48 protein-coding genes (1 of these 48 only partly in view) are annotated in these 51,773 nt (G+C 72.8%); 28 read left to right on the forward strand and 20 right to left on the reverse strand.

The genetic code is table 11. The annotated features are described in order from the left end of the window. The 3 genes in view from ABWI07_RS27065 to ABWI07_RS27075 are tightly spaced (each overlapping or abutting the next) and all read right to left on the reverse strand, a layout consistent with a single transcriptional unit that may run on beyond the window. Nucleotides 1-1,285 carry the 5' portion of a PP2C family protein-serine/threonine phosphatase gene (locus tag ABWI07_RS27065; protein ID WP_353820181.1) on the reverse strand. The gene continues 89 nt to the left of window position 1, outside the view, so the window shows 1,285 of its 1,374 coding nt (coding positions 1-1,285); it begins with the start codon at nucleotides 1,283-1,285; the stop codon falls past the left edge of the window. Beyond that, entirely contained in the window at nucleotides 1,282-3,666 is a 2,385-nt protein-coding gene (locus ABWI07_RS27070) for a serine/threonine-protein kinase (RefSeq protein WP_353820182.1), read from the reverse strand. The genes ABWI07_RS27065 and ABWI07_RS27070 overlap by 4 nt, the downstream gene beginning before the upstream one ends. Beyond that, nucleotides 3,663-4,913: a hypothetical protein gene (locus tag ABWI07_RS27075; RefSeq protein WP_353820183.1), complete on the reverse strand. Its 1,251-nt coding sequence runs from the start codon at nucleotides 4,911-4,913 to the stop codon at nucleotides 3,663-3,665. Before ABWI07_RS27075 ends, ABWI07_RS27070 begins: the two co-directional genes overlap by 4 nt. A 202-nt stretch (nucleotides 4,914-5,115) precedes the next feature. Between ABWI07_RS27075 and ABWI07_RS27080 the strand changes: the two genes are divergently transcribed. Further along, complete coding sequence (locus ABWI07_RS27080) at nucleotides 5,116-5,622, forward strand: helix-turn-helix transcriptional regulator (protein WP_149257768.1); 507 nt, start codon at nucleotides 5,116-5,118, stop codon at nucleotides 5,620-5,622. Nucleotides 5,623-5,696: 74 nt separating this feature from the next. On the opposite strand, the gene ABWI07_RS27085 is transcribed toward ABWI07_RS27080, so the two are convergent. Further along, nucleotides 5,697-6,827, reverse strand: coding sequence for a glutamate--cysteine ligase (locus ABWI07_RS27085; RefSeq protein ID WP_353820184.1), 1,131 nt, complete (start codon nucleotides 6,825-6,827; stop codon nucleotides 5,697-5,699). A gap of 115 nt (nucleotides 6,828-6,942) precedes the next feature. Here ABWI07_RS27085 and ABWI07_RS27090 point away from each other — a divergent pair, with 115 nt between their 5' ends. Further along, the gene (locus tag ABWI07_RS27090; protein ID WP_353820185.1) at nucleotides 6,943-7,950 is read left to right on the forward strand and encodes an NAD(P)H-dependent amine dehydrogenase family protein; all 1,008 of its coding nucleotides are present in this window, start codon (nucleotides 6,943-6,945) and stop codon (nucleotides 7,948-7,950) included. Here the strand turns inward: ABWI07_RS27090 and ABWI07_RS27095 are convergent. After that, nucleotides 7,925-8,719 carry an alpha/beta fold hydrolase gene (locus tag ABWI07_RS27095; RefSeq protein ID WP_353820186.1) on the reverse strand — a complete coding sequence of 265 codons (795 nt, stop codon included), beginning with the start codon at nucleotides 8,717-8,719 and terminating at the stop codon, nucleotides 7,925-7,927. The two genes, ABWI07_RS27090 and ABWI07_RS27095, sit on opposite strands and share 26 nt — an antisense overlap. Before the next feature lie 41 nt (nucleotides 8,720-8,760). Continuing rightward, a complete protein-coding gene (locus tag ABWI07_RS27100; RefSeq protein WP_149257764.1) occupies nucleotides 8,761-10,404 on the reverse strand; it encodes a PucR family transcriptional regulator in 1,644 nt (547 codons plus the stop codon). A 147-nt stretch (nucleotides 10,405-10,551) separates the two neighbouring features. Here ABWI07_RS27100 and ABWI07_RS27105 point away from each other — a divergent pair, with 147 nt between their 5' ends. The 5 genes from ABWI07_RS27105 (at nucleotide 10,552) to ABWI07_RS27130 (ending at nucleotide 17,350) form a co-directional block, all read left to right on the forward strand. Beyond that, a complete protein-coding gene (locus tag ABWI07_RS27105; RefSeq protein ID WP_353820187.1) occupies nucleotides 10,552-11,895 on the forward strand; it encodes an aspartate aminotransferase family protein in 1,344 nt (447 codons plus the stop codon). Continuing rightward, nucleotides 11,892-13,391: a CoA-acylating methylmalonate-semialdehyde dehydrogenase gene (locus tag ABWI07_RS27110; RefSeq protein WP_149257762.1), complete on the forward strand. Its 1,500-nt coding sequence runs from the start codon at nucleotides 11,892-11,894 to the stop codon at nucleotides 13,389-13,391. Before ABWI07_RS27105 ends, ABWI07_RS27110 begins: the two co-directional genes overlap by 4 nt. Before the next feature lie 226 nt (nucleotides 13,392-13,617). Beyond that, on the forward strand, nucleotides 13,618-13,983 hold the full coding sequence (locus tag ABWI07_RS27115) for a hypothetical protein (RefSeq protein WP_149257761.1): 366 nt from the start codon (nucleotides 13,618-13,620) through the stop codon (nucleotides 13,981-13,983). 466 nt (nucleotides 13,984-14,449) lie between these two features. Further along, on the forward strand, nucleotides 14,450-15,655 hold the full coding sequence (locus ABWI07_RS27120; RefSeq protein WP_353820188.1) for an ABC transporter substrate-binding protein: 1,206 nt from the start codon (nucleotides 14,450-14,452) through the stop codon (nucleotides 15,653-15,655). 714 nt (nucleotides 15,656-16,369) lie between these two features. Further along, nucleotides 16,370-17,350 carry a sensor histidine kinase gene (locus ABWI07_RS27130; RefSeq protein ID WP_160160855.1) on the forward strand — a complete coding sequence of 327 codons (981 nt, stop codon included), beginning with the start codon at nucleotides 16,370-16,372 and terminating at the stop codon, nucleotides 17,348-17,350. Nucleotide 17,351: 1 nt separating this feature from the next. On the opposite strand, the gene ABWI07_RS27135 is transcribed toward ABWI07_RS27130, so the two are convergent. Beyond that, complete coding sequence (locus tag ABWI07_RS27135; protein ID WP_149257757.1) at nucleotides 17,352-18,200, reverse strand: NAD(P)H-binding protein; 849 nt, start codon at nucleotides 18,198-18,200, stop codon at nucleotides 17,352-17,354. Nucleotides 18,201-18,303: 103 nt separating this feature from the next. Between ABWI07_RS27135 and ABWI07_RS27140 the strand changes: the two genes are divergently transcribed. From ABWI07_RS27140 to ABWI07_RS27190, 11 genes are all read left to right on the forward strand, one after another. Then, nucleotides 18,304-18,705, forward strand: coding sequence for a winged helix-turn-helix transcriptional regulator (locus ABWI07_RS27140; protein ID WP_353820189.1), 402 nt, complete (start codon nucleotides 18,304-18,306; stop codon nucleotides 18,703-18,705). Nucleotides 18,706-18,753: 48 nt separating this feature from the next. Beyond that, entirely contained in the window at nucleotides 18,754-19,971 is a 1,218-nt protein-coding gene (gene dxr / locus ABWI07_RS27145) for a 1-deoxy-D-xylulose-5-phosphate reductoisomerase (RefSeq protein WP_353820207.1), read from the forward strand. A gap of 36 nt (nucleotides 19,972-20,007) precedes the next feature. Beyond that, nucleotides 20,008-21,207 (forward strand): M50 family metallopeptidase, encoded by a 1,200-nt coding sequence (locus tag ABWI07_RS27150; protein ID WP_353820190.1) that lies wholly within the window; start codon nucleotides 20,008-20,010, stop codon nucleotides 21,205-21,207. A gap of 115 nt (nucleotides 21,208-21,322) precedes the next feature. Continuing rightward, the gene (ispG, locus tag ABWI07_RS27155) at nucleotides 21,323-22,516 is read left to right on the forward strand and encodes a flavodoxin-dependent (E)-4-hydroxy-3-methylbut-2-enyl-diphosphate synthase (protein ID WP_502912857.1); all 1,194 of its coding nucleotides are present in this window, start codon (nucleotides 21,323-21,325) and stop codon (nucleotides 22,514-22,516) included. A gap of 292 nt (nucleotides 22,517-22,808) precedes the next feature. After that, the gene (locus tag ABWI07_RS27160; protein ID WP_149257753.1) at nucleotides 22,809-24,464 is read left to right on the forward strand and encodes an alpha/beta hydrolase; all 1,656 of its coding nucleotides are present in this window, start codon (nucleotides 22,809-22,811) and stop codon (nucleotides 24,462-24,464) included. A gap of 154 nt (nucleotides 24,465-24,618) precedes the next feature. Continuing rightward, nucleotides 24,619-26,220 (forward strand): alpha/beta hydrolase, encoded by a 1,602-nt coding sequence (locus ABWI07_RS27165; protein ID WP_353820191.1) that lies wholly within the window; start codon nucleotides 24,619-24,621, stop codon nucleotides 26,218-26,220. A gap of 242 nt (nucleotides 26,221-26,462) precedes the next feature. Next, entirely contained in the window at nucleotides 26,463-28,061 is a 1,599-nt protein-coding gene (locus ABWI07_RS27170; protein WP_149257752.1) for an alpha/beta hydrolase, read from the forward strand. A gap of 126 nt (nucleotides 28,062-28,187) precedes the next feature. Then, nucleotides 28,188-29,030: a GNAT family N-acetyltransferase gene (locus ABWI07_RS27175; RefSeq protein WP_353820209.1), complete on the forward strand. Its 843-nt coding sequence runs from the start codon at nucleotides 28,188-28,190 to the stop codon at nucleotides 29,028-29,030. A 95-nt stretch (nucleotides 29,031-29,125) separates the two neighbouring features. After that, nucleotides 29,126-30,040: a helix-turn-helix domain-containing protein gene (locus ABWI07_RS27180; RefSeq protein ID WP_353820192.1), complete on the forward strand. Its 915-nt coding sequence runs from the start codon at nucleotides 29,126-29,128 to the stop codon at nucleotides 30,038-30,040. 127 nt (nucleotides 30,041-30,167) lie between these two features. Further along, nucleotides 30,168-31,316 carry a S8 family peptidase gene (locus tag ABWI07_RS27185; RefSeq protein WP_353820194.1) on the forward strand — a complete coding sequence of 383 codons (1,149 nt, stop codon included), beginning with the start codon at nucleotides 30,168-30,170 and terminating at the stop codon, nucleotides 31,314-31,316. A 277-nt stretch (nucleotides 31,317-31,593) separates the two neighbouring features. After that, complete coding sequence (locus ABWI07_RS27190; RefSeq protein ID WP_149257749.1) at nucleotides 31,594-32,502, forward strand: hypothetical protein; 909 nt, start codon at nucleotides 31,594-31,596, stop codon at nucleotides 32,500-32,502. A 24-nt stretch (nucleotides 32,503-32,526) separates the two neighbouring features. On the opposite strand, the gene ABWI07_RS27195 is transcribed toward ABWI07_RS27190, so the two are convergent. Together ABWI07_RS27195 and ABWI07_RS27200 are read right to left on the reverse strand one after the other, a co-directional pair. Then, the gene (locus ABWI07_RS27195) at nucleotides 32,527-32,943 is read right to left on the reverse strand and encodes a DUF3037 domain-containing protein (RefSeq protein ID WP_353820195.1); all 417 of its coding nucleotides are present in this window, start codon (nucleotides 32,941-32,943) and stop codon (nucleotides 32,527-32,529) included. Then, a complete protein-coding gene (locus ABWI07_RS27200) occupies nucleotides 32,940-33,767 on the reverse strand; it encodes a HipA family kinase (RefSeq protein WP_149257748.1) in 828 nt (275 codons plus the stop codon). Before ABWI07_RS27200 ends, ABWI07_RS27195 begins: the two co-directional genes overlap by 4 nt. Before the next feature lie 45 nt (nucleotides 33,768-33,812). Here ABWI07_RS27200 and ABWI07_RS27205 point away from each other — a divergent pair, with 45 nt between their 5' ends. Genes ABWI07_RS27205 through ABWI07_RS27215 form a run of 3 tightly spaced genes read left to right on the forward strand, consistent with a single transcriptional unit; the run spans nucleotide 33,813 to nucleotide 36,194 of the window. Beyond that, nucleotides 33,813-34,496 carry a cyclase family protein gene (locus ABWI07_RS27205; RefSeq protein WP_353820196.1) on the forward strand — a complete coding sequence of 228 codons (684 nt, stop codon included), beginning with the start codon at nucleotides 33,813-33,815 and terminating at the stop codon, nucleotides 34,494-34,496. A 59-nt stretch (nucleotides 34,497-34,555) separates the two neighbouring features. Beyond that, complete coding sequence (locus ABWI07_RS27210; protein WP_353820197.1) at nucleotides 34,556-35,305, forward strand: hypothetical protein; 750 nt, start codon at nucleotides 34,556-34,558, stop codon at nucleotides 35,303-35,305. Nucleotides 35,306-35,351: 46 nt separating this feature from the next. Further along, nucleotides 35,352-36,194 carry an LLM class F420-dependent oxidoreductase gene (locus ABWI07_RS27215; protein WP_353820198.1) on the forward strand — a complete coding sequence of 281 codons (843 nt, stop codon included), beginning with the start codon at nucleotides 35,352-35,354 and terminating at the stop codon, nucleotides 36,192-36,194. Between the two features lies 1 nt (nucleotide 36,195). Here the strand turns inward: ABWI07_RS27215 and ABWI07_RS27220 are convergent, their stop codons facing one another. Then, nucleotides 36,196-36,840, reverse strand: coding sequence for a DUF4870 domain-containing protein (locus ABWI07_RS27220; RefSeq protein WP_353820199.1), 645 nt, complete (start codon nucleotides 36,838-36,840; stop codon nucleotides 36,196-36,198). A gap of 178 nt (nucleotides 36,841-37,018) precedes the next feature. On the opposite strand from ABWI07_RS27220, the gene ABWI07_RS27225 reads away from it, so the two are divergent. After that, nucleotides 37,019-37,651, forward strand: a complete 633-nt coding sequence (locus ABWI07_RS27225) for a PaaI family thioesterase (protein ID WP_160160854.1) — start codon at nucleotides 37,019-37,021, stop codon at nucleotides 37,649-37,651. Here the strand turns inward: ABWI07_RS27225 and ABWI07_RS27230 are convergent. Together ABWI07_RS27230 and ABWI07_RS27235 are read right to left on the reverse strand one after the other, a co-directional pair. Beyond that, nucleotides 37,635-38,966, reverse strand: a complete 1,332-nt coding sequence (locus ABWI07_RS27230) for an MFS transporter (RefSeq protein ID WP_353820200.1) — start codon at nucleotides 38,964-38,966, stop codon at nucleotides 37,635-37,637. The two genes, ABWI07_RS27225 and ABWI07_RS27230, sit on opposite strands and share 17 nt — an antisense overlap. A gap of 122 nt (nucleotides 38,967-39,088) precedes the next feature. Then, nucleotides 39,089-39,610 carry a hypothetical protein gene (locus ABWI07_RS27235; RefSeq protein ID WP_149257742.1) on the reverse strand — a complete coding sequence of 174 codons (522 nt, stop codon included), beginning with the start codon at nucleotides 39,608-39,610 and terminating at the stop codon, nucleotides 39,089-39,091. A gap of 27 nt (nucleotides 39,611-39,637) precedes the next feature. Between ABWI07_RS27235 and ABWI07_RS27240 the strand changes: the two genes are divergently transcribed. From ABWI07_RS27240 to ABWI07_RS27260, 5 genes are all read left to right on the forward strand, one after another. Further along, nucleotides 39,638-40,318 (forward strand): response regulator transcription factor, encoded by a 681-nt coding sequence (locus ABWI07_RS27240; RefSeq protein WP_200841696.1) that lies wholly within the window; start codon nucleotides 39,638-39,640, stop codon nucleotides 40,316-40,318. Beyond that, entirely contained in the window at nucleotides 40,315-41,658 is a 1,344-nt protein-coding gene (locus tag ABWI07_RS27245; RefSeq protein WP_149257741.1) for a sensor histidine kinase, read from the forward strand. Before ABWI07_RS27240 ends, ABWI07_RS27245 begins: the two co-directional genes overlap by 4 nt. A gap of 494 nt (nucleotides 41,659-42,152) precedes the next feature. Further along, a complete protein-coding gene (locus ABWI07_RS27250; RefSeq protein ID WP_149257740.1) occupies nucleotides 42,153-43,220 on the forward strand; it encodes a multicopper oxidase family protein in 1,068 nt (355 codons plus the stop codon). Between the two features lie 216 nt (nucleotides 43,221-43,436). After that, on the forward strand, nucleotides 43,437-44,750 hold the full coding sequence (locus tag ABWI07_RS27255) for a multicopper oxidase domain-containing protein (protein WP_160160853.1): 1,314 nt from the start codon (nucleotides 43,437-43,439) through the stop codon (nucleotides 44,748-44,750). A 21-nt stretch (nucleotides 44,751-44,771) separates the two neighbouring features. Continuing rightward, entirely contained in the window at nucleotides 44,772-45,218 is a 447-nt protein-coding gene (locus ABWI07_RS27260; RefSeq protein ID WP_149257738.1) for a hypothetical protein, read from the forward strand. 9 nt (nucleotides 45,219-45,227) lie between these two features. On the opposite strand, the gene ABWI07_RS27265 is transcribed toward ABWI07_RS27260, so the two are convergent. Next, nucleotides 45,228-45,983, reverse strand: coding sequence for a helix-turn-helix transcriptional regulator (locus tag ABWI07_RS27265; protein WP_149257737.1), 756 nt, complete (start codon nucleotides 45,981-45,983; stop codon nucleotides 45,228-45,230). Between the two features lie 237 nt (nucleotides 45,984-46,220). Here ABWI07_RS27265 and ABWI07_RS27270 point away from each other — a divergent pair, with 237 nt between their 5' ends. Continuing rightward, a complete protein-coding gene (locus ABWI07_RS27270) occupies nucleotides 46,221-46,409 on the forward strand; it encodes a hypothetical protein (RefSeq protein WP_149257736.1) in 189 nt (62 codons plus the stop codon). Here the strand turns inward: ABWI07_RS27270 and ABWI07_RS27275 are convergent. The 7 genes from ABWI07_RS27275 to ABWI07_RS27305 form a co-directional block, all read right to left on the reverse strand. Next, the gene (locus tag ABWI07_RS27275; RefSeq protein WP_149257735.1) at nucleotides 46,406-46,909 is read right to left on the reverse strand and encodes a DinB family protein; all 504 of its coding nucleotides are present in this window, start codon (nucleotides 46,907-46,909) and stop codon (nucleotides 46,406-46,408) included. The two genes, ABWI07_RS27270 and ABWI07_RS27275, sit on opposite strands and share 4 nt — an antisense overlap. 68 nt (nucleotides 46,910-46,977) lie before the next feature. Continuing rightward, entirely contained in the window at nucleotides 46,978-47,472 is a 495-nt protein-coding gene (locus ABWI07_RS27280; RefSeq protein ID WP_149257734.1) for an SH3 domain-containing protein, read from the reverse strand. A gap of 321 nt (nucleotides 47,473-47,793) precedes the next feature. After that, a complete protein-coding gene (locus ABWI07_RS27285) occupies nucleotides 47,794-48,936 on the reverse strand; it encodes a tyrosine-type recombinase/integrase (protein WP_353820201.1) in 1,143 nt (380 codons plus the stop codon). Between the two features lie 120 nt (nucleotides 48,937-49,056). Then, nucleotides 49,057-49,353, reverse strand: a complete 297-nt coding sequence (locus ABWI07_RS27290; RefSeq protein WP_353820202.1) for a helix-turn-helix domain-containing protein — start codon at nucleotides 49,351-49,353, stop codon at nucleotides 49,057-49,059. A gap of 57 nt (nucleotides 49,354-49,410) precedes the next feature. Then, entirely contained in the window at nucleotides 49,411-51,138 is a 1,728-nt protein-coding gene (locus tag ABWI07_RS27295; protein ID WP_353820203.1) for a cell division protein FtsK, read from the reverse strand. A 59-nt stretch (nucleotides 51,139-51,197) separates the two neighbouring features. Further along, nucleotides 51,198-51,542 carry a hypothetical protein gene (locus ABWI07_RS27300; protein WP_353820204.1) on the reverse strand — a complete coding sequence of 115 codons (345 nt, stop codon included), beginning with the start codon at nucleotides 51,540-51,542 and terminating at the stop codon, nucleotides 51,198-51,200. A 29-nt stretch (nucleotides 51,543-51,571) separates the two neighbouring features. Continuing rightward, nucleotides 51,572-51,773, reverse strand: a 202-nt coding sequence (locus ABWI07_RS27305; RefSeq protein ID WP_353820205.1) for a hypothetical protein, incomplete at its 5' end; no start/stop codon positions are given.

Below are 51,773 nucleotides of genomic sequence, written 5' to 3' on the forward strand. Positions count from 1 at the left end.
TGATGTTGTCGCGGCCGCCTGCCTCGAGGGCGCGGCGCACCAGCGTCCGCGCGGCGCCGAGCGGATCGGCCGCCGGGCCGGAGGAGCCTGCGCCCCCGGGTTCGCCGCCCTCAGGCTCACCGCCCTCGGGATCGCCGGCCAGCAGTGCCGCCAGGTCGGCGGCGTCGGGGAAGTAGTTCCACAGCCCGTCGCTGCACACCAGGAGCGTGCCGGGGCCGCTGGGCCGGAACGTCGCCACGTGCGGTTCGACCTGCCCGGCGTCGGCGCCCAGCCACGCGGTGATGACGTGCGCGTTCGGGTGCGCCTCCGCCTCCGCCTCCGTCAGCGAGCCCGTGGAGACCATGAACGCGGCCCACGAGTCGTCCTCGGTGAGCCGGCGGGACGGGCCGAGCTCGGCCATGTCGCCGGTGCTGACCTCGGCCTCGTCCACCTCATCGGGTGCCGGGCCCGTCGCGGCCTCCCCGCCCGCGCCGGATGAGCCGTCAGCGGCCAGCCAGTAGGCGCGGCTGTCGCCGACCCAGCCGACCGTGACCGCGGGGCCGCGCGTCACCGCGGACACGTAGGTGCACGACGGCGCGTCCGACGGCGACGTGGCGAGCGCGGCGACGGCGGCGGCCGCCCGCAGCGCCGCGTGGCGGGTGGCGTCCTCGGCGCCCTCCCCGGCGTCCAGCCTCGCCACCAGCTCGGCGAGGCCGGTGTCGGCGGCGGCGCGGGACGCCTCGTCGGGGCGCTGCGAGGACCCGACGCCGTCCGACACGACGGCCGCGACGCCGGAGAGGTGCGCGGAGAGGGCCAGCGCGTCCTCGTTCCGGCTGTAGCGGCGGCCGCGGTCGCTCGCGCCCGCCGCGACGACCGGGCGGGTGCCGTTGCCGCCGGCCGCGGCCGGCAGCTCGATCTCGACGTGGTCGCGTTCGGCGGGCTGGCGCAGGCCGCACGTCTCGCAGTAGCCGTCCGCGCCGATCGCCGTCCCGCCGCACCCCGGGCACGGGCCCGCGGTGCTGCGGCGGGCGGACGGCGCGGACTCCTGCCGGACCGTCGCGCCGTCGCGCCCGGCGGCCTCGGCGGGCGGTCCGTCGGCGAGCCGGTGCCCGCACTCCTCGCAGAAGATCTCCTCGGCGAACACCACGGCGCCGCAGGCGGGGCAGGACAGCTCGGCGGGCTTCCCCTGGTCGGTCAGGGCCGCGTCGGTTCCCGGGGTGTCGGGTCCGGGGGTGTCGGGTCCGGGGGTGTCGGGTCCGGCGTCGGGCCCGGTGGGGCGGTCGGCTCCGGTGGGGTCGTCGGTCACAGCAGAGTCCTCGGGCGTACGGCGTTGGCGGAGTCGACGAGCCGGCGGCACTCGTCCCGGTCGCGGGTGCGGCGCGCCAGCTCCCGGTACGTCCCCTCGAGCAGGCGGCGCAGCGGGGTCTCGGCGAGCGGGGCGCCGAACAGGGAGCCGCCCCGGGGCCCGGCCGCCGTGCCGGGACCCGCCAGGAGCCAGCCGAGCGCGGCCTCCAGCACCTCGGCGGCGAGCCGGTCGCGGCGCTCGGCGTCCAGGTCGAGGGCGGCGAGCCGGTCGCCCGCGGCGACCAGCTCGGCCGCCGCCAGCTCGGCGGGGGGACGGCCGCGCACCGCCGTCACGACGGCCGCGACCTGGGCGGGCACGTACCGGATGGAGATCTTCGGTACCGAGTCGAGCGCGGCGACCGCGGCGCGGCGGTCGCCCGCCGCCAGATGCACCCGGGCGAGGCCGAAGGCGGCGTTGATGTAGCTCTGGTCGGTGCGCCACACCGTCTCGTACAGGCGGACGGCGTCGTGGGGCGCCGACCGCTCGCGGCAGTAGGCGAGACCCAGCTTGGGGGCCGCCTCCCCGGGCAGCAGCCCGTACAGCCGGTCGAACAGCGGGGCGGCCTCGTCCACGCGGCCCCCCGCGAGCAGCCCGACCGCGCGGTACCAGCCGATCCGCCAGTCGGAGGGGCGCTCCGCGGCCAGCGCGTCGAGCAGCCCGTCGGCCTCCTCGGCCGCGCCCAGCTCGATCTTGGCGCGGGCGAGCGCCAGCCTGACCTCGGGCGTGCGCTCCGGCGCGTTCGCCGCCGCCTCGGCGGCCTGCGCCGGCTCCAGCGCGCCGAGCCCGGACACGAACGCGGCCGCGGGGTCGGCGCCGTCCACGAGCGGCGCCGGCAGCGCGGCGGCGGCGACCGGCGGCGGGACGGGCGGAAGCGCGGCCTCCTCACGCGTTCCCCCCGCCATCCGCGTCGTGAACCGCTCCGGGCCGAAGAGCCCGGACGGCGCGGGACGCGGCGCGCCGTCCTCGGCCGCCAGCACCTCCCGCAGCACGCCGGTCAGCTGCTCGGCCATCTCCGCCGCGTCATGGAAGCGGGCGCTCGGCTCCTTGTGCGTGGCGCGGCGCAGCAGCCGGTCGTAGGACTCGAAGCGCCGCAGGACGGGGATCTCCTCGCGCGGCGGCAGCGAGTGGACGTACGCGCGGGTGTAGCCCTTGAAGGGGAAGCTCAGCACGGCGAGGGCGCGGCCGACCGTGTACAGGTCGGAGGAGACCGACGGGCCGGCGTCGGCGATCTCGGGGGCCTGGTAGCCGACCGTGCCGTAGATCGCGCCGTCCGGGTCGTCCAGCCGCCGCACCCCGCCGAGGTCGATCAGCCTGAGCTGCTCCTCGGACTGGATCACGTTGTCCGGCTTGAAGTCGCAGTAGACGAGGCCCTGCGCGTGCAGGTACTCGAACGCCCGCAGCACCTCCAGCCCGTAGGCGATGGCCTGCGCGAGGGGCAGGTGCTTCTCGCCGGACGGGTGCGGCTGGGCGAGCAGGATGTCCTTGAGCGACTGCCCGCCCACGTACTCCATGACGATGTAGCCGTCGCCGTCGTGCTGGACGAAGTTGTAGATCTTGACGATGTTGGGGTGCTCGACCTCCGCGAGGAACGCGCGCTCGGCCGCCGCCGCGGCCATCGCGTCGGCGTCGCCGCTGTCGAGCAGGCCCTTGAGGACGACCCAGCGGTCGCTGACGTTCTTGTCCTTGGCCAGGTAGATCCAGCCGAGCCCGCCGTGGGCGAGGCAGCCCAGCACGCTGTACTGGCCGCCGACGAGGTCGCCGGGGCTGAGCTTCGGGGTGAAGGAGAAGCGGGCGCCGCACTTGGGGCAGAAGCCCTCCGACCGGCCAGGCCGGTCGCCGCGCCCGCGGCCGACGGGCTCGCCGCAGCTGCTGCAGTACCGCTTGGCCTCCGCGACCTGCGGGTCGCTCATCACCGCGCTGGACGGGTCGCGGTAGGGGACGCGCGGCACCTCGACGAGCCCGGCGCCGAGCATGCCGCGGCGGCCGGACGAGCGGGTCGACCCGGTGCGGGTGCTGCCCGTCCGGGTGCTGCCGGTCGCCGTGCTCCCCGAGGTGGCCGCGCCGCCCGACGTGCCCGCGCCGCCCGACGTGCCCGTGCCCGGCACACGCGCGGTGTGCGCGGGAGGCGAGCCGCACACGTCGCAGTAGCCGTCCATGATCGTGCCGCCGCACCCGGCCTGCCCGCACCGGTCGGGCCGCTCGGCGGACGGGCGCGGCGCCGGGACGCTCGCCGCGGGCGCGGCGGCCGCGGGAGCCGCCGGGGCCGCCGGGGGATTGCCGCAGACGTCGCAGTAGCCGTCCGCGATCGTGCCGCCGCACCCGGGCTGCGCGCACTGGCTCATCGATCCGCTCCCTTCGCCCGCGAGGTGACGGCCCGCTGGTACGCGGTCAGCGCCACGGTGGCCTTCCGCAGATCGCAGGGGGAGGTCCACAGCAGCTCGCGTGCCTGCTCGTAGGCCAGGGCCAGTTCGGGGTCCTCGGCGTGGCCGAGCCGTGCGGTCTTCACCCGGTAGGCCTGCAGGCGACCGCGCAGCTCCTCGCGCCGGTCCAGCAGGCCCCGGATCAGGCCGGCGGTCTCGCGGGCCCGCGCGAGCGCCGCGTCCGCCGCGCGCTCCAGGTCGGCGACGCGCTCCGCGGCCTCGCGCCAGCCGCCGCCCCGCGCGGCGGCGCCCTGCCGGGGCCGGGTGACGGACGCGAGGCGGTCGGCGAGGGCGGCGGAGGCCTCGGGCAGGTCCGGCAGCGCGGACGTGGTGATCTTGGCGAGCACCTCGTCCCGCGCGGCGCGCGCCTCCGCCTCGGCCTCGCGCAGCAGGTCCAGGACGGCGGCGACGCCGCGGAGCCGGGCGGCGAACCCGTCGCGCAGCCGCTCCGCCTCCTCCAGACTCCGCCGCACCTCGGCGAAGCCGGAGCGGACCGCGTCCAGCCGCGCGGTGTCGGCGTGGCCGTCCCGCGCCAGCGCGAGCGGGTCGGCGCGCACGACCGCGGCGACGCTCTCCAACTCGTCGCGGAGCCTTTCGAACTCGGGGTCCGCGCCGCCGAGGGACTCCAGCAGCTCCTCGGCCGCCCGCCGCTCGGCCTCCACCTCGGCGAGCCGCGACAGCAGCGTCGACCAGACGGCGTCCAGCGCGGACACCGCCCGCGCGACGTCCTCGTACAGCGGCGTCATCCGGTCGACGGCCGCCCGCAGCGTCAGCCGCTCGCCGGACGGGACGGCCAGCAGCGTCCGCCGCTCCAGCGGCACCTCCGGAGCGGGCAGCTCCACCGAAGGCCCCTCCAGGAGGCGGGTGAGCTCGGCGAGCCGCGCCTGCCCGGGTCTGCCGGGGCGGGACCACAGCTCCTCGGCGGCGGAGAGCGCGCGCCCGTAGAGGTCGAACAGGAGCCACAGGGAGGCCGCCCGCGACCGCACGTCGGACTGGACGCGCAGCGTCGCGCCGCGCAGCGTCGCCCCCTCCAGCAGCTGGTAGCCCTGATGGGCCTCCAGCTCCAGCAGGGCGGTGCCGATGCGCTCCCTCTCGTCGCGGAGGCGCGCGAGCATCCTGTCCGCCTCGTCCCGGCTCATCGGGGGCCGGTCCAGGCGCGGTTCACTCAACGCCGATCCACGGCTTGACCCATGTTCGCCCCTGATTCCCCCGAATAGAGCATGTTTTCCGAGCCTCAGTTTTCACCATGCGAGGCCGCCTTCTCAAGCGCGAAGCCGATCAACGCTCCGGACCGGCCCGCGGTGCGCCGCGCGCCGCGTCCACCCGCGCCGGAACCTCCAAAATGTCAGTGTTCGAACGTATGATCGAACCATGGCGAACGTTGCGACGCACCCCCAGTCCGCGCCTACCGTGCACACCGCACCCGCGCTCACGGCGGCGGAGATCGCCGCCCTCGCGCTCTCCCTCGCGCACCTCGGCGGCGGCCCGCAGGCCACCACCGCGCGCCGCGCCCTGCACACCCTCCTCGACGCCGCTCCGCACGACGACGTGGTCACCACCACGCTCGCCACCCTCACCGCGCCCCTGGACGCCTCCACCTCCGACCGGGCCCGCGTGATCGCCGCCGCCATCACCGAGCACCGCGTCGTCCGGCTCTGCTACGGCGACGCCGGCGCCAACGTCACGATCCGCGAGGTCGAGCCGGTCACCTGCCTCGTCCACCGCGACCACTGGTACCTCGTCGGCTGGTGCCGCATGCGCCGCGGCGTGCGCGCCTTCCGCTTCGACCGCATCCTCGCGGTCGAGTCCACCGGCCTGCTCGCCCGGCACCGGCGCGCCGACCGCTACCTGCCCTTCCAGAAGCGCCGCACGGCCTGACCGCACGGCCTGACCGCACCCGGCGCCGGGGCCGCACGACCGCGGCTCCGGCGCCGATCCGCACCCGCCCTCCCTCAGACCGACACCGTCTCCTGGACGGCGGCGGTGACCACGCTCGGCACGTCACCGGTCCGGGCGTAGACGGCGCGCTGGAACCGGGCCCCGTTCCCGCGCTCCAGGACGCCGCGGAGGAGCTTGGTGACGGTGTCGAGGTCCCCTGCGCGGTCGAGCGCGGGGGACAGGTGGTCGAGCAGCGCCTCCACGACCTCGCGGGCGGGGGCGGCGAGGTGGGTGCGGGGGTGGACGAGTTGTTCGCGCAGGCCGGAGCGTCCGGCCCGCCACATCGCCAGGCGCATCAGGTCCGCGCGCACCGGGTCGGGCGGCTCGCCCCGGTGCCACGCGTCCGCGGCGGTCTCGACGAGCGCCCGGACCAGCGCGGCCGTCAGCACGGCGTCGTCGGCCTCCAGGCACACGTCCGCGACGCGGATCTCCACGGTCGGGTAGTGCCGGGACAGCCGGGCGTCGAAGTAGATCATGCCCTCGTCCACCAGGGCGCCGGTCGCGAGCAGCGCCTTGACGGTGGCCCGGTAGGCCTCCGCCGAACCGAACAGCTCGGTCGGGCCGCTGGACGGCCAGCGGCCCCAGACCTGGTGCCGCCAGCTGTCGGAGCCCGTGTCGGCGCCCTGCCAGAACGGGGAGTTCGCGCTGAGCGCGAGCAGCGGGGGCAGCCATGGCCGGATCCGGTCGAGGACGGCGACGCCCTCCTCCGCGGACTCGATGCCGACGTGCACGTGGCAGCCGCAGGTGAGCTGCTCGTCGGCGGTGGGGCCGTAGGCGTCGGCCATCCGCAGGTAGCGGTGCGACGGGGTCAGCGACGGGCGGACGCTGACCGGCGAGGTCGCCAGCGCGGCGACGGCGGCGCCCACCCCGGCCGCCGACTGGGCCGCCGCGATCCGCGCCGACCGGACGTGGTCGGACACCTCGTCCAGCGAGACGCAGACCGGGGTGGCCGTCTCCACCTGCTCGCGCTGGAGCTCGGTCTCCAGCGCCTTGGAGCGCCGCCCGCCGGTCAGGAACAGCTCGTCATGGCGGCGGGCGTAGTGGATCACGGAGCCGGAGAGTGCCTGGGGCGCGCCCGTGTCCGGGTCGACCAGGAGCAGTTCCTCTTCCACCCCGAACGTGCGTGCACCCGCGCGAAGTGTCACCAGATGTTCCTTCCCGGCCTGCACGGATGTACGTCCCCGGGGAGGGTCGTTCTGGCCGGACCGGCGTGCCTAGAATGCGCGCGGTCAACCGAGCGCTTGGTCAAAAGGTGGTGGTATGTCCTATCTCGTCGGCCAGTGGGGCACCGGGTCCGTCGGCAGGTCGGCGCTCGGAGCGCTGCTCGGGCACCCGGACCTCGAACTGGCCGGGGTCGTCGCCACCGACCCCCGGCACGCCGGCGTCGACGCGGCCGAGCTGGCCGGAAGCGGCCGCCCCGCCGGGATCCGCGCCACCGAGGACCCGGCGGCGCTCCTGGCCCGGCGCCCCCACGTCGTCTGCCACACGGACTCCCGCGCCCGGGACGTGGCCGGGGAGCTGTGCCGCATCCTGGAGGCGGGCACCGGCGTGGTGTCGGACGCCCTGCCCTCGCTGGTCCATCCGCCCTCCGCCGACCGGGCCCTCGTCCGCCGGCTGCGGTCCGCCTGCGCGACCGGCGGCGCCGCCTGCCTCACCCTCGCGCCCGGCCCGGTGGACGACGTGCTCCCGCTGCTGCTGAGCGGCGGCTGCCGGCGCGTGCACGGCGTCACGATCACCCGGTTCACCTGCGAGGACGATCCCGAGGCCGGTGACCGGTTCGGCTTCGGCGGCCCCCTCGGGCACCGTCCGCCGATCGTCCGGCCGGGCGGCCCGCGACGGACCTGGGGGCCGGTCGTGCGCCTCCTCGCCGAGCACCTGGCGGTGCCGCTGGACGACGTGCGCGAGACCTACGAGTCGTGCCCGGCGCCCGATGACGCCGGGCACGTCGCCAAGGGGACCCTGGCCGGGCTGCGGTTCCAGGTGTCGGGACTGCTGCGCGGCCGTCCCGTGATCACCGTCGAGCACGTCGCCCGGCTGCGCGCGGACATCGCCCCGCACTGGCCCGCGCCGCCGTCCGGCGGGACGGAGGGCCACCGCGTCGAGATCGACGGCGAGCCGCCCTGGCGGATGGACCTCGCGGGGCCCGGCGCCGCCGAGTCCGCCGCGCTGCGCATGGCCAGCGCCGTGACCGCCGTGGCCGAGGCGCCGCCGGGCCTGCACACCCCGCTGACCCTGCCGGCGTTCAGCGGCCGGCGCCGCCTCCGTTGAGCCACGCGGCGAGCAGGGTGCCGGTCTCCTCCCGGCGGTCGACGTAGAGCATGTGCCCGGCCTGGATCTCGCTGATCACGAGGCCGGGGCCGAGCGCTGCGCGCAGGTCGACCACGAACTCCGGCCGGACGAAGTCGGCCTCGGTCGCGATGACCAGGTGGGTGGGCATGTCAGCGGGCGGTGCGAGGTGGGGGCGGGCCATCTCCGAGTACGCGGTCACGGCGGCCGCGGGCTCGAACCGCCACCGCAGCCGCCCGTCCGGCCCGTGCTCCAGGTGCTCGGCGACCTCCTCGTCCACGGCCTCCGGGGGCGCCGCCGGCCAGCGCGCCGCCCGGTCGGCCCGCGCCTCGGCGGCGTCGGCGAAGGACGCCGGCGACAGGTGGGCGCGCGCCTCGCGGCCGGCCACCGCCGGGTCGAGGCCGATGGCCGGGTCCAGCAGCAGGAGGCGCCGCACCCGCCGCGGGGCGGTCCGCGCCAGATGCAGCGCGATCATCCCGCCGTAGGAGTGCCCGACGAGGTCGGCCCGCGCGACCCCCTCGGCGTCCATCACCGCCAGGACGTCGGCCACATGCCGCTCGACCGTCCACGGCGGCTCGTGCGTCGACCGCCCGTGGCCGCGCAGGTCGGGGGCGAGGACCGAGCGGTCCGGCAGGTACCGCTCGGCGGTCCGCCGCCAGCGCGCCCCATGACCGCAGACCCCGTGGAGCATGACCACCGGCGCTCCGCCCGGGTCTCCGTACCGATGAACGTGCAGTACCGCGTCCGCCATGGCCTAAAGGGTAGGCGGGGCGGGGCCGCCGCGGACGGCCTTCACCGGTCACCGGCCCCGGACCAGGACCGTTCCCAGCGGACCGACGACAGGGCCAGCAGCGCCACATGGAGGGACACGCACGACTCCACGTCGTCGAGATCGGCGTCCAGGACCCGTTCGATGCGGCGGAGCCGCTCGTAGAAGGCGGGGCGGGACAGGTGCGCCTGCTGGGCGGCGACGGCCTTGTTCCGGCCGGACTCCAGGTAGAGCTCCAGGATGCGGGTGAGGTCGCTGCCGCGCTGGGCGTCGTACTCCAGGAGCGGGCCGAGCTCGCGCTCGACGAAGGTCTGCACGCGGACGTCGTCGCGGAGGAGGTGCAGCAGCCCGCGCAGGCGCAGGTCGGGCAGGCGGTAGAAGAGGCGGGCCCCGGAGCCGCGCGCCGCGACGTCGGCGACCTGCTCGGCCTCCAGGAAGGAGCGGCGGACGTCGCGGATCGTCTCCACCACCGAGCCGGCGGCCATGACGGTGTCGCCGGACTGCTCGCGGATCCGGGTGGCGACCTCGGTGAGGGCGGTCTCCACGTCGGCGCGGGCGGGCAGGGAGGCCAGCACGCCGACGCGGGCCTGCGGGCCGCCCTCGTCCAGGACGCCGACGAGCGCGGCGAGGCGCGCGTCCTTGCAGGCGGACGCGGCCGTCTCGGCGAGCTGCGACAGCTCTCCTACGGGCGGGGCGGTCCGCGTCAGGGCGGGGCCGCGGTGCCGGAGCACCGCGCCGAGCAGCCGGCGGCCGGACAGCGGGACCCCGAGGGCGCGGGCGCGGGCCGCCGCCTCCTGCGGGTCGGAGTAGGCGTGCGCGAGGATGCGGGCGATGATCGTCCCGTGCGCCTGGCGCTCGACGCTCTCGGCGTGCCGGTCGAGGAGCCGGCCGAGGGCGAGGGTGGTGGCGGCCCGCTCGATCAGCACGGTCTCGCGCGGGGTCGGCGGCGAGCCGAGGTCGATGATGAGCCGGCCCCAGTCCTCCCCCCGCGCGCCGACCATGGTGACCAGCCAGCCGGACGCCTCGTCGTAGCCGGTGCGGCGGCCGGGCCGGACGGCCCGCGACCGGGTCTCCCACGCCGACAGCAGCTCGGCCGGGTCGGCGCCGCCGGCGTCCGCGGCGAGGACCTGGTGGGCGAGGTTCTCCAGCACCACCGGGTGCCCGCCGAGCGCCGCCACCTGCCGGACGACCTCGTCGGTGGAGGCCCCCTCGACCGACAGCTGGGTGAAGATCTCGTGCAGCTGCTCGGAGGCGCGCAGCTCGGCGAACTGCTCCTGGACGATCCGGGCGTGCACCGACTCGGTGATGTCGACGAACGCGGGCTCGTGCGCCAGCACGATCACCGGCAGGCCGAACTCCTCGGCCGCGGCGATCAGGGCGGGCGGCAGCACGCTGGCGTAGCGCCGGCCCAGCTCGATCATCAGACCGCTGACGCCGACCTCGGCGAGGTCGGCGATGTAGGCGCGCAGCCGCTCCGGCTCGTCCGGCAGCGCGATCCCGGTGGTGAGGACGAGCTCGCCGCCGTGCAGCAGGTGCGCGATGTCGGTGACCTCGGCGACGTGCACCCAGCGGACCCGGTTGCCGGTGCGGTCCGCGCCCGCGACGACGTGCGGCTGGCCGCGGCGCACCGCGTCGAGCTGGAGGACGTCGTCGACAGTGGGCAGCATCACCGGCGATGATATCCGGACAGGGTGTCAGCAGCGCTGATGCGGTCGTTACAGGGTGTCAGCCGCCAGCAGACCGTTAAGCGGAGCCCCGCGGTCCTGACACTCTGCGGGTGGCCGCGGCCGCCCGCGGGAAACCAGACTTGGGGCATGTCGGAACACGCGAACCTGCTCCGGCGCCACCGGGCGGTCATGCCGTCCTGGATGGCGCTCAACTACCGGGACCCCATCGAGATCGTCGGCGGCAAGGGCAACCGCGTGACCGACGCCGAGGGCAACACTTACCTCGACTTCTTCATCGGCATCCTGACGAACATGCTCGGGTACGACGTGCCCGAGGTCCGGGACGCGGTCGAGCGCCAGCTCGCCACCGGCGTCGTGCACACCTCCACCGCCTACCTGCTGCGCGGCCAGATCGAGCTGGCCGAGAAGATCGCCCGCCTCTCGGGCATCCCGGACGCGAAGGTGTTCTTCACCAACTCCGGGACCGAGGCCAACGAGACGGCGCTGCTGCTGGCCGCCTACGCGCGGCGCAGCAACCAGGTCCTCGCGATGCGGCAGAGCTACCACGGCCGGTCGTTCGCCGCGACGGGCGTCACCGGGAACCGCGGCTGGACGAACCTGCCGTACTCCCCGCTGGACGTCCACTTCCTGCACGGCGCCGACCGGCGGCTCCCGCAGTTCGCCGGGATGTCGGACGAGCAGTACATCGACGCGTGCACGCAGGACCTGCGGCACGTGCTCGCCACCGCGACCGGCGGCGACGTCGCCGCGCTCATCGCCGAGCCGATCCAGGGCGTGGGCGGCTTCACGATGCCGCCGGACGGCCTGTTCGCGGCCTACAAGCGCGTCCTCGACGAGCACGGGATCCTGTTCATCTCGGACGAGGTGCAGACGGGGTGGGGGCGGACGGGCCAGGGCTTCTGGGGGATCGACAACCACGGCGTGACCCCGGACGTGATGACGTTCGCCAAGGGCCTCGGGAACGGCTTCGCGGTCGGCGGCGTCGTCGCGCGCGGCGACCTCATGGACGGCCTCCACGCGGTCGGCATCTCCACGTTCGGCGGCAACCCGGTGTCGATGGCCGCCGCGAACGCCACGCTCGACTACGTCCTCGACCACGACCTGCGGGCCAACGCGGCCCGGCAGGGAGCGAAGATCATCGGGGGCCTGTCGGCGGCGGCCGGCCGGTTCCCGATCGTCGCGGACGTGCGGGGCAAGGGGCTGATGTTCGCGGTCGAGCTCGCCGATCCGGAGACCGGGGAGCCGAGCCCGCCGCTGGCCGCCGCGCTGATGGAGGCGGCCCGCGAGCGGGGGCTGCTGGTCGGCAAGGGCGGCCTGTACGGCAACGTGGTGCGCATGGCACCGCCGCTGACCCTGACCGGTGACGAGGCCGAGGAGGGCCTCGGCATCCTGGTCGCATCGCTGGAGGACGTGAACGGGACCGCCGTCGCCGCAGGGCGCGGCTCGTCCCCTCACCGGGAGGACGCATGACCAAGCATGTGACGCACTGGATCGGCGGGAAGCCGTTCGCCGGGGAGGGCGACCGGTGGGGCGAGATCTACGAGCCCGCGTCCGGCCGCGTGGCCGGGAGGGTCGGCCTCGCCGGGGACCGGGAGGTCGACGCGGCCGTGGCCGCCGCGAAGGCCGCCTTCCCCGCATGGCGGGACGCCTCGCTCTCGCAGCGCACGAAGGTGCTGTTCCGCTTCCGCGAGCTGGTCGACGCGCACCGCGCGGAGCTGGCGCGGCTGATCTCCGCCGAGCACGGCAAGGTGGTCTCCGACGCGGCCGGCGAGGTCGCCCGCGGACTGGAGGTCGTCGAGTTCGCCTGCGGCATCCCGCACCTGCTCAAGGGCGGGTTCTCCGAGAACGTCTCCTCGCGGGTGGACGCCTACTCGATCCTCCAGCCGGTCGGCGTGGCCGCCGGGATCACCCCGTTCAACTTCCCGGCGATGGTGCCGATGTGGATGTTCCCGGTCGCGATCGCGTGCGGGAACACGTTCGTGCTCAAGCCGTCCGAGAAGGACCCGTCGGCGTCGGTCCGGCTCGCGGAGCTGTGGGCCGAGGCGGGGCTGCCGGACGGCGTGTTCAACGTCGTCCACGGCGACAAGGCGGCGGTGGACGGACTGCTGCGCCATCCGGACGTGCGGGCCGTCAGCTTCGTCGGCTCCACTCCGATCGCCCGCTACATCTACGGGACGGCGGCGGCGAACGGCAAGCGGGTGCAGGCGCTCGGCGGCGCCAAGAACCACATGCTCGTGCTGCCGGACGCCGACCTCGACCTCGCGGCGGACGCCGCGGTGTCGGCCGGCTTCGGCTCGGCGGGGGAGCGGTGCATGGCGATCTCCGTCGTGGTCGCCGTGGACCCGGTCGGGGACGAGCTGACGGCCAGGATCAGGGAGCGCGTCGCCGGCCTCAAGATCGGCCCTGGCGACCACCCCGAGGCGCAGATGGGGCCGCTCGTCACGAAGGCGCACCGGGACAAGGTGGCCTCCTACCTGGACGGCGCCGTCGCCCAGGGCGCCACGCTCGCCGTCGACGGGCGCGACCCGGAGGTCCTTGGCGGCGCCGGCGGCGGGTTCTGGCTCGGCCCGGCCGTGCTCGACCACGTCACCCCGGACATGGACGCCTACAAGGACGAGATCTTCGGGCCGGTGCTGTCGGTCGTGCGGGCCGGCTCCTACGACGCGGCCATGGAGCTGATCTCCGCCAACCCGTACGGCAACGGGACCGCGATCTTCACCAACGACGGCGGGGCCGCGCGCCGCTTCCAGAACGAGGTGGAGGTCGGCATGGTCGGCGTGAACGTGCCGATCCCCGTGCCGATGGCCTACTACTCCTTCGGCGGGTGGAAGGACTCGCTGTTCGGCGACAGCCACGCCCACGGCATGGAGGGCGTGCACTTCTACACCCGGACGAAGGCCGTCACCGCCCGCTGGCTCGACCCGTCCCACGGCGGGGTGAACCTCGGCTTCCCCACCAGCGGCTGAGGAGCGGAGCGGGAATTACCTACCGAGCGCGTTTTACCGTTGTCAATTTCCGTCCGGGACGGCCGGGTGAATAATGGCTCCACCCCATTGACGGGGTCTGTGTCCGGCGACACAATCTGACTGTCTCCATTAATTGGGGAGAATTCAAAAGTCAGGGTCGGCAGTCAGAAACCCGTGGTCTCCGGGCCGCGGGCCGGTGGAGCCGGACGTGCAGGAGAGCCGCGCTATGACCGCAGGCGACCACGCCGCCGAGGTGGACGCCCTCGGAAGGCGATTCCCGGGCTGGACCATTTGGTTCGGCCTCTTCACCGGCCATTGGTGGGCGCTGCCGCCCAAGGACCGCGACGTCGGCGACTTCCTCGAGGCCGACACCCCGCAGCGGCTCATCGCGCGGATCGAGGTGGTCGCGGGCGCCGCGCCGACACGGCGGCCGGCCGGCGGGCCGGCGCCTCCGGGCGGCCGCGCGCGGCCGCCCCGCGACACCCGGCAGGACGTGCGGCGTCCCTCGAACCTCCTCCGTCTCGAGGGCGTCACACCGCCGCCGTCAGGCCGGGTACCGGTGATCGCGTGGCCGGGCGGCACCCCACGGTGATCCGCTGTTCCCCACCCCCCGCCACGCCCACCGGTGCCGCCGCGGCCCCGGGCAGGACGCCGGCCCGCGCCATATCCTCTCCAGCAACCTCCGTGTATGGCGCGGACGCCAGCACCCGTCGTCCCCCGGGGCCCCGGTGGTCTCCCGCTCACCGGCTCGGCCGGAATACGCATTGAAGAGTGCGGAAATGGTCATGGTGTTCTCACCTTCCGGAAAGTAGACCGGTCGGCGAAAGAGTCGCGATCTTCGGTAATTCCGGCCATGGAGGCCCCGGGTCGGCGGGAAAGTTCCGCCAGAGCGCCGATCACGTCGTCCGTATCCGCGACGACGCGCGCAATGGCGGCCGGAGGCGCCGAGAGGCGGCGCGCGGCGCCGGGGCGGATGCGTCCGGCCGTGCCGGAGACGCTACGCTGCGCCGACGGGCCCGTTCACGAGGGGGAGGGCCCTGGCACGGATCGGGAGCGACATGCGGCTGACGGCCACGGCACGGGTCAAGGCGGCGACGGCCCTGGCGGCGGCCGCGGCGCTCGCCGCCGCGGTGCTCGGCGGCTGCAGCGGCGGGGACGACAAGCCCGTCGGCGTCGCCAAGGTGATGAGCACCCTCGGCCCCGGCGAGGGGGCGCTGAACCTCCTCACGCTGCCCGGCTCGGTGGAGAGCGGTGCCACCGACCCGCGCGTGGACTGGGTCACCCCCTTCCAGGAGCGCACCGGCTGCAAGATCGGGATGAAGGTCGTCAAGACGCCCGAGGAGATGGCCGACCTCATGCGCGACGGGAACCGCCGCTACGACGGCGTCGCCGCGCCGCCGGAGGTCGCCGGGCGGCTGGTCGAGGAGAATCAGGTCGTCCCGATCAACCCCGACCTCGTGGACGGCTACAAGAAGCTCGAACCGAAGCTGCGCAAGCTCCTGGAACGCGACGGCAAGCACTACGGCCTTCCGTACGTGTGGGGCTCCAACCTGCTGATGTACGACACCCGGACCGTCCCGCCGCCGGCGGGCTGGGCCGCGCTGTTCGACCCCGCCCAGGCCCGCCGCTACGCCGGGAGGATCGTCATGCGGGACAGCCCGCTCGCGATCGCCGAGGCCGCGCTCTACCTCAAGGGCAGGCAGCGCAAGCTCAAGATCCGCGACCCGTACTCGCTGACGCCGGCGCAGCTCGCCGCCGCCGGCCGGGTCCTAGCCGCGCAGCGCCCGTTCGTGGGGGAGTACTGGGACCGTCCGGCCGACGCCGTCAGCGCGTTCGCCGGGGGCCGGGCGGTGCTCGGCCAGGCGTGGCCCTACCACCTGGACGTGCTGAACCGCGCGTCCCGGCCCGTCCAGGGCGTCATCCCGGCCGAGGGCGCGACCGGATGGATGGACGCGTGGATGATCGGCGCCCGCGCGGAGCACCCCAACTGCATGTACCAGTGGCTCCAGTGGACGGCCTCGCCGGACGTCCAGCAGCAGGTCGCCGAGTGGACCGGGGTCGCGCCCGCCAACCCGCAGGCGTGCTCGGGCGACCGCCTCAAGTCAGGGTTCTGCGCCGCCTACCACGTCGGCGACCGCGGCTACCTGGGAAAGATCATCTTCGCGCACGCGCCGTCGAAGGCGTGCGGCGGCGGGTCTGACAAGAAGGACTGCACGGACTACGCCGAGTGGACGCGGACCTGGATCCAGGCCACCAAGGCCTGAGGTCCGCCGGAGAGTCTCTCCGGCGTGCCCGACCGCCCCCAGTCGGGCACGCCTGACGGGTGGTCCCGGACTTCCCCCCGAAACGCCCGGGTCACCCTCTCCCTGGAGAGATCTCCATGACAGCGGCGCCGTGCGCCGCCGTCCGCGCCGGTGGCGGCTCCTCCACCGCCGGCCCGGCGCCCGTGAGCGGCTCCCGGGGGCCCCGCCGTGCGCGGGGTACCGGCGGGGCGGGTGCGCAGTCGTCGCACGCGAACACCCCGGACGAGTCCGGCAGGCGGCCGACGCGGACGCGCGGCCGGGGCCACCTCTTGCGGCAGACGACGCAGGCGTCGCCCAGGCGCTGGGCTGTGCTCAACCCCCGCGGGTCGACGACCCGCTCGCCCGTTTGGCCCATGTCTCCATCCCCCCGGTGGGAGTCGCCATCACGTGTCTCCTTTATAGGCGGGGGAGCGTGTTGTGGCTGTTACGGAAGGTGAAAAGGGCGGCAAAGCCTTACGTGTCGCCCCGCCGTCCGCGAGCCACCGGGGCTATGCGCGGCGCCGAGGCACGCGTCGACGCCCCGGCCGCGGGGCCGCCGGCCAGGCTATGCGGACCCCGACCGGGCGCTTTGCCCGCCTTTGGAGGGTGGTTGCGTACAAAGGAGGCATGTCGGCCAGGAACGTCGATGATCGGCGAGTCCGGCCGCACAGGCCCCGCCCCCTTCGGGCGCGTGTGATGTCGGCGCCGTTCACCGCACTCGGCTCCCTGCTGGTGGCCGCGATAGCCTTGGCGGCCGCCGCCCTTCACGTGCTCGCCGGCGTCGGCCGCCCAGGGGTGCTCGCGGCCGTCATGGCCGGGCTCGCGGCGGTGGCCGTCGGGTCGGCCCGGTGGGGGGTCGCGCACTCCGCGCGCGGGTCGCTCCGCCCGGTGGAGCGGCTCCGGCGGGAGCTGGACAGGCTCACCGAGGACGGCGCGAGCGGCCGCGTCGCCGTCCCGGCGACCGGCGACGAGATCGAGCGCCTGGCCGAGCGCGTCAACGAGCTGCTCGGCCGCCTGGAACGCGCGGTCCTGCAGCGGCGCGCGTTCGTCTCCGACGCCTCGCACGAGCTGCGCACGCCGATCGCCGGGCTGCGCACCCGCATCGAACTGGCCCTCTCCGCCCCCGACGACGGCGAAGCCGCGGACACCCTGCGGCAGTCGCTCGCCGACATCGACCGGCTGCACCGCATCGTCGAGGACCTCCTCGTCCTCGCCCGCATCGACTCCGGCGACCTCCCCGTCCGGGAGCCCGTCGACCTCGGGGCGCTGGTCGAGGCGGAGGCGGCGCGCCGCACCCCGCCGGTCCCGACGGTCGTCAAGGCCGAGCCGGGCCTCGTCGTCGCGGGCGACCGGCAGCGCCTCGCCCGTGCGGTGGGCAGCCTGCTCGCCAACGCCGAGCGCTACGCCGCCGCGCAGATCGAGGTCGAGGCGCGCGCGGACGGCGACGGGGCCGTCGTCGAGGTGCACGACGACGGCCCGGGCATCCCGCCCGCCGACCGGGACCGCGTCTTCGAGCGCTTCGCCCGGCTCGACCCCGCCCGCAGCCGCGACAAGGGCGGCAGCGGCCTCGGCCTGCCGATCGCGCGGGAGATCGCCCGGGCCCACGGCGGGACCGTGCGGGTCGCCGACGGCGCCTACGGCGCCCGCCTCGTGCTCCGGCTCCCGCTGGCCCGCTGACTCACCGGAACGCGGCGACGTTCTCCTCGGCCCACCGCGCGAACGACCTGGCCGGGCGCCCGAGCACCTTCTCCACGTCGGGGCTGACGCGCCGTTCGGCCGCGGTGGGCTCGCCCAGGATGTCCAGGGTGCCGTCCACGACCGGCGCGGGCATGAACGCCAGCATCTGCTCCCGGGCCTCCTCCCGGGTCTGCTCCGCGAACGCCACCGGCTCGCCCAGCGCCTCGCCGATCGCCCGGGCCCGCTCCCGCGGCGAGACCGGGGCGGGCCCGGTGAGCTCGTAGACGCGGTCCTCGTGTCCGTCCTCCCGCAGGACGGCGGCCGCGACCTCGGCGATGTCGGCCGGGTGGACGAACGGCAGCGCGACGTCGGCGAACGGCGCGGCGGCCGCACGGTGGGCGCGGATCGGCGCCGCCCACGCGAACGCGTTGCTGTCGAAACCGCCCGGCCGCAGGATCGTCCAGCCGAGGCCCGACTCCCGCACGGCGTCCTCGAACGCCCTGAGGTGGCTGTGGCTGTGCGCCGTCGGGCGCGTTCCGGCGCCCTGCGACGACATCAGCACGACCCGCTCCACGCCCGCGGACTTCACGACGTCCAGGACGGCGCGCGGGTCCAGGTCCTCAGGCGAGCCGAGCAGGGGCCCGGCGATGAGCAGGAAGAGCGCGTCCGCTCCGTCCAGGACGGGCCGGAGGGTCTCCGGCTCGGCGAGGTCGGCCGCGCGGTGCGCGACGCCCTCGGGCAGATCGCCGGGATCGGTGCGCGACACCGCCAGCACCCGCTCGCCCGCCTCCGCCAGCGCCCGCACGAGCGGCCGTCCGACGTTCCCCGTGGCGCCCATGACAACGATCATTGCTTTCTCCTCCTGAGCTGCACTGGCGCCGCCGGAGGGCGGCGCCGTCGCGGTGCGACCCGGCGAAGCTAGCATCCTGGATATAGTAGGTACCTAGAAGAAAGTGACTACCCGGGAGGTCGCCATGATGGACGCCAGGACCGAGGAGGCGCTCGACCCCGAGCTGGCCTGTCCGATCGCCCCGGTGGTCGACCTCGTGTTCAGCCGCTGGACGACGCCGATCCTGTGGACGCTGCACGAGTACGGGCGCCAGCGGTTCGTGGAGCTGCAGCGCCGTATCGGCACGATCACGCCGAAGGTGCTGACCCAGCGCCTCCGGCAGATGGAGCGCGACGGGCTCGTGGTCCGCACCTACCACCCGGAGGTGCCGCCGCGCGTCGAGTACGAGATCAGCGAGCTGGGGCGCAGCCTCGCGCCGCTGTTCGCGGCCCTCGCGGAGTGGTCCGCCGAGAATATGGAGAAGGTCGAGCGGGCGCGGCGCGCCCACGACGGGGACGGCGGCTGAGCGGCCCGCGCGGTCCCGGCGCGTCCGATGCCCGACAATGGACGCGTGATGCCTTCTTCAAGCCCCGACGCGGCCGCCCGCGAGCTGGTCGTCCTCGGCTCCACCGGATCGATCGGCACCCAGGCGCTCGACGTGGTCCGCCGCAATCCCGGCCGGTTCCGGGTGGCGGGGCTCGCGGCGGGCGGCGGGCGGGTCGAGCTGCTGGCCGAGCAGGCGCTGGAGTTCCGTCCCGACGTCGTCGCCGTGGCCAAGGCGTCCGCGGCACAGGATCTCCAGCTCGCCTTCTACGCCGAGGCCAAGCGGCGCGGCTACGCCTCCGGCGCCTACCCCATCCCCAAGATCGTGGCGGGCCCGGACGCGGTCGCCGAGGTCGCCGCCTGGCCGTGCGACGTGGTGCTGAACGGGGTGACCGGCGCGCTCGGCCTCGCCTCGACGCTGGCCGCGCTGGACGCGGGTCGCACGCTCGCCCTCGCCAACAAGGAGTCGCTCATCGTCGGGGGCCCCCTCGTGCAGGAGCGGGCGCGGCCGGGGCAGATCGTCCCCGTCGACTCCGAGCACTCGGCGCTCGCCCAGTGCCTGCGCGGCGGGCGGGCCGAGGAGGTGCGGCGGCTCGTGCTCACCGCGAGCGGCGGGCCCTTCCGCGGGCGCGGGCGCGACGAGCTGGCGGACGTCACCCCGGAGCAGGCGCTGAACCACCCGACCTGGGACATGGGCCCGGTCGTCACGATCAACTCCGCGACCCTGGTCAACAAGGGCCTGGAGGTCATCGAGGCGCACCTGCTCTTCGACATCCCGATGGACCGCATCGAGGTCATGGTGCACCCGCAGTCGTTCATCCACTCGATGGTCGAGTTCGTCGACGGCTCCACGCTGGCGCAGGCAAGCCCGCCCGACATGCGGCTGCCGATCGCGCTCGGCATGGACTGGCCCGACCGGGTGCCGGACGCCGCGCCCGGCGTCGACTGGACCAGGGCGCACACCTGGGAGCTGTTCCCGCTCGACGACGAGGCGTTCCCGGCCGTCGCGCTGGCGCGCCGCGCCGGCGAGCTGGGCGGGACGGTCCCCGCCGTCTACAACGCCGCCAACGAGGAATGCGTGGACGCGTTCCGCGCGGAACGGCTCCCGTTCCTCGGGATAGTCGACACTGTCGCGCGGGTAATGGAGGAGCACGGTTCGGGCACCACCGGCGGCCTGACGCTCGACGACGTCCTCGCGGCGGACGCGTGGGCGCGGACCAGGGCCAGGGAGCTGACCGCAACCGCCTGACCCGGGGACCCGCCTCGGGAGGAACCCGGAGGGGCGATGGCCTTCTTCCTCGGCGCGGTGGCCTTCGTGGTGGCACTGCTGGTGTCGGTGATGCTCCACGAGGGCGGGCACCTGCTCACCGCCAAGCGGTTCGGGATGAAGGCCACGCAGTACTTCGTGGGGTTCGGCCCGACCCTGTGGTCCACCCGCCGGGGCGAGACCGAGTACGGCGTGAAGGCGATCCCGCTGGGCGGCTTCGTCAAGATCGTCGGCTACACGCCGCTGGAGGAGATCAGCCCGGCCGACCGGCCGCGCGCGTTCTACCGGCAGCCCGCCGGCCGCCGCGCCGTCGTCATCGCCGCCGGGGTGGTCGCCAACTTCGCCTTCGCGTTCCTGCTGCTGATGGCGATGGCCATGACGGTCGGGGTGCGGGAGTCCGGCACGGTGACCAGCACCGTCGACCAGGTGACGAGCTGCGTGCCCGCCTCGCTGTCCGGCGGCTGCGGCGGGGACCGGCCGCCCTCCCCGGCCGCGCGGGCCGGCCTGCGCCCGGGCGACCGCGTCGTCTCCTTCAACGGCAACCCGGTCTCCGACTGGAACGACCTCACCAGGGCGATCGACGCGGCGAAGCCGGGCCAGACCGTCACCGTGGTGGTCGCGCGTCCGGGCGCGGCGCGGCCGGTGGCGCTGCCGGTCACGCTCGCGGACGTGGACGGGCGGCCGTTCGTCGGCATGGCGGCGAAGGTCGTCGGCGCCGGGTACGAGCGGACCGGGCCGCTCAACGCGGCCGTGTTCGCCGGGCAGGGCATCGGCCGCACCCTCGCCGGCGTCGGGCGGGCCGCGGCGGACCTGCCGTCCGCCGTCCCGAAGCTCTTCTCGCCCGAGCGGGGGAGCACGCCCGGCGGCCAGGTCGGCAGCGTGGTCGGCGCGACCGAGGTGTCGGGGCAGATCTTCTCCTCGCAGAGCTCCGCCCGCGACAAGCTGACGCTCTACCTGTCGCTCGTCGTCTCGGTGAACATCTTCCTCGGCGCGCTCAACGTCCTGCCCCTGCTTCCGCTGGACGGCGGGCACCTCGCGGTCGTCGCCTACGAGCGGGCACGGGCGGGCGTGAATCGGGTCAGGGGGCGGCCGGATCCGGGCACGGTGGACATGACCCGGCTCATGCCCTTGACATACCTGGCCATCCTGCTGCTGGTGGGGTTCGGTGTGCTGCTGATCCTCGCCGACCTCCTCAACCCCCTCCGACTACCGGAATGACACACGATGTTTACCGAGTGTGGTCATATGGTCACACTGTTGGACGACGGGTGCCGTCAACTCAGCCGCGCGGGGCACCTAGGCTTTGTACGGGGCCGAAAACATGAGGAGAGGGATGAGCGTTTCACTGGGAATGCCGAGCGTCCGCGGCGATGGCGACGGGCAGGGGGCGCCCGATCCGATCGCGCCCCGCCGCAAGTCCCGGCAGATCATGGTCGGTGACGTACCGGTCGGCGGCGACGCCCCGGTGTCGGTGCAGTCGATGACCACCACCCTCACCGCCGACGTGAACGCCACGCTCCAGCAGATCGCGGAACTGACCGCGTCCGGATGCCAGATCGTCCGCGTCGCGGTGCCGTCGCAGGACGACGCCGAAGCGCTGCCGGCGATCGCGCGCAAGTCGCCGATCCCCGTCATCGCCGACATCCACTTCCAGCCGAAGTACGTGTTCGCGGCGATCGACGCGGGCTGCGCGGCCGTCCGGGTCAACCCGGGCAACATCAAGAAGTTCGACGACAAGGTCGGCGAGATCGCCCGCGCCGCCAAGGACGCGGGCGTGCCGATCCGCATCGGGGTCAACGCCGGTTCGCTGGACAAGCGGCTGCTGGAGAAGTACGGCAAGGCCACCCCCGACGCGCTGGTGGAGTCGGCGCTGTGGGAGTGCTCGCTGTTCGAGGAGCACGACTTCCGCGACATCAAGATCTCGGTCAAGCACAACGACCCGGTCGTGATGATCGAGGCGTACCGCAAGCTCGCGGCGGCCTGCGACTACCCGCTGCACCTCGGCGTCACCGAGGCGGGCCCGGCGTTCCAGGGCACGATCAAGTCGGCCGTCGCGTTCGGCGCGCTGCTCGCGGAGGGCATCGGCGACACCATCCGGGTCTCGCTGTCCGCGCCGCCGGTCGAGGAGGTCAAGGTCGGCACGGCGATCCTGGAGTCGCTGGGGCTGCGCAAGCGCGGCCTGGAGATCGTCTCCTGCCCGTCCTGCGGCCGCGCGCAGGTGGACGTGTACTCGCTCGCCGAGCAGGTGACCGCCGGCCTGAAGGACTTCCCGGTCCCGCTGCGCGTCGCGGTGATGGGCTGCGTGGTGAACGGTCCCGGCGAGGCCCGCGAGGCCGACCTCGGCGTCGCGTCCGGCAACGGCAAGGGCCAGATCTTCGTCAAGGGACAGGTCGTCAAGACCGTCCCCGAGGCGCAGATCGTCGAGACCCTGATCGAGGAGGCGATGCGCATCGCCGACGAGATGGGCATCGAGATCGACGAGAACGGCGCGGTCTCCGGACCGGGCGCCGACGTGGTGGTCGGCTGACGAAGCGGCCTGCCGGCGGCGCGCCTGCCGGCCGGCGCCGCGGGCCGGCGCCGTAGCGAAACCCCAGAGCCCCGGGTCTGCGACCCGGGGCTTTCGCATGTCCGGAACCCGTGTCGCAGGCGGGCATCCGGGACCGGAACGTCCGCAGATATCACAGAGTTCCGCTGATCTTGTCACGATTCAGCATCCACTGTGATGGGCCCCTGTCGGGTCGGAAGTCGGAACCGCCACAATCTTCGCTCATTGACCCGTATGTCTGACTCAACCGAGAGTCGGCGCGATAGGGGGATATGTGAAGAGGACTGTTGTCGTGGCCGCGGTGGCCGGGCTCGGTCTCACCGGTCTCGCCGCCACAAGCGCGCAGGCCGCGAGCCCCTCCGCCGGAACGGCCGGAGGATTCAACCCCGCCGCGGCCCAGTGGCACGCCTGCCCCGCGGACTTCGTCCAGACGGTGCACGACTACTACGACGCGCTGTACCCGGTCTCCAAGATCGTGCAGTGCGCCGAGCTGTCGGTGCCGATGGACTACTCCAAGCCGAACGGCAAGAAGATCACGATCCAGCTCACCAAGACGCCCCACACCGGATCCGGTCCGGCCAAGGGCGACATCGTGGTCAACCCGGGCGGCCCGGGCGGCGGCGGCGCCCTGTTCGGACCTCGCGTGTTCGCGCAGAACTCCGCCCCGATGCGCGAGGCGTACAACGTCATCGGCTTCGACCCGCGCGGCGTCGGGATGAGCGTCCCGGCGCTCACCTGCGACCCGAACTACACCAACGCCCCGCGCCCGGACTACGGCACCGGCGACCGCAAGTCGGTCAGCACGTGGCTGAAGCTGTCCAAGGGCTACGCCGAGGCGTGCGGCAAGGCCGACACGACCGGGCTGCTGAACCACGTCAAGACGATCGACTCGGTCAACGACATGGAGTCGATCCGCAAGGCGCTGGGCAACGACAAGCTCGACTACTACGGCGCCTCGTACGGCACCTACCTCGGCTCCGCGTACGCGACCGTGTACCCGAAGCGCGTGGACAAGATGGTGCTGGACGGCAACGTCGGCCCGTCCGACGTCTGGTACGACGCCAACCTCAACCAGGACGTCGCCTTCGACAAGAACATCGAGTACTACTTCGGCTGGATCGCCAAGTACGACTCGGTGTACCACCTCGGCAGCACGCAGCGCCAGGTCCATGACTTCTTCTACGGCCTGCGAAACAAGCTCAAGTCGAACCCGGCCTACGCCACCTTCGACGGGCAGGAGTACGCCGTCGGCCCCGACGAGCTGACCGACGTCCTGCTCAACGCCGGCTACCGCCGCAGCCAGGCCATCTGGCACGGCTACGCCGCCGGGCTCGCCGCCTACAAGACCGGCGACACCTCCACCTTCGTCGGGACCTTCGGTTCCCCGACGTCCGGCGGTGCCGACGACAACGGCTACGTGATGTACGCCGCGACCGAGTGCACCGACGTGCAGTGGCCGCTGAGCTGGAAGAAGTGGCAGCGGGACAACGACCGTGTGAACCGCAAGCACCCGTTCATGACGTGGAGTAACGCCTGGTTCAACGCGCCGTGCCTGTTCTGGCCCGCCAAGGCCGGCAAGCCGGTGAACATCGGCCACACCCGCGACCTGCCGAACAACATCCTCATGTTCCAGTCGACCGCGGACGCGGCCACGCCGTACGCGGGCGCGCTGGAACTGCACCGCAGGCTCAAGGGCTCGCGCCTGGTCGTCCAGGACGGCGACCGCACGCACTGCATCGTGCACCGCGGCTCCGCCCAGGTGGACGCCTACTTCGACGCCTACTTCCTGCGGGGAGAGCGTCCGGCGGCGCGCACCGTCCACGTCCCGCAGCTCGGTGACCCGAAGCCGCCGTCCACGGCGACCGCGCGGACGCTGAGCGGCACGGGCTCGCTGAAGGCCGCGCAGCTGAAGTCCGACGTCATCCGCTGACGCCGGTCGCAGGTCATGCGGACCGGACCCCGGGGAGCGATCCCCGGGGTCCGGCATGGCCGGCCACACGCAGGAAATCCGCATTCCGCTACGCATCGGCGGCACCCCCCTCCGGCATGGCGCCGGCCCGGAGTCGCCGATCTGAGGGGGTCAAGTGAAAAGGATCGTTCTCGTCGCGACCGCTGCGGTCGTGGCGGCGGGCGGGGCGGGGTACGCCGTCTCCGCCAGCGCGGACACCGGGCGGTCCGGTGCCGCCACGGTCGCGGCCACGGGCATCGACTGGGGCAAGTGCGAGGTCAGCGGCCCGAATGACCCGATGAACAAGGCGCAGTGCGCCCAGGTCGAGGTGCCCCTCGACTACAGCCGGCCCAACGGCCGCAAGATCTCCATCGCGGTGTCGCGCTTCAAGCACACCGACGACAAGAACTACCAGGGCACCCTGTTCGTGAACCCGGGCGGCCCGGGCGGCTCCGGCCTCCAGTACGCGCCGGCCCTCGCCCGCTGGATCGGCGGCACCGGGCACGCGGACGTCGCCGCCAAGTACGACATCATCGGCTTCGACCCGCGCGGCGTCGGCTCCAGCAAGCCCGCGCTGACCTGCGACCCGCACTTCTCCGACCCGATCCGGCCGGACTACGTCCCCTCCTCCGCCAAGGAGGAGAAGGCCTGGATCGCCAAGTCGAGGAAGTACGCGCAGGACTGCGCGAAGAAGTTCGGCTGGCTGCTGCCGCACATGCGCACCACCGACGCCGCGCGCGACGTCGACGCGATCCGCGCCGCGCTCGGCCAGGACAAGATCAGCTGGTACGGCTTCTCGTACGGCACCTACTTCGGCGCCACCTACGCCACGCTCTTCCCCAAGCGCGTGAACCGGATGGTGCTGGACGGCAACGTCAACCCGAAGACGGTCTGGTACGACGCCCAGCTGGAGCAGGACAAGGCCTTCGAGCACAACATGAAGGCCTGGTGGGCCTGGATGGCCAAGTACGACTCGCTCTACCACCTCGGCAAGACCGAGAAGGCGGTCGAGGCCAAGTACTACGCCGTCCGCGCCGCCGCGAAGAAGGCGCCGATCGGCGGCCAGATGGGGCCGGACGAGCTGGACGACACGGTGCTGTCCGCCGGCTACAACACGGGCTACTACATCCCGTTCGCGCAGGCGCTCTCGGCGTGGGTCAACGACAACGACGCCTCCGGCCTCCTCGACTGGATGAGCCCCGGCGGCGACGACAACGGCTTCGCCGTCTACAACGCCGTCCAGGCCGCCGACGCCCGGTGGCCGCGCAGCTGGAGCAAGTGGCACAACGACGCCGCCAAGCTCTACCGGCAGGGCTACCGGTTCAACACCTGGAGCAACGTCTGGTTCAACGCCCCGATCGCCTTCTGGCCGTTCCAGGGCGGTCCGGCGTTCAGGCTGAAGGGCGCCAAGGGCCTGGCCGGCATGCTGCTCGTCCAGTCCACCCAGGACGCGGCCACCCCGGTCGCGGGCGGCCTGGAGATGCACAAGGTCTTCCCGTCCTCGCGCCTGGTGTTCGAGGTCGGCGGCAAGACCCACGCCAACACGCTCAACGGCAACGCGTGCCTGGACGACAAGGTCGCGGCGTACCTCGACACCGGCGCGCTGCCGGCGAGCCACCGCGGTCCGGACGCCTACTGCAAGGCCGTCCCGGCGCTGAACGACCCCGACCCGACGGCCATGACCGCGAAGGCCGCGCGGGCCTCCGCGGGCAAGGACCTTCCGGTCGGACGCCCGTAGCGTTCAGTGGCACAGCGTTCAGTGGCACAGCGCTCGGGCGCATGGCGCTCGGGTAGCCCCGGGTAGCACGGCACCCGGGTAGCGCGCCGTCGCGCGGCGTGCCCGTCCCGCCCCCTCTCCGGGGCGGGCCGGGCGCGCCGCGTTCGCTTTTCGGGACTTGTCGGGGGTGGTCTCGTTTGGGGGTGGAATCGCGCGATCCCGGGATGCGCGACTCCGGGCCGTCCCACCGGTAGAAAGCGAAGGTGCTGACCGACGCTGGAAAGAGGGCCGTGGCGGTGACGGCGGCCGTCGCGGCCGCGCTCGCGGTCGCCGGGGCCGCCGCACTGGGGGCGCCCGTGGCCGCCGCGCCCGCGCCCCCTCCCGAGCCGAGGCCCGCCGGCCTCGCCTGGAAGCCCTGCCCCGCCAAGGACCCGGTGGAGGGCGCCCGGCTCAAGGGCCTGCAGTGCGCGTCCCTCCGGGTGCCGCTCGACCACGCCGACCCGGCCGGCGAGCAGATCACCCTCGGACTCACCCGCGCCCCGCACACCGCGCCGCGGTCCCAGGGCGTGGTGCTGCTCAACCGGGGCGGGCCCGGCGCGCACGGGCGCGACCTGCCCGCCTTCTTCACGGACTCGCTGCCGAAGCGGGTCGCCGCGTCCTACGACTGGATCGGCTTCGACCCGCGCGGCGTCGGCGCCAGCGAGCCCGAACTCGTCTGCGACCCGAAGTACCAGAACCCGGGCCGCGCCCGCCCCGACGCCGTCCCCGCGAGCGCGGCGGAGGAGGAGGCCTGGAAGGACGGGGCCCGGCGCTACGCCGACGACTGCGCCCGCCGGTACGGCAGGATCCTTCCGCACATGGGCACCGCCGACTGGGCCCGCGACATGGACGCCGTCCGCGCCGCCCTCGGCCAGCAGAAGATCAACTACTTCGGCTACTCGTACGGCACGTACCTCGGCGCGGTGTACGCGACGATGTACCCGCAGCGGGTCCGCCGCATGGTGCTCGACAGCGTCGTCCGGCCGAGCGGGGTCTGGTACGGCGACAACCTCGACCAGAACGTCGCCTTCGAGAAGCGCATCAACGCGTACTTCGCCTGGATCGCCCGCCACCACGCGGCCTACCGGCTCGGGGGCTCCGGAGCCGAGGTCGCCGCCGCCTACGCCAGGGTGCGGGCCGAGCTCAAGGCCAAGCCGCTCGACGGGCGGATCGGGCCCTCCGAGCTGGACGACGTGTTCCTCGCCGACGGCTACGGCGACTACGGCTGGGCCGCGCACGCGAGGGCGCTGTCGGCCTACGCCGTCCGGCACGACCCGGCGCCGCTGCGCAAGGCGTGGCAGCCCCCGTCGCGGCTCGAGCAGAACAACTACACGGTCTACAGCGCCGTCCAGTGCCGCGACGCCGCCTGGCCGCGCGACTGGGGGCGCTGGCACGCCGACAGCGAGCGCCTCTACCGCCAGGGCTACCGTTTCGAGACCTGGAGCAACACCTGGTACAACGCGCCCTGCGCCTTCTGGGGGATTCCCGGCGGCCCGCCGCCGCGGGTGGAGGGCGGCCCCGCGCTGCCGCCGATCCTGATGGTGCAGGCCACCGAGGACGCCGCGACCCCGTATCCGGGCGCGCTTGAGATGCACGGCCTGTTCCCGACGTCCCGGCTGCTCGTCCAGGCCGGCGGGCACAACCACGGCGTCTCGCTGTCCGATGACAAGTGCGTCGACGGGGCCGTCGCCGCCTATCTCGACGCCGGGAGGCTCCCCGCGAGCCGGCCCGGACCGGACCAGAGCTGCACGGCCGGGCCCGAGCCCGCCGCGGCCAAGGCGGCCAAGGCGGACCGGGCGGAGCAGGCGGCGGCCCACCGGTGACCCGCCGCTGATCCGCCGCCGGACGGGCCTGTGACCGAGGGCGCGGAGGTGCGCGGCCTCGGGACGGCATAGGCTTGTCCACGTGGAGCTTTCAGTGGTGAGGCCCGGGGGCCGGTAGCCGTGCGGATGCTGGGCTCGATGCCGGTGCGCGTGCTGGACGACCGGTACCGTGCGGAGGCCCTCGCGATCCTGGACGCCGACCCGGTGTCCAACGTGTTCGTCAGTTCCCGCGTGCACGCCGCGGGGCTCGATCCGCGCCGCCTCGGCGCCCAGATGTGGGGCTACCTGCGCGAGGGCCGGCTCGTCTCGCTGTGCTACTCGGGCGCCAACCTCATCCCGGTCGCGGCCGGGCCGGAGGCGGTCCGGGCGTTCGCCGAGCGGGCCCAGGCCCAGGGGCGGCGCTGCTCGTCCATCGTCGGGCCCGTCGACGCGGTCGGGGAGCTGTGGGAGATCCTGGCGCCCTACTGGGGGCCGCCGAGGGCCGTCCGCGCCGAGCAGCCGGTGATGGCGACCTCCACCGTCCCGGACGTGCCCGCCGACCCCGGCGTGCGCCGGGTCCGGATGGAGGAGTTCGACATCGTCTACCCGGCCTGCGTGGCAATGTTCACCGAAGAGGTCGGGGTGTCGCCCAACGCCGGCGACGGAGGCGTGCTCTACCGGGCCCGCGTCGCCGAGCTGATCCGCGACGGCCGCGCTTTCGCCCGGATCGAGGACGGCCGCGTGATGTTCAAGGCCGAGGTCGGCGCCGTCACCCCGCTGGCCTGCCAGGTGCAGGGCGTGTGGGTGCCCCCCGACCTGCGGGGGCGGGGCCTGTCGGAGACCGGGATGTCGGCGGTGGTGCGGGAGGCGCTGCACAGCATCGCGCCGACCGTCTCGCTGTACGTCAACGACTACAACACGCGGGCGCGGGCGGCCTACCGCCGGGTGGGGTTCACCGAGTCGGGCTCGTTTATGTCGATTCTGTTCTGAAACGCTCCTTTCCTGGGATTCTCAGGTGATTGTCATTACGTGCCTGATCTGCCCTGGTCTCTGATTCGATCTTCCCTGCCGGGTACCATCCCGCCGTGGAGTTCGCCGGGGCACTGCGGCAGGCGATCCAGTCGAGCGGGCTGACCCTGGAGCGGATCCGCCACCGGCTCGGCCGGCGCGGCCTCACGGTCAGCGTGGCCACCCTCAGCTACTGGCAGCGGGGCCGCAGCAGACCGCGCTCGCGCACCGTGGTCATCGCGCTGGAGGAGATCCTCCAGGTGCCGTCCGGCACCCTCACCGAGCTGCTGGACGACCCCGCGCACGCCGTCGCGCCCGTCCGGGGGCCCGCCGCGCGCGGCGGGGGCGGCGCCGGGCAGCCGAACGCGGGGGAGCGCGGCCGGGGCGTCCGGGACCTGTGGCCCGATCCCGAACGCTACGCCTGCCTGGTGGGCCAGCTCGACCGGTCCGGCGACCACCGGCTCGAACGTCTCAGCGTCCACGACGTCTTCCGGCTGGACGAGGCCCGCCGGTCCTGGACGCTGTCGGTGCGGACCGTCCTGCGGGCGGTGGGCGACGACATCGACCGCGTGGTCTGCGTCCACCAGACGGGCAACGGGGCGGGCGGCGACCCGGCCGGGCTGGTGGACGTGCGGTACTGCCGCCCGGGCCGGATCCGCGCCGAGGGCGGGCTGGTGGCGTTCGAGCTGGTCTTCGACCGGGTGCTGTCGACGGGGGACACGGCGGTCGTCGAGTACGAGCTCGGTCCGGTGGGGCAGCCCGCACCCGACAGCTACGACCGGCGCTTCTCCCACCCGGTCCACGACTACGTGGCGCTCGTCCAGTTCGACGGCGACCGGCTGCCCGCGCGCTGCTACGGCTTCACGGCCGAGGGCTCCTCGTCCCCGCGCAGGCGGCTCGGCGAGCTGTGGATCGGCACCTCGGGCAGCGCGAACCTCGCGGTCGGGGCCGTCAGGCGCGGCATCGTCGGCATCGAGTGGGAGTGGCATTAACAGCTGAAATCCAGTCGGCGTCGAAATGTTGACGCTTTCTCGCGTTCTCGCAGAGCATTCACATCGATCGGCTTCGTGACCCCGGCCTCCCCCTGTGGCCGGGGTGCCCCCCACGAACGGAGTTTCGATGAAGAAGCCCCTGCTCGCGGCCCTCGCCGCGGCGCCCCTCGCCGCCGTCCTCGCCACCCCCGCCCAGGCCGTGACCCCCAACGCGCCGCTCACCCTCGCCGCCCCGGGCCAGGGCGTCGCCGGCCAGTACATCGTGACGCTGAAGTCCGGTGTGTCGGTCGGCGCCACCGTGTCCAAGCGCGGGATCAGCACCACCCACCGCTTCGGCAAGGTGCTGAACGGATTCGCCGCCAAGCTCAGCTCCGACCAGCTCGCGAAGCTGCGCCGCACGCCCGGCGTCGCGTCGATCGAGCAGGACGCGGTCGTCCGCGCCGACACCACGCAGTCGAACCCGCCGTCGTGGGGCATCGACCGCATCGACCAGACCGCCCTCCCGCTGTCGAAGAGCTACACCTACAACTCGACCGGCGCGGGCGTGTACGCCTACATCATCGACACCGGCATCTACACCTCGCACCCGCAGTTCGGCGGGCGCGCGTCCAACGTGTACGACGCGACCGGCGGCAACGGTGTCGACTGCAACGGCCACGGGACGCACGTCGCCGGGACGGTCGGCTCCACCTCCTACGGCGTCGCCAAGAACGTCTACCTGCGCGGTGTCCGCGTGCTGAACTGCCAGGGCAGCGGCACGTACTCCGGCGTCATCGCGGGCATGAACTGGGTGGCGAGCAACCACTCCAACCCGGCGGTGGCCAACATGTCGCTCGGCGGCGGCTACTCCTCCTCGGTGAACTCCGCCGCCAACAGCCTCGCGAGCTCCGGCGTCTTCCTCGCCGTCGCCGCGGGCAACGACAACGGCAACGCCTGCAACTACTCGCCGGCGAGCGCGGCGAACGCGACGACCGTCGCGGCGAGCACGAGCAGCGACGCCAAGGCCTCCTACAGCAACTACGGGTCCTGCGTCGACCTGTACGGACCGGGGACGTCCATCACCTCGACCTGGCTGAACGGCGGGACGAACACCATCAGCGGCACCTCGATGGCCACCCCGCACGTCACCGGTGTCGCCGCCCTCTACAAGGCCGCGAACGGCAACGCCTCCTACAGCACCATCCGCAGCTGGCTGACCTCCAACGCGGTCAGCGGCGTGATCAGCGGCAACCCGTCCGGGACGCCGAACCGCCTGCTCAACAAGCGCAGCCTCTGACAGGGCCTCCGGGTCCGGTCCGCGCCGGCGGACCCGGGAATCCGGCACCCCGCCCGCCGTGCGAGCGGCGGGCGGGGACCGGATCACGTCGGTAGGATTCATCGCCACGGCGCGACCGGGCCCCGGTGACCGCTTCGGCGGAAGCCGGGGCCGACGGTTGTGACAGTTTGCCTGTTGGCATCCCGCCCGCGGAGCCTTACAGTGAGCGCGGAAGTTGCAATTGCGGTAGTCAAGGCCGTTTTGCGGGGGCCGGCCGGAGCCGATCCGGAGGCCGAGCATGCAGAGTGTCGCAGAGGACGATCTTCTCCAGGTCCTCCAGTACGGGCCGTTCAACGTCGCCCTGCACGCCGCCATCCAGGCGCGCGGACTGAGCCTCGACTCGCTGCGGCGCCGCCTGGAGGAGCAGGGCATCGCGGTCAGCCTGTCCACCCTGAGCTACTGGCAGCGCGGCCGGACCCGGCCCGAGCGCGCAGACTCCCTGCGCGCCGTCCGCGGCCTGGAGACCATCCTCGAGCTGCCGCGGCACTCCCTGCTGACGCTGCTCAGGCCGACCACCGACCGTCCCGCCGGGCCCTGGCTGCCGGTCGAGGAGCTGTGCCCCGAGCCCGGCGTCCGCGACCTGCTGGACGAGATCGGCGACCGCGGCGAGCGGCAGCTCACCGGCCTCAGCCTGCACGACCAGTACATCATCGGGCGGCGGCGGGAACTGCGCGAGGTCCGGGTCCGCGCGGTGTTCCAGGCCCAGCAGCGCGGCGTGGACCGCTGGATCGCCGTCTACCACCACCCGCAGGGCGTGCTGCCCTCGTCGCGCACCGTGCGCGGGTGCCGGTTCGGCCGCGTCCGGATGGACGAGGCGAGCGGCCTCATCGCCGCCGAGCTGCTGTTCGACCGGGCGCTCGGCCGCGGCGAGACCTACCTGCTGGAGTACGGCTTCGGGTTCGAGGAGACCGGCCCGCCCGTGACCGAGGAGGGCCGCGGCTTCCGCACCCCGCAGCACGAGTACCTCATCGAGATCCGGTTCCATCCGGCGGCGCTGCCCGCCCGCTGCTACCGGACGTGGCGCCCCGACGGGCACACCGCGCTGAAGGACACCGCCGACCTGCGGCTGTCCAGCTACCAGAGCGTCCACTTCATCGAGTTCGGGATGGCCGCCGGCTACCACGGCATCCGCTGGGAGTGGACCTGATCCGAAGCCGGGCCAGGCCGGCCGCTACCGGACCAGCAGGTCGAGGAGCCGGTCGAGTTCGGCGGCCGGGTCGCCGGTGAGCCCGGCGTGCACCGGGCCCGGCTGCACGATCGTGCTGCGCGGCGCGGTCAGCCACCGGAAGCGCGCGCCGGGGGCCTCCTTCGCGGCCTGGCCGGCGCGCTCCCCGCCGCAGCAGACCGCGTCCACCGCGTTGAGGGCGGCCCGGACGCCCGCCAGGTCGAGCGCCGGGTCCAGGGCGAGCAGGCGCCGCTCGTCGAGGTGGGTGCGGCACCCGAGGTAGTCGAGGGCGCGGCAGTACACGACCACGCCGACGTTCATGGACTCGCCCCGCTCGACGCGCGGGACGACGCGCAGCGCGGCGTACTCGAACACCGCGGGCTCGGCCGCCGTCCTGATGTTGGTCGTCCTGCCGGAGGTCACGAGGCGCCTCCGAGCCAGCCGGGACGGTTCTGGCCGCGCCGGGCGGAGGTGTCCGGGCGGTGGCCGCTGACGTCGAGGCCGGGCAGCCAGTCGCGCGGCTTCCCGGCGCGCGGCAGCAGGATGTCGACGTAGGCGTCGCGGAGCGCCTGCGGGTCGGCGAAGCCGGGCTCGCCCTCCAGCCAGTGGTCGGGCACGAGGTCGGCGACCTCGCGCAGCAGCCCCTCGGTGATCCTGGGGGCGAGCTCCGCCTCGGCCTCCTCCAGCCGGGTCGCGTACGGGGTCAGCACGTGGTCGTCCACGTCGTACGGGCCGGAGAACAGCCGGGCCGCGTTGGACCACGCGTGGTGGAAGATCAGGCTCGCGCCGTGGTCGATGAGCCACACGTCGCCGTGCCACACGAGCATGTTCGGGTTGCGCCAGCTGCGGTCGACGTTGCCGATGAACGCGTCGAACCACAGCACCCGGGAGGCGAAGCCGGGGTCGGGGCTCCAGCCGAGCGGGTCGAAGCCGAGCGAGCCGGGCAGGAAGTCGACGCCGAGGTTCCAGCCGGGGCTGGCCTTCAGCAGGTCCTGCACGTCGGGGTCGGGCTCGTGCCGTCCGATCGCCGGGTCCAGGTCGATGAGCACCTGCTCGGGCACCCGCAGGCCGAGGCGGCGCGCCAGCTCGCCGGCGATCACCTCGGCGATCAGCGCCTTGCGGCCCTGCCCGGCCCCGTGGAACTTCATGACGTAGGTGCCGAGGTCGTCGGCCTCGACGACGCCCGGAAGCGATCCGCCCTCGCGGAGCGGCGTCACGTAGCGGATGGCGGTCACATGTGGCAACACGCCGCAACGCTACCGGGTGGGGGTGCGGCCGGGATAATCGATTACATGGGCGTTGAGCTGCTCGACCTGTCGGTGCCGATCACCACGGGCATGCCGGTCTACCCGGGCGACCCCGAGGTGGAGGCCGTCCCGGCCCTCACGGTCGCGGAGGCGGGCGTGAACGTGCTCCGGCTGCACCTGGGGTCGCAGACCGGCACGCACGTGGACGCCCCGTTCCACATCGACGACGCGCTGCCGAGGCTGGACGAGCTGCCGCTGGCGCGGTTCACCGGTCCGGCCGTGGTGATGGACGTGCGGGGCCTGCCGCCCCGCGCGCCGATCCCGCCGGACGCCGTCCCGGCGGGTCTCGCGCCGGGCGACGTCCTGCTCATCGCGACGGGCTGGTCGGAGCGCTGGGGGACCGCCGACTACCTGGCCCACCCCTATCCGGCGCCCGAGACGGCGGAGGCCATCGTCGCCGCGGGCGTGCTGACGGTGGGCATCGACGCGCTCAGCGTGGACCGCACCCCGCCGCCCGGCTCGGACGACTTCTCGCTCACCGCCCACCGCGTCCTCTGCGGCGCCGGAGCGGTGATCGCGGAGAACCTGACCGGTCTCGGCCGCCTCGCCGACGCCCAGGCGGCGGGCTGCGCGATCGACGTCTCCCTGTTCCCGCTGGCCCTGGCGGGCGCGGACGGGGCCCCCGTCCGGGCCGTCGCTCGCGTGGACGACCGGGCCGTCCTTGTCTGAGAGCGCGCCCGCGCCGTCCGGCCCATACTGGGGACCGGCCGACGGGAGGATGTGGACGGATGCGGGTGGAGTGGGCGACGGACCAGGGCAGCCTAGAGCGGCCCAACGAGGACTTCGTGGCGGCCGCCGCCGGAGCGGTCGTGGTGCTCGACGGGTGCGGGCTGCCCCTCGGCACCGACCTCGGCTGCGCGCACGGAAACGCCTGGTACTCCCGGTCGCTCGGCACCCGGCTCCTGGCGCGGCTGCTCGAAGGGTTCGGGCCGCAGGCCGGCCCGCCGGTGGGGCCGCCCGAGGGCGCGCACCGGCCCGGCGCCCGGCCGCTGGTCGCGCGGCTCGCCGGGGCGATCGCGGACGTGGCCGCCGCGCACCGGGCCACCTGCGACCTGCGGGTCCCGACGACCCCGGCGGCGACCGTGCTCGCGCTGCGGCGGCGGGGCGACCTGGTCGACTACCTGGTGCTCGCCGACTCGACCGTCCTGCTGGACGGCCGCGACGGCCTGCGGGAGATCACCGGGGGCCGCGACTACGCCGCCGCGGACCCGGCCGTGGCCGACGCCGCGATCACCGGCACGGTGCCGGCCGCCGACCTGCGCCGCGCGTTCCTGCTGACCGACGGCGCGACGCGCCTCGCCGACATGTTCGGCGCCACCGGCTGGGCAGGGCTGGCGGCGCTGGCCGCCGACCGGGGGCCCGCGGCGCTGATCGAGCGGACGCGGGAGGCCGAGCGCACCGACCCCCGGGCCGTCCGCTGGCCGCGGGGCAAGGTCCACGACGACGCCACCGCGGCCGTCTGCGATCTCGGCGGCTGAGCCGCGCCGAGCTATCGCTTGGTCACGCCGATAGGCTGCGGGGACCTTGACGGAGGGACTCGGCATGCGCCTCGGCATCACGATGTTCGCGACCGACCTGACCATGGCGCCGCACGAGTTGGCCGGGGAGGCGGAGGCGCGCGGGTTCGCCTCCCTCTACCTCCCCGAGCACACGCACATCCCCGTGTCCCGCGCCACCCCGGCGCCGACGGGCGCCGAGACCCTGCCCGAGGAGTACTCCCGCACCCTCGACCCGCTCGTGTCGCTCGCCGCGGCCGCCGTCACGACCGAGCGGATCGTCCTCGGCACCGGCGTCCTGCTGCCCGCCCAGCGCGAGCCGATCGTCACCGCCAAGGCCGTCGCCACCCTCGACCGGCTTGCCCCCGGACGGGTCGTGCTCGGCATCGGCTACGGGTGGAACGCCGAGGAGGGCGCGGACCACGGCGTCCCGTGGAAGCGGCGGAGGGCCGTGGCGCGCGAGCACGTCCTCGCCATGCGGGCCCTCTGGACGGACGAGGAGGCGTCCTTCGAGGGGGAGTTCGTGAGCTTCGCCGCTAGCCGTGCGTGGCCCAAGCCGTCCCGCCGCGTCCCCGTGCTGCTCGGCGGCGCCCCCGGCCCCACCCTGTTCGCGCACATCGCCGAGTACGGGGACGGGTGGATGCCGATCGGCGGCGCGGGCGTCCGCGAGGCCCTGCCCGCGCTGCGCCGCGCCTGCGAGGACGCGGGCCGCGACCCGGTGCCCGTGATCCCGTTCGGGACGCTGCCCACCCCGGGGAAGCTCGACCACTACGCCTCGCTCGGGATCGAGGAGGTCGTGCTGCGCGTCCCCGCGGGCGGCCGCGACGCGGTCCTGCCGGTGCTGGACGAGTACGCCCGCGCCCACCTGTGAGCTAGCGGATCATGCGGAAGCAGAAGAACGTCGGGAACCGGTAGTACTGCCCCTTGCCGGCCTTCACCGCGCCGAGGATGAGGAACACCCAGCCCCCGATCAGCACCTCCAGGTACGGGAGGATGAGCGGGACGAGGAACGCGGGCTCCTTCATCACGATGGCCGGCGGGGCGCAGAGCGCAGCCACGGCCAGCAGGTGGATGAGCATCGTGAGCTGGTAGTTCATCGACTGCGCCGCGTGGAACCGGGTGAACGGCGAGGTGTTCTTCTTCACCAGGTAGATGACCAGCGGCGGGATGAAGCCGATCAGCACGTTCCCGACGTAGGCGAAGATCGCCCAGGTCGTCTCCTCGCCCGGGTTCTGCGCGGCGTACGGGACGCCGGGAGGGCCGTACCCGTAGCGCGGGTCGTACGCGGCGCCGGGCTGCGCACCGGGCGGCGGACCCGGCGGCAGGCCGGGCTGCCCGGGCGGCTGGCCGTAGGCGCCGTAATAGGGCGGCGGCTGCTGGGGAGGCGGCGGCTGGTCGGAGGGCGGCGCCTGGTCGAACGAGGGCGGCTGGTCCGAAGACGGCGCCTTGTCGAACGACGGGGGCTGGTCGGAAGGCGGGGGCTGGTCGGAAGGCGGCGGTGGGGGCTGGTCCGTCACGGGGCGTCCTCATGTCCTCGTCGAGTGTCCCTGCAGGGGATACGCAGGAATCTATAGGAGCCGGGCGCGCCCGCGCGGCGACCGCTCAGCGGGACCGGTGTCCGGACCGGTCGCCCGCATCTTCTAGAATTTCGTTCGGCCAATGGGGCGAGGGGGCATGCCCCGCGAGGAGGCTGAGTTGAGCGAGATCCCGATGGACCGGCCCGTGCTGGGGGACGACGAGGCCGCGGCGCTGACGGGTCTCGCCGCCCGCGTGCGCGAACTCGCCGAGGCCACCGTCCTCACCGCCGCCGGGGCCGCCGAGGCCGCCGCGGTGGCGGACGAGATCGCGGCGCTGACCGCCCGGCTCTCCGCCGAGCGCCGCGACGCGCCGCCGTTCGCCACGCCCGGCGAGACCCGCATGGACCGCCAGATCGCCAACCCCGTCGCCGGGGCGCTCAACCCCCTCGCGCCGCCGATCGTCCTGGAGGCCGACTCGGACGGCATCGTCCGCGGCACGTTCACGCTCGGCGCCGTCTACGAGGGCCCGCCCTCGTACGTGCACGGCGGCGTCTCCGCGATGGTGCTCGACCAGGCGCTCGGCATGGCGGCGGCCGCCAGCGGCAACCCGGGCATGACCGCGACCCTGGAGACGCGCTACCGGCGCCCCACCCCGCTCGGCGTCCCGCTCCAGGTGGAGGCGAAGGCGAGCCGGGTGGAGGGGCGCAAGGTCTACGCGTCCGGGACGATCAGCGCGCCGGACGGGCGCGTCACGGTCGAGGCGACCGCGATGTTCATCATGCCGCAGCGGTTCGTCACGTCGCAGTACTGACCTCCGTCCGGTCCGGGACCGGCGCGGGCAGCAGGGCGAGCGCACCGAGGGTCAGCACCGAGGCCACGATCATGCTGATCGAGATGGCCTGCCAGCCGTAGTCGTGCAGCAGCCACGTCGCGAGCAGCGGCGCGGGGCCGCCCGCGAACACCGAGGCGAGCTGGTAGCCGATGCCCGCCCCGCCGTACCGCAGCCGCGTGGGGAACGTCGAGGCGATCAGCGACGCCTGCGGCCCGTACTGGACGGCGTGCGGGATCTGCGCCACCACCACCGCGACGACGACCAGCGCCGCGATCTCGGTGTTGAGCAGCGCGAAGTACGGGAACGCGAACAGCGCCACGCAGATCGAGCCGGCCGCGTACACCCGCCGGGGCCCTATGCGGTCGCCGAGATGCCCGGAGGCGGGGATCGTGAACAGCTCCAGCGCGGCCGCCGCCGTCACCGCGCTGAGCGCGAGCCCCTGCGCCATGTCGAGGTGCTTGTGCACGTAGGTCAGCGCGAACGAGGTGAACAGGTAGAACGGCATCTGCTCCGAGCAGCGCAGCAGCGCGCTCAGGACGATCTCCTTGGGGTGGCGCCTGACGACCTCGACGACCGGTACCCGGGCGACCTCGTCGCGCTTGACGACCTCGGCGAACAGCGGCGTCTCCATCACCCGGACCCGCACCCACAGCCCGATCGCGACGAGGACGAGGCTGAACAGGAACGGGATGCGCCATGCCCAGGCGCGGAACGCCTCGTCCGCGGAGAGGGCGATGGCGGTCATCATGCCGGTGCCGAGGATGAGCCCGATCGGGACGCCGAGCTGCGGCAGGCTCGCCATCAGCCCGCGCCGTTCCCGGTCGCCCCACTCCATCGACAGCAGCACCGAGCCGCTCCACTCGCCGCCGACCGCGATGCCCTGCAGGATCCGCAGGAACACCAGCAGGGCGGGCGCGGCCCAGCCGATCGTCTCGGTGCCCGGCAGCACGCCGATCAGCGCGCTCGACACGCCCATCAGCACGAGCGTGACGATCAGCGTGGCCTTGCGGCCGAGCCGGTCGCCCCAGTGCCCGAAGACCGCCGCGCCCACCGGACGGGCCGCGAAGCCCACCGCGTAGGTCGCGAACGCCGACAGCGTGCCCGCGTAGTCGCTCGACTCGGGGAAGAAGACGTCCTTGAAGACGATGGCCGCGGCGGTGTTGTAGAGGAAGAAGTCGTACCACTCGATGGAGGTGCCGATCACGCTCGCGGCGGCGGCCTTGCGGACCTGCGCGCGGCGCTCCTCGGCGTCCGCGGCGCCGGCGCGCCCGGCCTCTCCGGGATCCAGAACCATGGGAGCCGTTGACCTTTCCGACCGCCCCCGCCGGTCCCAGCGATTTGACCCACTGTTTCCCGCTGGGTTCGCCGCCGAAACCGTCGCGGCACGAAACGGTCGACAAACCGGTGGATCCCCGCTCAGTACTCGTAGACCTTGACGGTCGGGGCGTGCTGGTACCAGGACGCGATGATCGACGAGGTGTGCTCGTCGGACAGGAAGTCGACGCGCAGCCAGCCCTCGGTCTGCGTCACGCGCGTCTCGTAGCCGGGGTTGGGGGTCGCCGACACCAGGCGCACCCGGTCCTTCTCGATCGACATCGCCGCGCTTCCGCCGCGCGTGGCGTAGCTGCGCACGTGGTCGGTCGGCTTGGGCGAGGCGGAGCCGTCCGGCCTGCCGGGCGGCGCCTTCGGGGTCTTGGACGGCCGGGGCCCCTGGTCCTGGCCCGTCGGCGGACTCGACCGCGCGGTGGGCGACCCGATGCCCGTCGGTCCCGGCGGCGGGGACGGGCTGGAATGGATCACCGGCCCGGCGATCGGCGGCGGGGCCGACCGGTCCGACACCGCGCTGCGCACGACGCCGCGCACCCCGAGCCAGGAGAGCGCCACCGCGAGCGCGGTCACCCCGGCCCATGGGGCAACATACGACATCGCGCGACGCATGGGCACATGGTGGCATACGGTTCCGCCATGGCGAGTGTGTTGGTGGTCGAGGACGACGCGAACGTCCGGACCGCCTTGATCAGGGAGCTGAGCGTCCGGTCGCACGTCGTGCGCAGCGTCGGGACCGCGATGGACGCGCTGCGCGAGGTCACGCAGTCCCCGCCCGACGTCGTCGTGCTCGACCTCGGGCTGCCCGACCTCGACGGAGCCGAGGTGCTGAAGATGCTGCGCGGCATCTCCGACGTGCCGGTCATCATCGCGACCGCGCGCGACGACGAGCCCGAGATCGTCCGGTTACTGAACGCGGGCGCCGACGACTACCTCATCAAGCCGTTCTCCATCGAGCACCTCAGCGCCCGGCTCGCCGCGGTGCTGCGCAGGTCCGCGCGGTCCGGGCCCACCGCGGAGCTCAGCGTGGGCGGCCTGCACATCGACCTCGACCGCCGGGAGGCGCTGCTGGACGGCAAGCCGCTGGAGCTGACCCGCCGCGAGTTCGACCTGCTGGCCTACCTCGCCGCCCGTCCCGGCCGGGTCGTCGCGCGGCGCGAGCTGCTCGCCGAGGTGTGGCGGCAGGCCTACGGCGACGACCAGACCATCGACGTCCACCTGTCCTGGCTGCGCCGCAAGCTGGGCGAGACCGCCGCCGCCCCCCGCTACCTGCACACGGTCCGCGGGGTCGGGGTCCGGCTGGCCGACCCGGGCGCATGAGGCGGACGCTCGTCCTGGTGTCGCTGGCGGTCACCTCGATGGTCGCCCTGGCGTTCCTCATCCCGCTCGCCCTCACCGTCCGGGAGATCGCCCGCGACCGCGCGCTGACCACCGCCGAGCGGCAGGCCAGCGCGCTCGGCCCCGTCCTCGTCGTCACCGAGGACCCGGCCGCGCTCGAACGCGCCGTCGCCAGCACCCAGGCCGGCGCGGCCGGGCGGATGACCGTGCACATGCCGGACGGCGGGCTCGTCCCGAAGAACCCCCGCACCGAGAACGCCGCCCGGCCCGACCAACTCGCCGAGGCCGGGCGGCGCGGCCGCTCGTACACCGCGCGCCTGGAAGGCGGGTACGCGCTGCTCCAGCCGGTGTCGCTGGACGCGGGCCGCACCGCCGTCGTCGAGGTGTTCCTGCCCGACGAGGACCTGTCGCGCGGCGTCTGGAAGGCGTGGCTCGTCATGACGACGGTCGCCGCCGCGCTCGTCGCCGGGTCCGTCGCCGTCGCCGACCGGCTGGGCGCGCGCATGATCCGCTCCACCCGCCGCCTCGCCGAGGCGGCGGGCGCGTTCGGCGACGGTGAGCTGTCGGTGCGGATCGAGCCGGACGGGCCGCCCGAACTGGTCGAGGCGGGCCTGGCGTTCAACGCGATGGCCGACCACGTCGTCCAGCTGCTGTCGGCCGAGCGGGAGATGGCGGCCGACCTGTCGCACCGGCTCCGCACCCCGCTCGCCGCCCTCCGCCTCAACGTCGAGGCCCTCGGGGACGGGCACGTCGCCGAGCAGACCCGGGAGGCCGTCGACCGGATCGAGCGCGAGGTCGACCAGATCATCCGGACCGTCCGGCGGCCCACCGGCCGGGGCAGCTGCGACGCCTCCAAGGTGCTGCGCGACCGGGTCGCGTTCTGGTCCGTCCTCGCCGAGGACGAGGGGCGCTCCTGCGAGCTGATCGGCGCCGAGGGCCCCGCGCCGCTGCCGATCCCGGGCACCGAGCTCGCCGCCGCCGTGGACGCGCTGCTCGGCAACGTCTTCCGGCACACGGCCGAGGGCACCGGCTTCGTCGTCACCCTCCACCAGGGGCAGGGCGTCACCGGCATCCTCGTCGCCGACGGCGGCCCCGGCATATCCGACCCGGACGCGGCGCTGAAGCGGGGCAGCAGCGGCGGCGGCTCCACCGGCCTCGGCCTGGACATCGCCCGCCGCGCCGCCGAGTCGACCGGCGGCTACCTGCGCATCCACCGGAGCGTCCTCGGCGGCGCCCAGGTGCAGATGTGGTTCCGGACGAGGTGGCTGCCGCCGGCCCGCCGCTCCCGCCGCCTCGTCCGCCGCCGCCACTCCCGCACCTGACCGGCGCCCGGTATGCCGGGCATGGAGCCGCCTGCGCCCGGAGCCGGCAAGGTCGCCGCCGGGGCCGTGCCCCTCCTCCTCTGTCGGAGGGTTGCGCCGGGCGAGGGTGCCCCGTGTGGCCGCGGGGCCCGCGGTGAACCTTGTGAGTCGGTGCAGCTGTTGCGGGTAAAAACTAGTTCTTTTGAAAAAACGTGCCTTGATCGGGTCCCCGTTCGCCTTGCCCGCCGACCGGAGTGAGACGGACAGACCTCCGGTCGGTTCGCGGCCCATGAGGCAGTTTGTGACTCCAGGTGTATAGAGCATGCCTCTAAGTGACTTGCTGTCGCAAGTCACTCGCTTCAACTGCCGGGGATCGTTCATCTGAACCGGCTCCTCGGCCTCTGGCCCGGTGCTCGACTGTGCGACGCCTCACACACCCTCCTCTGGACTGTGTCCATTTTTACCTATAAAAACTATCTCACTAGTAAAAACTGGACCCGGAAGGGGTCGGCAGGATGGATGGTGCAAGATCGAAAGCGCTGATCGCCGCGCTGGCGTTCGCGGTGGCGCTGACCGTGTCACTGTGGACGATTCCACGCGAAGGCGGCGCCGCGGCGGGGACGTCGCATTCGGCCGGGACGTCGGACCCGGCCGGGGCCGCGGGTCATGATGCGACCTCACCCGACGGCGCGGCCACCCACGGCGGATCCGACGGGTGGAAGGCCATGGACGAGGCCATGGCGAAGCGTGACAAGAGCTTCCCCGCGGCGACCGAAGGGCAGGGAGGGCAGGTACTGGCGCCCAAGGTGCTGCCGGACGGAACCAAGGAGTTCCGGCTGACGGCCAAGCCCGTCAGGTGGGAGGTGGAGCCGGGGAAGGTCGTGGACGCGTGGGCTTTCAACGGCATGGTGCCGGGCCCGACGATCCGTGCCGACGTGGGAGACAAGGTCCGCATCGTCGTGAAGAACGAGTTGCCCGAGCCGACCAGCGTCCACTGGCACGGCATTCAGTTGCCCAACAAGATGGACGGCGTCCCCAGCGTCACCCAGGACTCGATCAAGCCCGGCGGCACCTTCACCTACGCCTTCCCGGTGACGCGGATCGCCGATTCCTGGTACCACTCCCACTACAACGGCACCAAGCAGGTGAGCAGCGGGCTGTGGGGCGCGATCCAGTTCGGCGAGATCCCGACCCCGAACAAGGAGAAGGTGGCCCAGAAGCACATCATTCAGATCCAGGACGCCGGCGCGATCGGAATGACGCTCAACGGCAAGTCCTTCCCCGCCACCACCCCGTTGAAGGCCCGCCTGAACGACTGGGTCGAGGTCACCTATGTCAACGCGGGCAGCATGGCGCATCCGATGCACCTGCACGGTGTGGACCAGGTGGTGATAGCCAAGGACGGGTTCCCCCTGGAACAGACCTACAAGGCCGACACGCTCAACGTCGCACCCGGAGAGCGCTACACCGTCCTGATCCACGCCGACCAGCCCGGCAAATGGATCTGGCACTGCCATATCTTCTCCCACTCCGAAGGCTCCCAGGGCATGTTCGGACTGGTCATGGAGATGCAGGTCACGTGAGGTGAGTGCGGCCGCCGCCCACGGCCCATGACCGTCCCTTTCCCCTCTCTCGCACATTCGGAGTGAGCAATGTCAACAACCCCTGCGCCGGATCACCCGGCCCCCGACAGAGGGACGCACGCGGCCCTCTCTCATGGCCGCCGGGTCACGGCCCTCAGCGGACTCCTGCCCGCCATCAGCGCCGCACTCGCGCTGGGACTGATCGTCGGGCTCCTCATGGTCAGCGCATCCCCCGGTCACGGCCCCCACCGGCTGGCCTCGGCTGCGGGCGGCGCCGCCTCCTCGGCCGGGGGCGTGGACGCGGCCCTCCCCGGAGCGGGAAAGAAGGTCACCCTCGAGTTCGAAGAGGGCGACATGTACATCAAGCCGAACAAGGTCACGGTTCCGGCCGGTGCCGATGTCACCGTGAAGGTCGTCAACAAGGGCAGCCAGCCGCACACCCTCAACCTGGAAGGCAGAAACGGCGGACAGCTCGAACCGGGCACGTCCGCGACCCAGCACTGGGGCGTGCTCACCGAGTCGACCCAGGCATGGTGCGTCATCCCCGGGCACAAGGACGCCGGCATGCTCGTCGAGATCACCGTGACCGGCGGAAAGACCACGTCCACCGCGGCGGCGGGCGGCGGCGCGGCCGTGGCCGCCGACGACGGAAACGCGAAGATCGACCCGGCCGCGAAGCCTCCGGCCGGCTGGAAGGCGCACGATCCGACGGCGCCGGTCAACGACGGCAAGGACGTCCACGAGGCCACCTTCACCGTCACCGAGAAGGAGATGGAGGTGGCACCCGGGGTCAAACAGGTGCGGTGGACCTTCAACGGGACCGCGCCCGGCCCCACCCTGCGCGGCAAGGTCGGTGACACCTTCAAGATCACACTTGTCAACAGGGGGACGATGGCGCACTCCATCGACTTCCACGCCTCGAAGGTCGCGCCGAACGTCCAGATGAGGACCATCAAACCCGGCGAGTCGCTGGTCTACGAGTTCGAGGCCCAGTTCTCCGGGATCTTCACCTACCACTGCGGTGCCGACCCGATGATCTACCACATGGGGAACGGCATGTACGGGGCACTGATCGTCGACCCGCCGGACCTCGGCAAGGTCGACAAGGAACTGGTGCTGGTCCAGTCGGAGCTGTACCTCGGGCCGCAGGGCAAGCCCGGCGACCTGAAGAAGATGCTGGCCGGCCGGAACGACGCCGTGGTGCTCAACGGCTACCACAACCAGTACGTCCATTCCCCGATCAAGGTGAAGCCCGGTGAACGCGTCAGGGTGTGGGTCGATGACAGCGGCCCCAACGAGAACATCGCCTTCCACGTCGTCGGGACCATCTTCGACACGGTGTGGAAGGAAGGCCAGTACACCCTGCGGCGGGGCAACCCGGAGAAGGGCGGGTCACAGGTACTCGACCTGCAGCCCACCCAGGGCGGCTTCGTCGAGTTCACCCTTCCGGACGCCGGCACCTACCCCTTCCTCGGTCACAAGATGATGAACATGGCCAACGGAGGCCTCGGCCTCTTCCAGGTCGGCTGACCCGACACCAAGGAGGCGACCATGACCACGCTGCTCGAAGCCAGAAGCAAGGGAGCGGGCCTGCGATCGCAAGCCCTGTACAGGCGGTACGCCGCGATCGGCTCGTTCGTCGCGGCGCTCGTCCACTACGCCGTCGTCCCGGAGCACTTGGACGAATGGTGGGCGCAGGGCGTGTTCTTCAGCGCCATCGGCATGTTCCAGCTCATCTGGGCCGTGCTGGTGTACACCGGTGACGAGCGCCCGATGCTGCTGTCCGGGCTGCTCGTCAACCTCGGCGCCCTCACCTTGTGGGCGGTGACCCGTACGGCGGGGCTGCCCTTCGGGCCCGAGGCAGGGGAGGCAGAGGCGGTCGGTGTCCTCGACGTCATCAGCGTCGTGATCGAGGTCGCGGTGGTCGCCGCGATCCTGGTCGCCCTGTTCGGTCGGCGGACGGCCGTTCGGGACGAGCCCGGCGAGCAGAGCCTCTGACACCTGTGATCAGTCGGCGGTCGGACGTCCGATCGGTTCGACCGGCCCGCCGTCACCTTCCGTGGACGGCTTCCCCTCGCGGCGAAGATAAGCCAGGCAGAGGTGCGGCGCGATCATGGGGTCCAGCCGATCCGCGATCAGCGGCACGTCCATCTGGGCGAGTGCCCCCTGGATCAGGCCCAGATGCAGGGAGCACGCGACGTCCGCGTGCTGGTCGGCGATATCACCGAAGGCGCAATTGTGCACCCGGAGCCGGATCTCCTCCGGATCCGGGTGCTCGGCGTCGTGTTCGAACTCCGGACTGAAGCCCATGCCGGCCATCAGGCGGTTGAGCCGCTCGAGAGCGTCCGCGAGACGGAGGCGCTGGAACGGCGCGGGAGCATCGGTGAGATAGCGTCCCCACGCACGGCCGGTCTCGATCGCGGCCTCGCGCGGATCGGGCAGCATGCCGGCGACGAGACTTGCGAGCATCCCCGCGAGCAGCCGGTAGCTCCGCCTCCCGTCGTCGCCTGCCGCCCGGTACATCGAACGCGGACGTCCGGGCCGGCCGCGATCCTCGGTCACCCGCTCCACCAAGCCCGACTCGACCAGACCGTCGAGATGGAAACGCGTTGTGCTGGGATGCAGCCCGGCCCGCTCGGCGATCTCCCGTATGCCGAGTGGTCCGGAGCCCGCGGTCCTGATCAACTGGAGGACCCGGGCGCGGCTGTCGCCGAGGGTCGCCTCCGCCGAGGGTTCCGTGTCCACCCAAGCGTCGCCGTCCATGTGACGAGTTTATGCATACCCGCTAGTGCAAATAGGTCAGGAAACCGGCGTGGGCCGCTCATCGGCTGCTGCGGTACAGAATGGTCGCGGGTCTGAGCTAGGGATCAGGCGGGATCACGCATGAGAAGACGCCGGGGAAGCGCGTGACCTCTGAGGGACGTAGGGCAGGCATAGAGTCGCCTTAAATCCGCCTTAACCAGGGTGGGGACGCCGTGGAGCGCGCCTACCGTGACCGGCATGAGACGCCCCCGCCCCCAGTACGTCGCCGCCGGCCTCATCGGCGTCGTCGGCCTCGTCGTCGCCGTCCTCATCGCCGTCGCGGGAATCGTCGCCAGCGGGAACGTGCCCACCGCACCCAGCTCGTACACGATCCGGGTGGTGGGCCTCGCGGACCCGCACGACCTCACCCACGCGCCCGGGGGCTAGCCCTCCTCGCGGACGTGGTCACCGGTCGCGCCGTCGAGCAGTTCGCGGAGGATGTCCATGTGGCCGGCGTGCCGCGCCGTCTCCTCGACCATGTGGATCAGCACCCACCGCAGGGAGACCTCGGCGCCGTGCCAGGCGGTGCCCCGGTCCTCGAGGCCCAGCTCCTCGATGACCTTGTCGGACGCGGCCCGCGCCCGCCCGTAGAACGCGGCGATGCCCTCGATGGTCTCGCCGGGCTCGATCCTGAGGTCGGCCTCCGGGTCGTCGTCGCTGAACGGAAGCGGCTCGGTCTCCCGCCCGAACGTCCTGGAGAACCAGTCGTACTCGACCGCGGCGAGGTGCTTGGTCAGGCCGAGCAGGCTCGTGCCGGACGGGGTCATGGGGCGCCGCGCCTGCTCCTCGTCCAGGCCGTCCAGCTTCCACAGGACCACGTCCCGATGCCGGTCGAGGGCGGCCTTCAGACTTTCCTTCTCATCACCGGTGTACGGCACTTCTTCCATGCGGGGACGCTATCAGCGCGACCGAACCGGGCCGGAGTCCTGGGGACGCCGGCCCGGTGAGCTTGCGGTCAGCAGTTGAAGTACTTGACGTACCACTTACCGACGGTGTCCCCGTTGTCAGGGCCGAGTTTGTAGTCGGCGATCCAGCGGTGGGGAGTCATCATGACCCACAGGTAGCCGTCCCTGCGCTCGATGGTGTCCCAGTCGGTCTTGACCTTGGAGTCCCTCGCCAGGACGCCGACCACCGGGTAGTCGAGGCTCGGCCCGGTGCGGACGTTGAGCCCGTTCTCCGGCAGGACCTCCCCGTAGCACCAGTGGGCGCGCCCCCCGTCGCGGGCGAGGAGCCGGTTCATCGCCTCGGCCGCGCCCTGCGGCCCGACCTCGATGGCGCCCGGACCGTGGCCCTCCTCCTGCGGCTGCGAAGGGCTGGGATGGGCCGCGTGTGACCCGTTCTGGCCCGGAACCGGCGGCGGCGCGGCCGAGGCGGCCGCGCCGAGCCCGAGCGCACCGCCGGTGAGCGCCGTAGCGGCCGCGGCGACGCCGAGCTTCATCCTTACGTGCATCTGAAACCTCCCCCTTGAGGCGGCGGACTTACACCAGCATGTTACCCAGAGTCATGCCACATGTGCAGAGAGTCGCGAAGCCACTTCTTACTCCCCCGACCCGGGCACCCCCACCCGCCCCCACAACCGAGTTCCCACCCGTCCGCGCAGGTGAACGACTCCAGCCCACCCTCCCCGACCACCCTCAGACGGGACGTGAATAAGGGTGGCTCAGGGGTTCCCTAAGTGAGGCCCAAGCCTGAATTTTGCGTTGATCCAGGTGGGAGAGGGGCGCCTTTGCGTCCGATGCCTTGGGGAGCCAGGTCGGGAGCACGCTCGCCCCTACGCGGACTTTGTGTTGCGGGTGAAGATGTCGTTCATGTGCTCTGCGCCGTCGCGGATCTCGGGCTTGAGCTGGTGACGGTAGACGGTTTCGGTGATCTTCGTGCTGGAGTGCCCGACGAGGATGCTGATCTTCTCTATGGGGACGTCGTGATCGCTCATGAGGGACACGAACGTGTGCCGTAGCTCGCGGGGGCACCACTCGGCGGGGTTGAGCTTCGCCGCCGTGAGTATCCGGCGGAACCGGTGCCGGACGTGTTGCGCGGTGTAGGGGCGTCCGTCCTCGTGGCAGAACACGAGATCGTTGTCCTGGTACGCCTCGCCGGCCTTGAGCTTCTCGGCCGCCTGCCTCGTCTTGTGACTGCGGAGCGCGTCCACGCCCATGTCCGCGATGCCGAGTCCGCGGCGGCTGAGCGCCGTCTTGGTCTCGCCCTTGTGGCGGTCGGCTCGCAGGACGTAGACGGTTGCCTTGTCCAGGTCGACGTCGCTCCACTTGAGGGTGCGGAGTTCCTCCGTTCGAAGTCCTGAGACGATCGCCAGGACGACGTATGCGCCAAACCGGTGCACCGGCTTGCTCGCCTCTTCGAGAAGCGTGCTCGCTTGCACCAGGCTGAGAGAGCGCGACTTGCGGGCGGGCTTGCCGTCCGGGGTGTCCACGAGTTCGGCGACGTTCCGGCCGATGCGGTCATGGCGCGCCGCTCTGCGGATCGAGCGCTTGAGGATGCTGTGGACGATGCCGAGCGAGGACGAGGTGAGGTGTTCGGCTCGGCCGTTGAGCCACGTCTCGACGTCGTCGGCTGTGAGTTCCTTGAGGCGCGTCCGTCCGATGAACGGGATGAGCTGATGATCGGCGAGTGACCGGTAGACCTCGTTGGTCTTCGGCGACTTGCCGGACTTGGCGAACGCGGCGAGGAACTCCTCTACCGCGTCCCGGACGTAATAGTTGCGGTCCGTCTTGACGCCCTTGCTCAGCTCTTCGACGGCCTCTTTGAGCTTGTCCTTGACCTCTGTCTTGGTACGCCCCTTTCTCTTGAGCCGCTTGCGCTTGCCGTCCGGGCCGAACCCGAGCGAGAGCGCGCCGGTGTATCCGTCGCCCTCCTCGTAGATCGACCCCTCGTACTTGCCGACCAGGATCTTTGCCAACGGATCCCTCCTCGTATCGGTCGAGGTCACCACTGACCATAACTCAAGACGTCCCAAGACGTCCCTAGGTTGGGAGGCCCGTTCTGCGGGGGAGGTCCGGCCGGGCCTCCCGTGTGGGTGTCAGCGCTTGGCCTCTTCGAGGGAGGGCTCTTCCAGGGAGGTGACGAACTCGGCGAGGTGCCGGTCAGTGATGCGGCGCAGCTTGCCGATCTTGATGCTGCGGAGTTGGCCGGTGCGGATCAGGAAGTAGACCTTGTCCCGTCCGATGCTGAGGATTTCGGCCACTTGCTCGACGGTGTACGCCTGCAGGGGACACCACCTCCTCTCACCCGGGCTTTCGTCCCGGGGCCGTGCGCGGATGTGGGTGGGGATCATCTCCTCGGTTGCGGTGTGTGTTCGTCTCTCGTCTCGTCTCATGGGCGTCTCAGCCGCCCATACGTGCAGACGCGCACGCGAGACGAGACGTTGAGACGATTACCGGGTGTGATCGGTCGCCTTGTAGCGGCCTCGTCCGACTTGGACGGCGTGGCCGGCTTTCACCAGTTCGGCGAGGCGCCGGTAGAGGGTGGGGCGGCTCAGCTCTGTGAGCATCAGAAGGTGGGCGATCGGGAGGCCCTCGTCTGGCGCGCCGTCCAGGGCTTCTCTCAGTGCTGTCTCGGCGTGGTCTTCGCGGGACGGCGCTACGAGGACGGACGGCTCGGAGGCTGGCGTCATGTGTGCCTCGTCCAGCGCGCGTAGGGAGACCTCGTCCAGCGTCGGACGGATGGGCGCGTGGCGCTCTGCTGTCTCGGCCACGGTGGCATCGGTGAGCAGGTAGGCGCGGCCTCGTCGAGGTGTGTCGTGTTCGGGTGCGGAGAGCAGGAACTTGCCGGGGGCGTTGAGGGTGTGGGCGTGCCATCCGGCGCTGAGCATCCCCTGTCCGAGGATGAGATCGACGTCCTTCCTTTCACGGACGCGGAAGCTCACGCGGACGTCCATCTGTGAGCGGACGGCGCCCTTGCCCATGGCTTTCTGCGTGGGGCGCTGGGTTGCTGCGATGAGGGTTACGGCGACGGCGCGCCCCCGTCGCGCGATTGAGTCCGTGTCGTTTGCGGCGTCGGGAGCGTCATCGGCGAGTTCGGCGTACTCGTCCACGACGATGACGAGTGCGGGGTGTTCCGGCGTCGGATCCCATACGCGCGCCCCGTTGGCTGTGAGCCATTCGGCACGTGCTTCCAGGACGGTGACGGCATCGCGCAGCATGGCGCGGGCTTGCTCCGGTGTGGTGGCGAGCCGATCGATACAGGACGCCCACGGCTGGAGCTCCATCCCGCGCTTGAGGTCGACGGCCCAGATAACGACGTCCCGGCACGCGCTGAGGTTGCCCATCAGGACGTTGATCCCGCCGCTCTTCCCGGAGCCGGCTACGCCCCCGAAGAGCCCGTGACGTCGCAGCAGCAGAACACGCGCCCCGGTCGCGTCCTCGAACGGGCCGAGGTCGATCGGTTCGGTGATGGAGGAGACGGACGGTCCCGGCCACGGGATCGCATCGGCGTGCGGGTCTCTGTCGAGTACCCGCAACTCGAACCGGTTGGCCTTGCCGTCGCGGGTCGGTGCGACGCGCACAGCGCCCCGGAACGTCCCGAGCGCCGACTCGATAGCCGGAACCTTGGCGATGACGTCTTGGATCGTCTGGCCGCGTGCCAGGGCGAACCGTGCGCGCCATCCCCACACGTCCACCACCGCGGATTGCGCGCGTGATCCGGCGAGCCCGACGTCCTTCGCGATTTCCGGCCACGCGGCTATCTGCCGATCGACTCGGACTCTGGCGCGCCGCCTCCGGTGCGCCCACCACGGCGCGGCGAGCGCGATTGCGCCCCCGGCGAGCATCACAGGAAGCGGCGGGATCGTGGGCCCGAGTGCCGTGGCCGCAGAAAGCCACCCACCGGCCCCCAACGCGACGGCAGCGGCATACAGCCGCTCGATTCGCGGCGAGAGGCCCAACCTCTCGCCGAACATGGTGAGAGCCCACGCCGCCAAGCCAGCAACGGTCAGCAGCCACGGCCACCACTCCGAGTGCGCGACGTGCAGGACTGCGCCCCCTACGGCGAGCGCAGCCACCAGGTAGACCGGTCCCAGTTCGGACCGGTACCGCCACAGGGCCCGCGCGAGGAGGACGGCGGCCACATCCGGGAACTGGTCGTCACGGTCGATGATCACCATGGGCTGCAACCCACTGCGCCGCATCTTCTGCGCATGCCGTCGCATCTGACGCGTCCGGCTCATGAGCGCCCCCAGGACTCCGCGGGAAGGTGCCCCTGCGCGCGCAGCTCATCGCGCAGGTAATACAGCGGATCCGGCTCACCGTCGCGGTCAGCTCTGAGAGTGGCTCGCCCCGCAGCCGCCAGATTCGCGCGGTCCCGCCGGACCTTCGCCAGCAGGGACGAAAGCCGGGATATCTCTGAGAGGAGCTGGGGAACATCGGCGAGCGCGGCGTAGAGCCGCGCCCACAGATCCTCGATGGACGGCATCGCCTCGGAAAGGCTGGAGAGGATCTCCCGCGCGGCCAGGCTCCGCGTTCGCACCTCTTGAACGTTGACTTGGACATGCGGCGGTGTATCAGGCACCAAGGCATCCCTCCCTTCGGTAGGGGACGTCAGTGCTGAGAAAGGGACCGGACGAGGACGGCCACCAGCCGGCGGATTTCCGGCGCGGCACTGGTCGCGGCGAGGAGGAACCCGAACAGCAGGCACACCGCGATGTGCCAACCGCGAAGCCCCATGTACCGCCACGCGACCCACACCACGGCGCCGAGGATCGCCACCAGGGGAACAGAGACGTTCACTGACGCACCCTCC

Source organism: Actinomadura sp. NPDC000600 (genome assembly GCF_040492135.1).
Taxonomy (GTDB): Bacteria; Actinomycetota; Actinomycetes; order Streptosporangiales; family Streptosporangiaceae; genus Spirillospora.

Bases quoted from the DNA above. Each gene is read 5' to 3' on its own strand.
- ABWI07_RS27070 (WP_353820182.1), bottom strand. From the start codon at position 3,666: ATGAGCCAGTGCGCGCAGCCCGGGTGCGGCGGCACGATCGCGGACGGC.
- ABWI07_RS27080 (WP_149257768.1), top strand. From the start codon at position 5,116: ATGGCGAACGTTGCGACGCACCCCCAGTCCGCGCCTACCGTGCACACC.
- ABWI07_RS27090 (WP_353820185.1), top strand. From the start codon at position 6,943: ATGTCCTATCTCGTCGGCCAGTGGGGCACCGGGTCCGTCGGCAGGTCG.
- ABWI07_RS27095 (WP_353820186.1), bottom strand. From the start codon at position 8,719: ATGGCGGACGCGGTACTGCACGTTCATCGGTACGGAGACCCGGGCGGA.
- ABWI07_RS27100 (WP_149257764.1), bottom strand. From the start codon at position 10,404: ATGCTGCCCACTGTCGACGACGTCCTCCAGCTCGACGCGGTGCGCCGC.
- ABWI07_RS27105 (WP_353820187.1), top strand. From the start codon at position 10,552: ATGTCGGAACACGCGAACCTGCTCCGGCGCCACCGGGCGGTCATGCCG.
- ABWI07_RS27110 (WP_149257762.1), top strand. From the start codon at position 11,892: ATGACCAAGCATGTGACGCACTGGATCGGCGGGAAGCCGTTCGCCGGG.
- ABWI07_RS27115 (WP_149257761.1), top strand. From the start codon at position 13,618: ATGACCGCAGGCGACCACGCCGCCGAGGTGGACGCCCTCGGAAGGCGA.
- ABWI07_RS27120 (WP_353820188.1), top strand. From the start codon at position 14,450: ATGCGGCTGACGGCCACGGCACGGGTCAAGGCGGCGACGGCCCTGGCG.
- ABWI07_RS27130 (WP_160160855.1), top strand. From the start codon at position 16,370: ATGTCGGCGCCGTTCACCGCACTCGGCTCCCTGCTGGTGGCCGCGATA.
- ABWI07_RS27135 (WP_149257757.1), bottom strand. From the start codon at position 18,200: ATGATCGTTGTCATGGGCGCCACGGGGAACGTCGGACGGCCGCTCGTG.
- dxr (WP_353820207.1), top strand. From the start codon at position 18,754: ATGCCTTCTTCAAGCCCCGACGCGGCCGCCCGCGAGCTGGTCGTCCTC.
- ABWI07_RS27150 (WP_353820190.1), top strand. From the start codon at position 20,008: ATGGCCTTCTTCCTCGGCGCGGTGGCCTTCGTGGTGGCACTGCTGGTG.
- ispG (WP_502912857.1), top strand. From the start codon at position 21,323: ATGAGCGTTTCACTGGGAATGCCGAGCGTCCGCGGCGATGGCGACGGG.
- ABWI07_RS27175 (WP_353820209.1), top strand. From the start codon at position 28,188: ATGCTGGGCTCGATGCCGGTGCGCGTGCTGGACGACCGGTACCGTGCG.
- ABWI07_RS27185 (WP_353820194.1), top strand. From the start codon at position 30,168: ATGAAGAAGCCCCTGCTCGCGGCCCTCGCCGCGGCGCCCCTCGCCGCC.
- ABWI07_RS27190 (WP_149257749.1), top strand. From the start codon at position 31,594: ATGCAGAGTGTCGCAGAGGACGATCTTCTCCAGGTCCTCCAGTACGGG.
- ABWI07_RS27205 (WP_353820196.1), top strand. From the start codon at position 33,813: ATGGGCGTTGAGCTGCTCGACCTGTCGGTGCCGATCACCACGGGCATG.
- ABWI07_RS27210 (WP_353820197.1), top strand. From the start codon at position 34,556: ATGCGGGTGGAGTGGGCGACGGACCAGGGCAGCCTAGAGCGGCCCAAC.
- ABWI07_RS27230 (WP_353820200.1), bottom strand. From the start codon at position 38,966: ATGGTTCTGGATCCCGGAGAGGCCGGGCGCGCCGGCGCCGCGGACGCC.
- ABWI07_RS27235 (WP_149257742.1), bottom strand. From the start codon at position 39,610: ATGCGTCGCGCGATGTCGTATGTTGCCCCATGGGCCGGGGTGACCGCG.
- ABWI07_RS27240 (WP_200841696.1), top strand. From the start codon at position 39,638: ATGGCGAGTGTGTTGGTGGTCGAGGACGACGCGAACGTCCGGACCGCC.
- ABWI07_RS27245 (WP_149257741.1), top strand. From the start codon at position 40,315: ATGAGGCGGACGCTCGTCCTGGTGTCGCTGGCGGTCACCTCGATGGTC.
- ABWI07_RS27250 (WP_149257740.1), top strand. From the start codon at position 42,153: ATGGATGGTGCAAGATCGAAAGCGCTGATCGCCGCGCTGGCGTTCGCG.
- ABWI07_RS27255 (WP_160160853.1), top strand. From the start codon at position 43,437: ATGGTCAGCGCATCCCCCGGTCACGGCCCCCACCGGCTGGCCTCGGCT.
- ABWI07_RS27260 (WP_149257738.1), top strand. From the start codon at position 44,772: ATGACCACGCTGCTCGAAGCCAGAAGCAAGGGAGCGGGCCTGCGATCG.
- ABWI07_RS27265 (WP_149257737.1), bottom strand. From the start codon at position 45,983: ATGGACGGCGACGCTTGGGTGGACACGGAACCCTCGGCGGAGGCGACC.
- ABWI07_RS27270 (WP_149257736.1), top strand. From the start codon at position 46,221: ATGAGACGCCCCCGCCCCCAGTACGTCGCCGCCGGCCTCATCGGCGTC.
- ABWI07_RS27275 (WP_149257735.1), bottom strand. From the start codon at position 46,909: ATGGAAGAAGTGCCGTACACCGGTGATGAGAAGGAAAGTCTGAAGGCC.
- ABWI07_RS27280 (WP_149257734.1), bottom strand. From the start codon at position 47,472: ATGCACGTAAGGATGAAGCTCGGCGTCGCCGCGGCCGCTACGGCGCTC.
- ABWI07_RS27290 (WP_353820202.1), bottom strand. From the start codon at position 49,353: ATGAGACGAGACGAGAGACGAACACACACCGCAACCGAGGAGATGATC.
- ABWI07_RS27295 (WP_353820203.1), bottom strand. From the start codon at position 51,138: ATGGTGATCATCGACCGTGACGACCAGTTCCCGGATGTGGCCGCCGTC.